This window comes from Cytobacillus horneckiae, from assembly GCF_002835735.1.
GTDB lineage: Bacteria > Bacillota > Bacilli > Bacillales > Cytobacillaceae > Cytobacillus > Cytobacillus horneckiae.
Window position 1 is genome coordinate 57,672 of sequence record NZ_PISD01000031.1, and the last position, 45,395, is coordinate 103,066.

Here is a 45,395-nt window from a genome sequence, read left to right on the forward strand (position 1 = left end):
TAGAATCGGGCAATTCGCAGGAGCTGGAAGTGCTGTGCCAGTTACAGGATTTGGCAATGCGGTTATATCTGCAGCTATTGAACATCGTACAGAAGGGTTTGTTTTAGGCGTAGGTTCTAATATGTTTAAGCTTGCCGGCTCAGTTTTGCTTTTTGGTGTTTTTTCGGCTTTTATTATCGCACTAATTAAAACAATATTAGTTTACATGGGGGTCATTTAATGCTGAAGGGTAAGCAATCATGGGTATTTAGTTCACGGCCTGCTATTGCTGCAACCGGGGTATCAGGCGGACCCTTTGAAGCAAATGGCAAGCTCGCAGCTGATTTTGATATCCTCCATGAAGATTTATGGATGGGTGAAGATTCTTATGAAAAGGCACATCGAGTGTTAATGGAGGAAGCTAGTAGAGCAGCTTTAAGAAAAGGGCAGATGGAAAAAAAGGATGTTCAATTTTTTTTAGGTGGAGATTTAATCAATCAAATTACACCTACGAGTTTGAGTGCAAGAGCATTGGAAATACCATACTTTGGCTTGTTTGGGGCCTGCTCAACTTCAATGGAAGGATTAGCGCTCGCTTCATTTATTATTAACAATCAAGGTGCAAATGCCATACTTACAGGAGCTGCAAGCCATAATGCAGCTGTAGAAAAGCAATTTAGATACCCAACCGAATATGGTGGGCAAAAGCCACCAACTGCTCAATGGACGGTTACTGGTGCAGGTGCGGCGCTTTTAACTAAAAATAATGGCGGCTCTGTCCCTGTAACAACATCAGCGACGATTGGCAAAGTAATGGATTTGGGATTGACAGATCCATTTAATATGGGCGGTGCGATGGCTCCGGCAGCTGCTGATACAATTGCAGCGCATTTTCAGGATTTGCAGCTTGACCCTTCACACTATGATTTAATTGTAACCGGAGATTTAGGTAAGATTGGTCAGGAAACAGCGTATGAACTGCTCACAGATAAAGGCTTGAATATAGATCAAGAAAAATTTCAAGATTGCGGATTATTAATTTATAAGGAGAATCAACCAGTGCAATCTGGCGGTAGCGGAGCAGGATGCTCTGCAACCGTATTATATGGTCACTTAATTAATCAGATGAAGCAAGGGGTTTATAAAAGAATTCTTGTTGTTGCAACAGGTGCTCTGTTATCGCCACTAACTGTACAACAAAAAGAAACCATTCCTTGTATCGCACATGCAGTTTCTATTGAAATGCAAAATTAAAATAGAAAGGAGAATATTCAATGTTACCAATGTTTTTTTGGGCATTTGTTGTCGGAGGCTTAATATGTGTCATCGGTCAAATTTGCTTTGATGTATTTAAGCTGACCCCAGGTCATACATTAAGTGCGTTTGTTGTATTAGGAGCTATCTTAGATGGTGTTGGATTGTACGAACCTCTAGTGGATTTTGCTGGAGCAGGAGCCTCTGTACCAATTACAAGCTTTGGAAATTCGCTTGTTCATGGTGCGCTGCAAGAAGCTGAACAGCATGGTCTTGTGGGCGTACTAACAGGCATGTTTGAAGTAACCAGCTCAGGTATTTCAGCTGCCATTCTGTTTGCCTTTATTGGTGCATTATTGTTTAAACCAAAAGGATAGGATAAGCCTGTTTGCCATATATGCGACAATTAACTAGTATAAAGGTAGTAGCTTGCCTATACAATAACTTCACTATTTACATACGTTGTAAGGAAATGATAATAGTGAGGTGATATTATGGGCTACGGATTCGGTGGCTGGGGCTGCGGAGGCGGCTGCGGAAGCTATGGCGGCGGATACGGATATGGTGGCGGAAGCGGTTATGGCGGAAGCACATTCGTATTAATCGTTGTACTATTTATTTTATTGATTATTGTCGGTGCTAGTTTCTGCTAATTGAAGCGAAAGGATGAATATAGCGACAGCTATATTCATCCTTTTCTTTAATTACATATCACGTTTTTTCATGATTCTCATACTATAAAATGAGTTCAAGAAGGAGCGTGAAAGCACAGAATGGATAATCATTTCTTTAAAAATATTGAAAAGAAAACAGGCGTTAATATGAAGGATGTCTTGGATTTAGCAGGTTCACTGCAGAATGCAAACTTTAAAGATGAAAGCACTGTAAGAGGAGTCATTAGAAGAGTATCGCAAATTGCAAACAAACCAGTATCTCAAGAAATGGAAGACAAAATTGTTGATTCCATTGTAAAAGATGGCAAGTCGCTTGATTTCAATACGATAAACAAAATGATTAATAAAAAATAAAGAAGATATGCCCAATAAAAAAGGATCTGGATTATTGACCAGATCCTCTTTTATTGATAAGAGACGAAAGAAAGCGGGAAGGGTAGGCTTTCCGGCCCCTTCTTTTTTGTAGAAAGGAAATATATAAATAATCCTTCGCTCTTGTCATAGCTACATACATCAGCCTTCGTTCTTCTTCTAATGAACTTGCATCGCCATTGCGGTATTCTTCAAGAGCATGGTCATGAGGCAAATTTCCGTCGACAGCGCCAATAATATAAACGTTTTTATACTCAAGCCCTTTAGAGCGGTGAATGGTACTTAAAGTAATCGCACGCGGATTACTTTTATTTAAATTCTTAATTTCTTTATTCATCGCTCTCATATGATCAGCATGATTTAAAAAGTCTGCAATTGATGTGAAATTTTTCGCTGCTACTTTTAAGTCCCTTACATCATCAGAACCTTTTTCAAGTTTATTCCCTTCATTGCCGCGCTTATTAATAAAATCATTTAATCCAATTTCTTGTTCGATTTTTTCAATCGCCTTTAAAGGAGGAATCTCTTTAAGAGATCGAATAATTGGAACGGCTTTTTTTAATTTCCCTTCTTGAAAAGCAAAACCAGTCTTTATATGACACAAGCATTCCAGCAATGATCGATCATTTAAGATGCTATCGGCTTTTAAATCTTGAAGCAATGAAGTCTTCACAAATAAAGAGGGAAGCAGCTCTTTTAAGGCTGAATGATTTTCTTCATCAATCGCCATTCTCATAAAAGCAAGGAAAGTTCTTACGATGAAGCGGTCATAGAAAGATTCGGCATCTTGATCAAGTTTAAATGGAAGGCTTGAGGCAGCTAGCCGTTCAAAAACAGCACGGCTGCTTGAATGAGTCCGATATAGTATAGCAAAATCTTCAGGCATGAACCCATGTTTTATTTTTTCTTGTATATCTGTAATAAGCATGGTTGCTTCTTCTTCTTCATCATAAGGGTAAAATAGTACCGGATAATTATCATTTTTATATTGAGCAATCATTTTTTTAGCACGTCTTTTTTTATTTTGAATAATTACTTGGTTAGCAGAAGCAGTAATTTCATGGCTTGATCGGTAGTTTTGTTCCAGTTTGACTACGGTTGTCAGTGGAAATTCCTTTTCAAAGTCCACGAGGTAGGAAGGGTTGCTGCCTCTAAAAGCGTAAATGGATTGATCATCATCACCGACTGCACAAATATTGCCTGCCTTGGTAGCCAAAAGCTTCATAAGTTCGAATTGTACCTTATTAATATCTTGGAATTCATCAATAAGAAAGTATTTAAATCGATTTTGGTAATTTTCTAATATCGCTGGCTCGTTTTTAAATAATTCATAGCAACCTAGAAGCATATCATCAAAATCAAACAATCCTTTTTTTGATTTTTCCTCTTCGTACTTTTGATAAATATATTTAACTTTTTCTTCCCAATCATCTTTTGTATGGATATCATCGGGTGTTAATAGGGAGTTTTTCCAGAAACTTATTTGCTGTATAGCAAGATCGTAGGCAAATTGCTTTTCGTCAAGGTGAATCTCCCTACCTGCGTTTTTAAGAATTTGCAGTCGCTGCCACTCTTTATTTAATAATTTTTGATTGTTCCACCGCTGTGGAGAATGGAAACTTAATATTCGATAAAAAATACTATGAAAAGTTCCAGATACAATTTTTTGAACATTTGATCTAGTCATAAAGGGATATTGAAGCAATCTTTCTTTCATTTCTGCAGCAGCTTTTGCTGTAAAAGTAACAAGCATAATTGATTGGGGATCAATTTCCTTTTCGATAACCATATAAGCTGTTCTTGCAGTTAATACACGTGTTTTCCCACTGCCAGCACCTGCTAACACGAGTAAGGAACCTTCCGTATATAAGACTGCAGCTGCCTGTTTTTCATCAAGACGGATTCCGCATTCTAAAAGTTTTGTTAAATAGGAGGAATCCACTTGGTTTTTATTGAATTCTTGATTAATGAAAACAGGAATATTTTTCACGGTAACAGCTTTCTTAAAATTTGTTTTAGGAGAGGCTTCAACGAGAGTTATTGAACGTGATACTGGCATTATAAAACCATTTCGTTCAATTACCTCAGGTTCGGTTAAATCGCTACCGTTCGGAATTTCCGCTTCCTGACACGACTTATTACTTGGCTGAGTATGGTAAAAGTATGGTTCATGCTCTATACCTAAATATAATTTTACACTCCCTAGGCAATCAGGGCATTGAAGATTGCCTCTTTTAGCATAGTCAAAAATTTGTTGATAATCTTCCCGATTTAACATATGTAAATTTATAATTTGTTCATTATGTAATGCTGTTTTCATCTATTGGCCTCATTCAATTCAGATTTGTCCATAAGAAATATGATAACAAACATTAACTACAGACAAAAGTATAAATGATGTTTTAATTTTCTGCCGATAGGTTAAATAATTAAAGAAGCAGACAAAAGGAGGAAGGATTATGTATTTTAACGCTCCAACCGCACATATTCAATATCAACAATATGCTGAACGAAATATTGGTTATAAATATAACCCTTTCTTTTTAACGCCTTTATCAAAAATTTCGATTCATCAACAACCGACTGAACAAGGAGAACCAGCGTTTGATCATAAACTACCAGTTCAAACAAGCTATATGAAAAAAGGAGATCAATCAAAAAAACCGCATAGAGAGGCTGCATTGATATCAGGAAAAGGACGCTATGTGGACATATATATATAAAGGAGGACTAATACGATTGAACGTATAGCCCTTCTTCTTTTTTCCATTCGGCAAATAAAACGTCTTTCTCATCCTTAAACCCTTTTTTTTCTAGTTCAGAGAACAAATTTTCTCTATCCCAGCCAATATTCCCAAGATTTTCTTCGAGAATTTCACCATCTAAAATTAAATTAATCGGAATATGTACTTTAGGATATTTCATTTTTAAGTCATCAATTGTAGGGTGCGCAAAGGGTGCCTTTTTTAAGGCGCTTATCGATCCATTCGTTTCTAAAAAAGCATATTCACATTCGCGTATTGAAAAGATATCCTTTGCTCTAAGCAATTCTTGAAGCTGGTTTAAATCCATATGATTTTTCTTTAGTTCTTGATAATCGATTTTGCCTTTTTTAATGACCATAGAGAAGTCACCTTCAAGAAATTTTCTTGATTTACGGTATTTTTGAGTAATGGTTTCAGTTGTAAAAATTAATATCGTCCATAAAGCAACTGAAAAAAGCATCTGGCCAATTCCCGTATTTTCGTCATAAAGGGCATTTCCGACTAACTCCCCCAATACGATAGCTGAAATAAAATCGAAGGGAGTGATTTGTGAAATTTGGGATTTACCCAGAAATTTTGTCATTAGAAATAATGAGACAAAGCCAACAACAAGAACGAGAGCAATATGCAAGTATTCATTCATGAAAATCACTCACTCCAATTATAAAAGATTTAATCCTCATTTATTTTATCCTACTTAAGCAAAAATATTGATGATTAAAGGAGAATGAGCGGATTCTTTTTAAGTGAGGAAAAGGCCAAAATAAAAAACGGTTCTAACCGAACCGTTTTTAGCATTTATATATTTTTTTTCATTGTGCGATGTGGGATGCCTGCATCAAGAAATTCATCTGAAATCACTTCGTACCCTAACTTCTCATAAAAAGGTATCGCATGTGTTTGAGCATGAAGCTTCAGCGTATCAATCCCTTGTGCTCTTGCATGATCTTCAATAGAAAGCATGATCTTTTTACCTGATCCGCCTTTTCTTGTTTCTTTGCGGACACATACGCGTTCTATTTTTCCATATCCGTCAACAATTCTAAATCTGCCAGCACCGCCAGGTTCATTCTCATCATAAAGGACGAAGTGTGTTGCTTCTTGTTCATGCTCATCGATTTCTTCCTCCATCGGCACATCTTGTTCGTATACGAAAACTTCTTTTCTAACTTTAAAGGCATCATTTAGTTCTTGTTCATTTTCAACTTTTTTCACATACATGAATCATAATTCCTTCCCAAGACGAAATGTTTCATAGACACTCCATGAACCGTTTTCCAGCTGATAAAGCAAGTGGAAGCGATCGATGGATTCTTCATGTTCTACATTTAGCATACGTAATGAACCATAAACATCAGAGTGTTCATCATTAGAAAGTTTCTGACCAATCGTAATATGAGGAACAAATGCATATTCAGGCTTCTCACCAATAATTTTATTATTGATCTCTTGATGTAAACTAGCTAGCTCATCTGTAGGTTCAATCTTTAAATAAATGACATTATTAACTGGTTGGAAAGAGCTTACTTTTTTAATATTCATTTTGAAGCCTTTATGATTTTTAGCAATTTCTTCTAAAGTGTCAGTTACTTCTTTCATCTGTCCTTCAGATGCTTCTAATGATTTTAAAGTAACATGTGGAGGAATCAATGCATAATGAGGATCATATCTTTTCCGATATGAATTGGCTAAATCTTGTACTTTTTTAGACGGAAAAATAACGATTCCGTATTTCATAGTCATAATTATACCTCCAATAAAAGTTGTTATATAAGTATCATGAATCTTATTGTACTATTATAACAAATTTTCTAAAATCATCATATATAAAACGCTTGCATTAGAAATAAGTAAAAGGAATGAAAATTTTAAATAAGCACCTCTTTTGAGAAGAGGCGCTTATTTAAGTTCATTATAGCATCTGCTTTAAAGCTCTTTTTAAATCTGGCTGCCAATGTGTCCAAGTATGATCGCCATCGAACTCATCATAAAAATAGGGGAATCCTTTGCTCTTCATTAAGTCAGAAAGTTTTCTGTTTGGTGTAAGGAAATCTTTCTCACTGCCTTCTGTCGTTTTAACAACCGTTTCGCCCTTGCCGATGACATGATAAATGTTAAGTAAATGTGAAGGCTTAAAATTTTCTACCTCTGCCATCACTTTCTCGTTCACTAAAGGTGACTGAAGAATGACAGTTCCGAATGTATGTGGGTATTGTAGCGCTGTTAATAATGAAACAGTTGCTCCAAGAGAGTCACCGATTAATGCACGGCCCATTCCCATTTGATAAGTAGGATATTTTTCATCTAAATATGGCACTAATTCATGTGCTAGGAAACGTACATATGCTTCGTGCTGTTCACCTTCAGGGTGGTATTTCTTGCGGCGGTCTTCAACGCTTTTATAGGGAATACCAATAATAATTGTATTTTCGATTTCTTTGTCTTGCAGCAAATCGTCTGCAGTGCGGCCAATTCGACCAAGCTGGAAGTAATCCTTACCATCTTGAGCAATTAGCAAATTATATTTATATAATGGAGAGTAGTTACCCGGTAAATAGACAAGAATGTCAAGATCCTCTCCCAATACTTTACTTGAAAAAGTAAAGTCTGTTATCGTCCCTTTTGGTATATTCATGACAGTTGACTCCTTTGTAATAAAATAAAGCTTTATGGTGGTATATTATCATATAACATGTAAAACTTCACTCAAGTTGACTCATTTTGTAATAATCTAAATAATTGAATAGGAAATAATCATTCGAAAAAAGCACTCTATTATTTTGTGAATAATTTACAGATTTTATTAATTATTTTCCTAATACTATTTGACAATATAGATGGTAGTTATGTAGTATATATTCAGAAAATAAATAATAATAAAATAGGGGGATTATTATGAAAAAAAGTAAATTTATGCTTTTTTTAGTATTAACATTTGCAGTGTCTGTGTTTTTAGCAGCTTGTGGTGGAGAAAGTAGTGAAAAAAGTTCCGGGTCAGATGGAAAAGGAGAAGAAAAACCAGATTTTATGAGTTTAGTAACCGGCGGCACTGGGGGTACATATTACCCATTGGGCGGTGCTTTTGCAGAAATTATTAGTGAGGAAACTGGGATTCAAACGAATGCAGAAGTTTCTGGTGCATCTGCAGAAAATATGAATGCGATTAAAGATGGTAATGCAGAGATAGCATTCTCTCAAACTGATATTGCATCGTATGCCAAAGATGGTAAGCTAATGTTTGAAGGAGCACCAGTAGACAATGTAAGTGCAATTGGTACATTGTATCCTGAAACTATTCAAATTGTGACAACAGCAAAATCAGGAATTAAATCTGTTGAAGATTTAAAAGGAAAAAAAGTATCTGTCGGTGCACCAGGATCTGGTACAAATCCAAATGCAGAGCAAATTTTAGAGGTCTACGGTATGACTTTTGATGATATTCAAAAGCAAGATTTATCATTTGATGAATCTACTGCCGGCATCCAAGATGGTACGATCGACGCCGCTTTTGTAACTGCCGGTACTCCAACTGGTGCGGTTGAAGGTTTATCTGCAACCGAAGATGTTGTCATTGTTCCAATTGAACAAGACAAAATCGATGCTATCATTGAGAAGTACCCTTACTATATTCAAGATGAAGTTCCTGCCGGTACTTATAAGCTGGAATCTGCTGTGCCAACAGTAGCGGTTCAAGCTATGTTAGTCGTTTCAAATGATTTATCAACCGAAGTTGTTTATGACATAACTAAAGCTATTTTTGAAAACCTCGATAAGGTCGTGCATGATAAAGGGAAATTAATAAGTGCTGAAAATGCCGTAAATGGTGTTGGAATTGAGATTCACCCTGGTGCTCAAAAATACTATGATGAAAAGGGAATAAAGGCAGAATAATAGGTATAAATAACTGAAAAATCATCCTTTTCAAATAATCTGGCCGGTTGTGTCACCTCTAAATAGGTAATGCACCGGTCAGCTTCCTTTTAAGCTGTGGTTGTTATTTCAATTAATTACAGGCAGGGACCTAATATGGGAAGAATAAGACTTGGTAAAAAATTTTATATTATCGTTTTCTTGATTGTTTTTTCTATTTTAATAGTTATCTTTCTACCTTTGACTAATGCATTAGTATTTGAGTCTGTTAAGTCTGGTGAAGTAATTGCTTTTATTCCCATGAATAGGGGGAGCGATTTTAAAATTAAATATACCCACTCTATTCATCTTTCAGACGTAATTGAAAGCTATGCTATTACAGAAAAAAGAGATATTATGCAGTATGAACTTGAATATGAGGATTTTGCGATTGGAATGCCGAGTAATGCAGAAGGCGATGAAACTTTTGAACAAGCCGATGGAAAATATTATATCAAAAATATGTCTCGCCAGTTTCCATTTATAGATTTAAGAATTGGTAAGGTAAAAGCGAATCACAAGGTTATTTATGCCGAAAAGGAAATTAGGCTAGGAGACTATATTCAGCCTGGTACAGTGGTACGTATTAAAAATGAAAAGCTGAGTTACTTTAAGCAAGTGAAAGGAGTGAACATCATTGACTGATAAAGTTGAAACTTTATCTTTGGAAGAACAGCAAAAATTGCTTGAAAAATATGACCCGGAAGCGGGAACGAGAAAATTAGGGGGAGTAATAGGCTGGATTGTTTTTATTGGCCTACTTGCTTTTTCCTTATTTCATCTTTATACCGGTGTCTTTGGAATGCTGACAGCACAGCTGCAGAGAACCATTCACTTAGGATTCGCTTTAGGCCTGATTTTTTTGTTATTTCCAGCAAGAAAAAAAGATAGAGGAAAAAAGCATAAAATTGCTTGGTACGATTTCGTTTTAGCCATTATAGGAGTTGCTGTTTGCGCTTATTGGCCATTAAATATCGATGAACTAGTAATGAGAGCTGGACGATTGACTGAATTAGATTTTTATGTCGGTCTCTTAGCGATATTGTTAGTTCTTGAAGCGACTAGAAGGGCAGTAGGGCTGCCGATAACTATAATTGCCGTAGCCTTTATTGTATATGCCATGCTTGGCCCGTACATGCCAGGTTTTATGGCACATAGAGGCTTAAGCTTGGAACGTCTTGTACAAACGATGTTTTTTACTACTGAAGGAATACTAGGTACACCATTAGGCGTTTCGGCAACATTTATCTTTTTATTTTTATTATTTGGTTCATTTTTAGTGAAAACTGGCGTTGGTCAATATTTCAATGATTTAGCTGTATCCATCGCTGGAAAAAGTACAGGCGGGCCAGCAAAGGTAGCGATTTTTTCCAGTGCCTTACAAGGTACGATTAGTGGAAGCTCAGTTGCAAATGTTGTAACCTCAGGCTCCTTTACCATACCGATGATGAAAAAATTAGGTTATAAAAAAGAGTTTGCTGGCGCTGTCGAAGCAACGGCTTCTACTGGCGGTCAAATTATGCCTCCAATAATGGGCGCTGCTGCCTTTCTGATGGTCGAATTTATTGGTGGAGGCATTACATATTGGGATATTGCCAAAGCAGCTGCGATACCTGCATTATTATACTTTGCCGGCGTATGGATGATGACACACTTTGAGGCAAAGCGCCTTGGATTACGAGGGTTAAGAAATGATGAAATGCCAAATCGTAAGGAAGTTTTCAAGAAGATATATCTTTTACTACCGATTTTAGCTGTAATTATATTATTAATGAGTGGCATGAGTGTCATTCGTGCAGCGTTATGGTCAATTGTTATAACTATTCTAGTCAGTATGATTCGAAAAGATACAAGAATCTCGTTTAAAGATGCAATTGATGCGCTAGTAGATGGAGCACGAACAGCGTTAGGTGTAGCAGCAGCCACTGCATGTGCGGGTATTATTGTTGGTGTTGTTGTAAAAACGGGATTAGGATTGAAAATGGCAAATGGGCTGTTAGAATTTTCAGGTGGATTATTATTGCCTACTCTAATGTTAACAATGGTTGCAGCAATAATTCTCGGAATGGGATCGCCTACTACGGCAAATTACGTAATCACGTCAACCATAGCCGCACCGGCCATTATTCTTTTAGGTGTTCCTGATCTATCTGCACATTTATTTGTCTTCTATTTTGGTATAGTTGCTGATATTACGCCGCCAGTTGCGCTTGCAGCCTTTGCAGCAGCAGGTGTGTCAGGAGGAGATCCGATAAAAACGGGAATAAGTGCTTCAAAACTAGCCATTGGTGCTTTCATCATACCTTATATGTTTGTATTATCACCGCAGCTATTAATGATAGATACAACGTGGTATGAATTAATCTGGGTTGTCTTTACTGCTCTAGGGGGCATGATGGCAATAGGCGCCGGTGTTATCGGTTACTGGTTAAGAAAGCTAGCGTGGTATGAGCGAATATTAGGAATTGTTGGCGGACTACTTTTAATATATCCAGAAGGTATTTCGGACACAGTAGGATTAGTACTATTTATTCTTTTAGTTGGTATGCAAATAATCTTCAAAAAAGAAGCAGGGCAAAAAGTTCATCAAGCATAATTTTAGTCTAGGGGTGTCCCAATTGGGACATCTCTTTATGTGGTTCTTAACTTATTTGTTGATAATCGGGCCTATTAATAGGTGAAATTGACATAATTTGTAACGTTTGAAATATCCGCATCTGCTTGCGCGTTAAACAATAGGCAAGTAAATGGCTTCCTTTTATTTCTTTTACCAATATTCTTCGATGAGTAAATGCTTTTCTTTTGGATAGATAAATAATTTCAACAGGGATTTTCTCCTTCATTGACTTGTATAATAGACTTTTCATAAAGAAACACCACCTAAAATATTTAACTTTATTGTATGCGAACTTATGTTCTGTGTCAATAGAAATTACCTGTAATATTTATAAAAATGAATTGACAAATTAATAAAATAGTAGTATATTTTTAATTGTTCTCAATAAGGACATTATACATACCGATTCCGTAGCTCAGCTGGGAGAGCGCTACCTTGACAGGGTAGAGGTCGCTGGTTCGAACCCAGTCGGAATCATACTAATCAACGTTGAAATGGCGCTATTCCTAGATTATCTGGAGTAACGCCATTTTCTTTTTTGACAATATGGGCAACGATTGGGCAACGTTTTTTATTTTTCATTATTTGAGCAACTTTTGGGCAACAAGCTAATTGTTAATAAGATTATCCATTGCTTTAACTGCTTCAAGTTGCATATTTTCCGATACATGCGAATATATATCTAATGTAATAGCCACTCTACTGTGTCCAAGTCTTTCGCTAATTACTTTTATGTTTACACCATTTTCTAAGAGAAGTGTAGCGTACGTATGACGTAAATCATGGAATGTTATTTTGGGTAACTTAGCTTTTTCAGTCAAACTATAGAATGACCTTAATAAGTTCCTCGGATTTATAGGTGTACCTGTTTCAGTGCATATTACTAAGTTGTTATCCTGATAAATATCATCATATTTCTTTTTATCGTTGTCTAATTTGTGCTTAAGTTTCATCAATAAGTTCATAGTTGAATCAGAAACATTTATGGTTCTCTCGCTATTTTCGGTTTTTGTGCTATTGATTATTTCTTTTCCGTCATGGGAAAGTACTTGTCTAATGCTAATAGTAGATTTTTCAAAGTTTACGTTATCCCATGATAAGCCAAGGATTTCTTGTTGTCTCATTCCAGTATTTAATGCAAGGTGAAATACTGGGTAGTACTGATACTCTTTGGCTAAACTTAGAAAAGTATTTACTTCGCCTATATTCCAAACTTTTATTTCACTTTTACTTTTCTTCTTTTGAGGTAAGATTAATTTTACACATGGGTTCTTCTTTATTAATTCAAAGTCGACCGCATAATCAAGAGAAGTTTTTAGAATTCTAACTGTTTTCCCTATAGTGGCTGGTGCATAGTCAGATAAATTCATTTTGTTAATTATTTTATTTTGAATATCAACTTTAGTTATATCAGAAATGTAAATGCCTCCAATATACGGGATAATATACTTGCGAATATAATCTTCATAAACCTTTGAGGTTTGTTTACCTATGTTATTATGAGCTTTTTTTGTTTCAAGCCAATCTATGATAAAGTCTTTGACAAGGATTTTAGATGATTTAATTAAAATCCCTTCATTAAAATCTTTTTCCGCTGCTATCATAGCTTTCCTTGCCTCAGTCTTGTTTTTAAATCCGCTTTTCTTCTTTTGTTTTCTCCTACCTGTTATAGGATCTTTTCCAACCTCAATAGCATAAAACCATTTTCCAGTTCTTTTGTCTTCATGGACTGAGCCTGCCATAAGATATCTCCTTTCCTAAAATGAAGGTGGTTCGCCCCACCAGCCCTTTTCTTTCAACGATTTTTCATACTCTCCTTTAATTGTTTCAATAATAATTTTCTTACTTTCTTCATTAAAGTCAGAAATATCTCTTTTAAACATCTGAGTGAAAAAATCATAATCAGCCTTATTTTTACTCATTTTCATTACTAAGGTGTGTAAATTGTTTATTACATCTGTAAAAGTATCAATATTCTTATCAATAAAAAAAGCTAGCTCACGTTTAATTTCTTCATTTCTTTCGTGTAATTTTTTTTCGATTGAATCTAACCACTCCATTTGCTGCTCATATTGCTCTATTTGTCCTTCTAGTAAACGCTCCTGATAATTTGGGTCGTTTAATTGATCAATCTCATTTTTAATCCAGGCTTCTTCAGCTAATTTTCTATTTGGAGTTTCAATTTGGTAAACATTGTAAAGGAAATCATCGATTGCTTCACGTTTATGTCCTAAATGTAAAAAGATATTAACTAAGATTAGAGGGTCAGGGTTTTTAATTAACCCTCTTTCTAGCTGTGAAATATAGGTTGGTGCTTTGTTTATCAATCTGGATAATTCTCTCGATCCTATTCCTTTTTTCTCTCTAAGATTTTTGATATCTATTGCTAAATTTGGTTCTTGCATAATATCCTCCATAGTCCAATCTGTAGTATGTGTAAATCATACCACACAAAAAACATAAAAAAAATTGTAAATTATTATTGTTATTTGTTTACATGCTTCAATTTACATGCTACAATCAATTTACACAAAGGAAAAGGAGGGGAATAAATGGGACAAGAATTACCTGTAAAAGAAGTTTTAGATGTGGAAGATGTTCAGAAATATTTAGGGATAAGCAAAAATTCTGCATATAATTTAGTATCTTCTGGTGACTTATACGCAGTCAAAATTGGCCGAAGATGGAAGATTTCTAGAAAAGTATTTTTAAATTGGTTAAACGGAGAAAATAAATAAAATAATTTAATAAACTTACATACTTATAGTTTCACCAAAATTACATAACCAAATTTATGGAGGTTACAAAATGTTAAACAATCAATCATTATCACAGGTTAACTATAATGATGCTCTACTCAATACGCAAAGGATGATTTTACTAACTGATTTTATCCTAAGCAGCAACTTAGAAGAGCAATACCTCCAACACCTTAGAGGTTTACAAAGAAACACGGAATGGCAAGAGTTTTATCCAGTTATTGCAGAAAGTATCCAGGAATATGACATATCAGATGAAGATATTTATCAAGCAATACCAGCTTTAATCAAAGTACCAGCTTATTTATAAACTAATAAACTTAAAAAGGTGAGGGAAACCAATGAATAGACTAGTAGACTTAGCAAATGTTAAAGCAAAGCGAAGCAATGATTTAAATGATTGTCATAAAAAATTCATCAAAGAAGCAGTAAATGCTAATAAAGAAATGGTAATTAACTCAATTAAGAATATGAAACAATTTGATCCGCATTTTGTTATTGAAACAGTTACTCTACAAATCATATCTTTAGCACTTGCTCAAAAGTCGCAGGAGGCTATTTTAGAGGACATTGCAGGCGGTTTTATATTTGACTTAAAGGATTCCCTTCACCGAGCATTTATGCGTGACAGTAACGTTTATCTGGCTTTAGGTGGTGAGTTAAATGTTGGCTGATTAATTTGTCGTGTCTTAATGTTGTACATGCCATATGATAAATAAAATAAATTAATTAAAAGGGAATATAAATTATGACTAAAACAAAAGACATGATAACAGTAGAGGAATCACAATTAAAAAATTTACATATAGCTGAGGATGCTTTACACAAGGTATTAGGATATTTTAATACCGAGGAGAAGATTGATTCGTTTTTAAGTTTTTTACATGGCGACAAGGCGGAATTAAACGACCAAATAGATTTGCTCATATTAAAAGTATTAACAGGGAGATTAAAGTATGAACCTGAAGAATACAACTACCACAGATATCCCACAACAGAAGAGATTTTTGGAGAAGAGAATGATTTTCTGGGGGAGGAAAACTAATGACTAAAGTCCATGATTTTAAGAAAGCTGTAGAACAAAAAGCAGAAAAGGAAAATAGAATTATTAAGTATAAAGGTAATTCCTCGGAAGATGAGATTACTAAAGCCTTTTATGACGTTATTGTGAAGACTACTAATAGGTTAGTTAATCAAAATAAAAGGCAATCATACCTTTATGGCCTTGTTGAACATTTTATCGTACAGAATGAATTAGAAGATAAATTCTTCGAGTTCCTTAAAGACGTAAGTGAGAATGAAGCGGTTGAAGAATATAAAGACGCAGAAAAACAGAAAGTTGATTTTTATCATATGACTTATGAAGGAAATGATTATATTCAAATTGATGATGAATATGGCTGGATGAAAGAAGAAAGAGGGATTGAAATAAATTAAGTTTTTATTTAGTTAATTAATATTTAATTACATACAAACAAGACGAGCTTGTTCACTTTTGATAGTGATTGAGCTTGTCAGTTTCGCTATATTAAAAAATTATATGCACATAAACTTATTAATCCATATTAGTATTTTACAAATAAAATAATTAAATGTCAATAATAATATTCCTATAACCAAAGTTATATGGACAATAAAGCATCTGAGAGGAGGTGACATAATGATTATGCTAATTGCAACACAATACAAAAGGTTAATTAAAGACAAAGGCTACTCACAGGCTTACTCCGCTAAGGAGATTGGTATTAGTCCTTCCACATTAGGAGCCTTCATTAATGGCAAGGGAAGCTTATCTAAGGCTAAACAATATAGATTACATAGGTTATTAGAAATTGAAGATGAATATGGAAATTTGAATATTATTTTTTAGGAGTGTAACGATGAATTTTACCAAGAAAGACTTATTTTTTTGTTATGATGCCTTACTACATAGAAAAATTGCTGATAAAAACATTGAATTTGTCACATCAGCTATAAGCAACTCAAACAGAAGGTTTTGGTTATACATAAGAACTCCCTTAGTAAATCAGATTATTGATGAATATTTTAAGAGAGAATAAATTATTTTTATGCAATTAAGCAAAGGAGATTGAGATGGCAAAGGAAAGGAAATTAAAAACTCCGAGTGAGATTAGAAATTTATTAGAAGAGTCGCAAATGAAATTTGTAATGCTTAACAATCGGTTATTTGATGATTTTTACACATTAGGAAAAGTGGAATACGTACCACAGTTAACTAAAGAATTAAATGAAAAGGTGGATCATTGGATTGATCATCAAGGGAACCTAATAGCTTATAGCGAGGATAACCAATTAAAATGCACAGCAAATTTTGATGAACGTGATTTTATTATCATTATTTTGTTAAAGTTTCTTAGTTTAAATGATTTTAGAGGATATAGCCAGGAAATTGCTGACTATTTAGGTTATAGCAATAAACGCATAAGAGAAAGATTAAAAAAGCTTTGCTTTCTTCAGGGCAGCGTGAATAATATATTTCACCACAGAGAAAATGAGCGGATTATGCATCCTGAAGGAATATGTGTAAGAATGCTAAACGAAGAAAAAGTAATTGGCTACGAAGAAGGAAATATTAAACGTAATTATTACAAATGGCATTTGAATTTTGACTGCGATTACAAAAAAGAAGATGATGAAAATGGAGAGGTAGCTTATACACCCATAAACTTCTTTAAGGTAACTATTTATGATCTCGACCTGTACACTAAGGGAATACTTAACGAAAAAGAGTTTATTACATACCTTTATTTCATTAGATCATACAACGGTCAAATGGATATATGGCACAGTGTAGAGGCATTGTCCCAAAAGTTAAATATAAAAGATTTTAGAATAACAGAAAAAATAATTAACAGGGTTACCTCTTTAAGGGTTAAAGATAAATTTTCAAGTGATGAAAACGAAGACTTTCCACTTGTTCATGTTGATAGGCCTAAAAATTATGAACAAAAAATTAGGGATAGACTGCAACCTAGTTCATATTATAAGCCAATATATAATACTCAGATGTGCCTGAGATTAAATGATGAAGAGTCGAATCCTTATGAGCCTACAAAAGAAAATGAAGCTATTAAAGAAGATAAAGAGGATAAGCTTGCTTGGGGAACTAAAACAAAAGCTGGAAATCCATTTGAAGCCTTTTAGCCTGAGTTGCGCTTATTAAATAAAGGGACACCTACTAAACAAAAACGGACACCTATTTATTGCTGGACAGTCGCTTAACAAAAACGGACACCTACTTATACATATTGAGACAGTAAATATATATTAATGGACACCTTCCATATTAAAAAGAGACACCCTCACATTCATAATAAGACATCTATTTATACATAACGAGACAGTAAATATATAAAACGGTACAGGGAAAAGTTAAAAATAGACATAAAATTAATTAAGAAAGACACCCTTCCTATTGGTGTCCCTTAATTAACTTAGTGATACCAAGGGATTGAGAGGGGTGGGGAAGTGCTACAAGAGTTTTTACTAGATATATTACTAGATAGTTTAACAATAATTTTAACAAGATTAATTAACTAGAGTTTTAAACAAGAGTAAGTATAAGAGTTTCCATAAGATTCGATAGAAGCTTATGACAATGCGCCCGTAGGTTGCATTGTTTGCCCCTCACTATCGTGAGTGCCATGATCAGAAATTTTAGATTGAAGTTTTATATAAAATAAATAAATTAATACGGAGGTAACTGGATGACCAATGACGTGTATATTCCTACAATTGAAGGAGCGATAATTAATGAAAATAAAATTAGAGATAAGAAGATTCATAATCTAAATCATGAGGGTAGTATTCCTGACAGCCTATTATTAAGAAAGTTAAGGCGAAATAAAAATTATATTGAATTCGGTAAACGGAAAAACTTTACCCACGATATTATAAACGTGAAATTTTCTCAATCCACAAAGAGTGGTAAACAATTGATTAGTACATACGAAAAGTTAATAGCAGAAAGTAATGATGATCAAGAAATACAGAGACTTGAATATTTAATTAATAAAATAGTTGATGAAATGGAGAAACACCCAATCAGCAATAAATGGATTGGTAAAAGTGCAGAGGAAATACGATATGACCTTTATAATGTTGGGTTTACAATTAAGCTTACTGATTATGAGACTGGTGAAGTTTCAGAGACAGAAAAATATGTTTTACTTGGCAGAAGTCCCGCAAAAAGTCGTAAAGGGGAAGCTTGGTTTATTAAAGAAAATCTTCACGATTACATAAAAACTTGGATGAGATTAGGACTAAACTTCGATAATGATACATCGGTTGATTTAGCTGGGATATTATCATATGAAACATTAGTTGCATCTTCGATTGTTGATACGGTAAAAATTGATCCTGATTCAATACTAATCGTGGATAGTGTATATAGTACATTTAAAAAGGATGCTAACGTAATAGGAATTGAAAAGAAGGACGGTAAGGATATATTAGCAAATATTCCTAAAGAAAAATGGAAAATCACAAATGAAATTTTCGATGGGGAAGCATTAGCGGATGTGAGCTTGTTTGAAGGGGAACAAGAAGGTAAAGGTTTTATGTTGCTTAGACAATTATTTTTCAAGGCTGCTTGTTTTAATGTAAGGTTAACTGACTTTTTAAGCGATTATGCGGATGCCAATGGAAAAGATTTTGATTCTTGGGAAATAGAAGATATGTTTGGGAATAAAATACCTGCTTCAAAGATCAAACTTATCATTAATCCATCTTGCCTCAAGATACTTAAATACAGTTATGCATGTGGTAGCAAAAAAGAGATTTATGAGCATTGGAGAAAAACAGTAAAAAATAATGAATCTTCATTGTGGGGGATTTGTAAAAGTGAGAAAGAAACTAAGCGTGGGTTTACTGACGATAATCAACCCCTTCAAAGGATGAGTTATCAAATGATCAACTCTTTGCCAATAAAAAATAAAGCAGATATAAATAAAATAAGTCAATATGAGTATGGTTACATAATGGATTTGAAAAATAAGCCGAAAAAATTTATTGATCACCTAATAACGAATAAAAACAATGTGAATGCAAATGAAATGTTTGCTGCCTTATATGATGTAAATACTAAAATAATTGAATCGAAAATATTTAGAGACTTCAAAAAAAGCACTATTAAGAAATATAGGGAAAATCTACAATCAGGAAAATTAAGGGTAACTGGTGACTATTGCGTGATGGGGTCGTGCTTAGTAGAGTATCTTATGAAAGTAGTCGGAGAAATAAAAGGAAATGAAATTAATGAGCCACTTTGCTTAAAGGGCAATGAGATTTACACTACTTTGTTTGAGCCAGGTGAGCTAGTTGGTTTTAGGAATCCACACGTATCTCCTTCAAACCTCCTTTATGTGGATAGGATTAAACTTGAGCCTGAAAACAAATATCATAATTACTTAAAGTACTTCAACTTAACAAAAAATATTGTTGTGGTAAACTCAATTGGCTTTGAGATATGTGATATTCTAAATGGCTGTGATTGGGACTCAGATGTTGTTTTCTTGTCAAATGACTCGACATTAACCAAAATCATCAAGAAGAGTATTGATTACTATAAGGTAATCATAAATGATATCCCGGAGGATAAAGAATCAGATGAAGTTGTCTATCGCTTAGTAACTAATGACATGGCTAAGATCGATAATAAGTTATCTAAATCAAAGACAGAAATAGGTGAGATAGTAAACCTGTCACAGCTAATCATGAGTCTTTATTGGGATGAAATGGCCAAGGATAAACCTGATAAAGATAAGGTGGAAAATTTGCTTGGGTATACAAATATTTTATCTATACTGTCAGGGTTGTCCATTGATAGTGCGAAACGACAGTATAAAGTCGATGCAAAAAAACAATTGAATATGATTAGAAATAAAATTTCTTTAAAATTGCTAGATAAAAAGAATATCAAGGATAAAAAGTTATTAGAATACGTTAAAGGTTTACATAAAGATGTGAAGCTAAAGGCAAAACCTTTGTTTTGGAAATATGTACATAATGACAAATTAAATAAAAAACAAAAAAATAATAAGTCCCAGATTACTACATATTATAATTGTCCAATGGATATGGTTTATGAAAGCTTTAGTAAGCTCGAACCAGCTGAAGGCTCAAAAGATAACATAAAACTAAATGATCTTTTACATAAGTATGATAAAAGAAAGGCCAACAGGAGACAAACAGGGAAAGTAAAAAACATTGCTAATGATACTTCTAACTTGATGGGGAGAATCTACAAGGATTTTGATGATGAAGATGAACTAATGGAACAATTAGACAGAATAATGGATGAGCAGCAAGAAAAATTTGATAAGATTAAAATAAATAAAAACACAATGTATGCTATCCTTTTGAAGATTGCTGAGGAAACAGAAGGTAAAAAAGAACAAGATAAAAATAATGAAAAAAGAAGAGGGAATTGGGTTAGATTAATGAATCATTTATATAAATCAAGACCACAACTTTTCTTAAGCTCTTTTAAGTGCAATTAAAAAATGCACCACGTATTTGGCTAGAACCTTGATAGATAAAGGTTCTAGCCTATTTTTATCGGTGACTATATGAAGGGGATGGAACACGAAGACTAGTCAATTGTCGTGGCAAAGAAAAGCTCAATGCTTAGTAGTTGACTTTCCCTTTTATTATTTTAATCATTTGAACATTATTATCCAATATAACATTATCATATGTTATAAATTGTCGCAAGTTTTTGTGAAATTTTAATTTGGATATTAATGGAATTGGATGATTACACAATTCTAATAGTTTATTTTTCTCATTGAAATTTAGTCATAATTTATACCTCTTGGAGATGGTTGGTCAGTCTAAGGGCTTGACCTCTTTTTTTGATTTAAATAATTAATAAATAACTTAATGAGGGAGGGATACAAGATGTTAAATCGAGATCAAATAGATGATATCCGTTTTTGTGCGATGAAAAAGAAAATCAAAAATAAGGATATAGCTCAAGCTATTGTTAGCAGCGATGCATTAGTTAGCTTATTTTTGAATCATAAGACGAATATGTCCAGTGAGAAGCAAGAGAAACTTATTGAGTTTGTTGAGAATCAACCAGAATACAAGCTTGTAAGAGTGTAGTAAGATCATTGACGTTATCGGCAGCATAATGCTGTGCGCCCCAGTTTAGCCTGCGTCAATAAAGAAAAGGTTAGACATTATCGGATTCGATGATATTTCGTAGCATATCCGGTTACTTCCTAATTTAATTTGATTTAAACCTACATGAGGAGTCGGCTTGATGGTTAAGTCGGCTTTTGATCGTGTGGGGAATAGGAGAAGATAATTTCCTGTGTTTAATGGTCACTCAGATAAAAATTATATAAAAGTGTGGTGAATTAATTATGGGGATGTATCAAAACATTCAGGATTTCGTTCAGATTCTTTGGGCGGATGAAGAGTTGCTTAGATTGCTTCATTACAAGCCAAAAAACCTTCGTAACCGTATACCTGATCCTTTGGATGAATCGTTACCGAATATCTTAGAAATAGACAAGGATTGGACGATAAGAAATCAAGTTATTATGGTAAGTCCAAAAGAAGATGATTTAACTAATAAATCGTTATGTTGTTTATTCGTGTATTTGGGAGATAGAGAGCCAAGTAGGGGAAATTATTTAACTGCAAACCAAGAAGTGTTTTTTGATATTCTTTGTCATTCTGACTTTGAAAACGGAGACATGCGAAGCTATAGGATTGCGGATAGACTTAATGAGTTATTTGTACAACAGCGAGTCACAGGCATTGGGAAAACGGATTACATAAGTGGTAGGATTGTTTCTAGCGTACCTAGCCAGTATACAGGATACAGGCATATTTATTCTTTCGGGAGTTTTAAAAAATGAATAAATCCAAACTTTTAAAGGGGAGCCCGATTAGTGTACAAGAAATACTAGTATACCCTCTTACGCTAAGTGAAATAGTCGATGAAATAGGCGAAAACGAATATAATTCTTTATTAGCTATATTGAATATGAATAAAGAAACTTTAGTATCCTCTTTCAATGATGGTGTATTTACCCCAGAAGAATTTAATGAAATCAACGAATTATCAAGTCTAAACTTATTAATCATGTTATCCTCGCTAGATTCAAATTTCCAAACCACATTTATCAATGCAATAAAGGTATTTTTAAAAGTTGACAATGTTGAGATTACGCAACAAGGAATAGTCATTAACGTAAACAAAATATCAAAATTAATAGATTCATCTATATTTGATGATATCAAATTTACAATTATGAATCAGAATTATCTTGGTGACACAAAAAAGGATGAATTTAAACCAGCGAATCCTAAAGCGCAGATGCTTTTGAATAAACTCAACAAAGCCAAGGAAAAAATTCAAAAGAAAAATAATGAAAAAGGATTGGAACTCTCAGATGTAATATCTATTGTTGCTACATATAGTAATGCAATTAATCTCATAAACATTTGGAAATTAACTGTATATCAATTATATGAAAATTACTTAAGGATATTAGTATGGGACGAGTATCATAACGATATTACACTTTTACCTCATATGGAAGAACAGGGAAAGAAAGCTGTTTATGAAAAACATTGGGCAAAAGACATAAAAAAATTAATTTAATGGAGGCAATAAAATGGGATTACAATTTGGTATTAAAGAAGTATTGGATACAAACATCGTGGATTATAAAACAAAAGAACCAGTAGCATTTATTGATTATGCTGAAGCGAGCACTAATGAAGTAACAGGAGAAAGACTAAAACTAAAAGGTGGTCGAGGTATGGCTGACCAAATGTCTTTCGACCACTCAAAAGAATCAACTTTTCAATTAACAGTGCCACTGGTTGATTTGAAATTACTAGCATTGATTACAGGTGAAGAACTAGGTGAAGGTGTTGGCCAAATTTTCAAACGTGAAGTTTTAACTGTCCATGAGACATCTGGATCACCATCAGTCACGCTCAGCCATTCTCCTGTTGGTGATGTGAAAATTTATAAGTTAGAAGGCATAAGGGATATTGGCGAAGAATTTGATGTTACAGAAGTGACTTCCAAAGATGTTACATTAGCTACTCCTGCGACAAATGGTGAAGAAGTAGTTGCATTCTATCAGTATTCTGCACCAGTAAACTCTAAAAGAATTTCAGTTAAATCAAATAAGTTCCCTAAAGCTGTATCAATTTATGGAACTGGTTTAGCAAGAAACCAAGAAGATGAACAAGATTACCCTTGTCATGTTACTGTGTATAAGGCACGTCCGCAACAAAATATTACATTTACAATGAGCGGGACTGAAGCTACAAATTTACAAATAACATTTGATATGTTTGCAGTTACGGATGCTAAAGGTGATGGGCAATATATTGATTATATTTTCGAAACAGAAACTCCCTGATTTGTTTGCCATCGATTTAGGTGGTATGTGGATTCTATAAATTTAAAGAGTAGGAGATTATGTCTCTTACTCTTTAATTATAATAAGGAGGTAAAAATGGCTAAAAAGTTTAAAGCAAACATGTTAAAAAAAGAAGTCCAAAATTTTTACAGATATCTGGAATTTCCATTGTCATATGAGGACAATGAATATCTTGTTAGGATGTACCCATTCTTCAAGCCAGAAAAGATAAATAATTTATTGAATAAAATGGCCGTATTCTTTAAAACTGCTAAAGAAGAAAATGTGAAAATTGATCCAAATCATGAAGCGGATATTGTTTCCTATTACATCTTGAGAGAATTCACTGATATTCAATTTACTGCTAGTAAGAAACCAAAAACGATTTATGATGAATTTAAAATTATATTAAATTCACCTATTTGTCAGAAGTTGCTTAAATCCTTTCCGAAGGAGTCAATCGAACAGGTTTATGACCGCATTCATGAGGTAATTGAGATGAACGATAAAATTAAAGAACAACGAAAGCTGATTGTAGATAGTATTTCAGGGTTACCGCTTGATAATGAATTTATTAAGGATAAAGTACTGAAACAAGTAAATAAATAATCTGGGGGAATAATATGGCGATTGTAAAAGGGGATATTATTTATAGTAATAGTATGAGGATGAAGGGTAAAGTAATTAAGGTAAAGCCGAATGAAGGAACAGCTTTAATTGAATTTATCTTATCGCAAAATAAAGAAATGATGCTTAGGACAACTCAACTTAGGATTCTACTACTTAATGATTTAGTTAAAGTTGATAAAAAGAGGAAAAGATTGTGAATCAAAAATATTGTACACATTGCAAGTCGTTTGTTAGGGATATATCTTGTGATAAATGCGGAAAGACAAATATAAAAGAGATAATTGTAAATATACAAAAGTGATTTCAAAGCGATTCTAAATGAATGGCTTTTTTATTTTGCCTGATAGCTTAGTGGTAGAGCAGCATATTCAAATGGATATAGCATTTCGTAGGTTCGATTCCTGCTAAGGCGACCTAATTATAAAAATTGGAGATGTGAAATAGATGAACTTTGAACAAATTAGTGAAAGTTTGAGTAAGCAGAAACAACAGGAAGATAAAGTACAGAAAGATATTTTATATACATTACAGAAAATAGAAATTCTTTTAGAGTCATTGGCTGGCACTATTCACAAAGAACAGAGGGATAAAGAATGATGCTAATGTCATTTCAAATTTTACTTATGTTGATGATTGTTATATTTGGGTATCAAAATATTAAAGAAATGATTTACGATAGCAAGGTGCAATATTTTTATTTAACTTTAGTAGCGTTAATTGCTTTATCTGTAACTTATTGGATTTAGTCATATGGCATTTAATTTTGTAGTTTGTAAAGGTTGCAAGGGGAAATTTAGGAATAAAAATACACATAAACCATTTGTCGGTTATTACAACAGGGAGCCAGTTTATAAGCATTTTTATAGCTGTCCTAGTTGTAATTATGAGCATGTGATTAGACTGTATCATCCAACTACAAATAAATGGTATGACGAAGTAATGTGCTTGGATTTGAGCTTGTGTATGCATCAATACAATATAGTGGAATATCAAAAGACTTTGATTGATTATGAGATTGCTATAGAGGAATTGAATAAGGCTAATAATAAAATAAAACGAAAATTAGGGTTGGAATAAAAGGGAGGAAATTATACATGGCCCAAGTGACTTTATCAATTGAGGAATACAATAATTTGAAAGAAAAGGAAGCTAAATTAGAGCAAGCAAAATATACAGTTAATGAGTATGAGCAAATCGTGGAAATGGTGTTACCATACCTTAAATCAGAATACGATAAAGTGACTATTATAAAACATGCCTTTAAAGATGTTGACTCTTTAAAAGAATTTATTGAGCTAGAAGTAATAACAACTCATGAGGTTGCCAAAATGTTAGGATGCTCAAGACAAAATATAAAGCAACTAATGGATTATAAATGTCTAGTCCCAATTAAGCAAACAAGTAGAGAACGGTTATCTTTTAAAAGTGATGTAATTGAGTATATAAATAAAAAGAAATATATAAGAAAAACCACTCTTTGTCGATAGATATTATAAAGGGAGTGTTGTTATTGAAAGTAAGAGATATTTATATTTCATTTAATGATGTTGAGAGTAGAAATCAGCAAAGAAACAGATGGAACCAAACAAGAGAAGCGTGCGATTATTGGTTGAAAAATACGATTGATGAAAATGTTAAAAAGTTTGAAAAGGCTTTAATAATAGGTGCGGGTGCATGTAATGATTTCTCGCTTGAAAAAATTGTAAATATGTTTGATTCTACTGTAATAATTGACTATGATCAAAGTTCAATGCTTCAGGCTACAAAAGAATTATCAGAGGAAAATAGAGAAAAAGTAAAAATTGTTTCTGGAGATTTTACTGGGGTAATTGAACAACAAATTGAGTATCTAAAAAAGATTTTTAATGAAGATGGATTCACTTCACTTATAAAGCAAACAGAAAAATTCAGAGACGGATTACCGAAATATTTTGAAAATAATCTATCAATTTCATTAGATAATGAATTTGATTTTATATTTGTTGATAGTATTACAACTCAGCTTTTTCCTCCTGCTTTTTTCATAGGTGTATTTTCAGATGTTGATGATCAGTTTTTATCTGAACATTTTAAAAAGATTAACGAAGTTGCATTAACAACAAATAATAGAATTTTAATTCCTTTTTTTAGGACTATAAAAAGAGCATTGGTTAAAGAAGGAGTTGTAGCTGTTTCTTCTGACCTATTTGAGATTAATTCTAAAAATAGGAAATATCTTAATAAGAATTTCGGTGGTCTTTATAAAATAAGTTTGGATATTCTAAAAAATAAGGAATTATTAATGGAATTAAAACAATATCAGTTATCTGGCTCGATTTTTGAAATTGAGAGATTAATTTCCAAGAAGAATATAGGTCTTCAGAAAACTTATCATTTTGCTTCGTGGCCATGGGATTTTAATGAAGAGAAGCAGTATGTCACAGTTGGTACATCATTTATAAAAAAATAACGTTAATCAAGAGGAAATTTAGATTGTTAATCGAATTAAGTTTGGTTACCTATTATATTAAGGATTTCGATATATAAGAAAAATTAAAATATTACTCCTCTTCTTTCTGCCTATTAAACTAGCGAATTATGGTATAATATGGTGAAGATTGGAGGGGGTAGTATTGGGTAGAATTGGAGTAAACATTAGAGCGAATAATGAACAGCAAGTTGAGGCAACTACTGATGCAGTGCTAATCGAATTAAAAAAAGCAATTAAAACTAAAGATATAGTAACCGCAAAAAAGTTGTTATATTGGTTGAATACATGGAGTGCTGATTATTTACTAAACGAACAATCATTTAATTATCAATCTTTAATAGCATATAAGAGGGGAATGGTTGTTAAAGCCGATTTTGGCTTTAACGTAGGTAGCGAACAAGGTGGATTACATTATGCTTTAGTAATAGAAAAAAATAATGCCAAATCTAATAGGACAGTGACCGTGATACCATTAGGATCTTTGCCTGATAATAAAACAGAAAATGATATTGATAAAAAGTACGAAGTTTTTCTTGGGTACTCTTTGTTTTCAGAAGAAATATCTAATATACAGGAGAAAATTAGGAAAAAGGAAACTAAGAAGAAACTTTTTCAGGAAAACGGACAACCAATTGTTTCAATAGAAAAAGAGTTAAAAAGTCTAAATAAAAAGATAATTGATTATAAAAAAGGAACAGTTGCAATTTTGAGTCAAATATGTTCCTTAAGTAAAATAAGAATTCATGCTCCTAAGAATTCTGGGGATGAACTTTTTACCTTTAGACTAGATAGCAAAAATCTAAAAAAGATTGATAATAAGTTAGCTGAAATATACATTGATCAAGAAAATTTAGAAAAACATTTGACAAAAGTAGAAGATTAATTTATTATTAAATTGTTACATAAAAACTATCCCGCAAGGGCTCTGACAAAAGTCAGATAAATACTATCCCATAATGGGCAGTCCAAATAAAAGGACTTAATTTAGATCTCCTTCCCTTTACGTTGGAGGTCTTATTCGTGTTTTTGGAAATAAAATAAGACCCATTTAAGGGTCTTATGAATTCTCTTCTTCATTGGTAACTTCTTCAAGGGGAATCAGTTGATCTAAAGCTTCTTGAGTCACAACTTCCCTCACTTCTTCTGGTAACAATTCACGAGTGAAACCAGCAAGCCTTCTAATCATTAATGGGCTATATGTATACCAATTATACATTCTAACTGATAGAGATTGGAACCAACTTTTTTTGGTCATAAGGTCTAACTGTTTCTTTAAGGTCTCAATGTCTGTGTTTAATTGTCTAATTTCAGATTTTAGATTTGAATTAGTTTCTTTTTGTTCTTCATAAAAGGTCTCAAAAGATTGAGTTAAATCTACTAATTTATCTTCCATTTCTGCTTTTTCACTTTGAGTGAATGCTGTATCACCATTTTCTATGGAATTAATTCTTTCTTGTATATCTTTTAGTATTTGGTCATGTTTATCAACTTTTCGAGTAATAGGATTTTGATTCATTTCGTTATAAATATTGTCTAACCAATCACGGATTTTATATAAAAATTCACTATTATTAATTCCAGTATATTTCTCCTTACGAAGCATATAACCTGGTTTATAGGTTATATCTATTTTATCAGGGCTTGATACCTCAGCTTCTAGAATATACTTATCAATATAATTATATTGTATGGTAATTGATAGCTTATTTAGGTAGTTAATTTCTGTGGTAGTAATAGTAAAATCCATAGGATGAAAGAAACTATTAGTTAATTTACTTAGGATTTTATTTAAAAATTGTTGACTAATATGGGACGATGCTGTTTCCAAAATATACACACCTTTCAATATGCTTTCTTTTATCATACAATAATTTCTATGTATTTTGGAGTATGGATTTTTATTATATTAGAATTAAGTGTTTTATTCTGTAAATAAATTAAGAGTTAAATAAGTGTAAAAATACACATAAATCATGTCAAATTGTAAAGGAGGAAAATAAGCATGTCACAGAACATATGGACTGAAAAGCAGAGAAATGTACAATATGCTTTAGCGACTGGGAATATGAATAAGGTAACAATAAGTAAAGAATTCGATGTGTCTAGGCAGACTATTTATAATTGGCTTGATAATCCTGACTTTGTTTGCGAGGTAGACAAGCTTAGACAAGAGCTTCGAAATTTTGGGGAACAATTATGGTATAGTCATTATCAAAAATCTATTCAAAATATTATTGAATTAGCTGATACATCGCCAGATCAAAGAGTAAGGTATAATGCTAATATTTATAATGTGGAAAGAATTGATGGAAAGCTTGCTAAACAAATTAATATTTCTTCAAACACAAACGATAGAAAAACGGTAAACTCTGATATCCTTGAACAAGAGCAAGAAAAGTGGGAACAGCAAATGATTGAACAAATGAATAATGAGGAATAATAAAAAGCCTTTACATCCCATCAATCGAGAGTAAAGGCTTTTGCTATTGCTTCTGCTTTTTGTTTGTCTGTGGGCGTTGTATAACGTTGTGCAACTGTTATAGAGTGACCACAAAGGTCAGCAACCATACTTAAGTCATTACCTGTTCTAGCTAGTCTGGTAGCAAAGGAATGCCTTAGCATGTGTGGAGTGATATCGAATTCTTTAAGCATTAATTGTATTGATCTTGTTGTTAATTGTGATTGTCTATTGCTTATAAATACATATTCAGATTCATCATTGCGTGAGTCTATGTAACGACTGATATACTTAAACTTATCTTTATTAATAGGTATTACTCGTGCCCTGTCTCCCTTAGAAGCGTTGATATGAATGTAATAAAGCTTATCTCGTTTACTGTATTCAATGTCATCCTTAATTAGGTTGACAAGCTCACCAACACGTATACCAGTTAACATTAGCATATCAACAATAGCCAAGTCCCTTTGAGATGATGCTTTCTTACTGTTAGCAACCATTAGTCTAATTTTTTCAATGTCTTCTATCTCAATAGATTTAGGTGCTTGTTTAGATATATGAGAAGGTTTATTGATATCTATTTCCTTAACACATTTACGTTGGTTAGAGTAATCACAATACATACAGATAGCAGCAAAGATACGATTAATACTTGAAGGACTATATCTTGTTCCTTTAGTATTCTTCACTGATCCGTTTTCTAAAGAAGAAATAAATAATTGAACTGTTTGTTGTGTTAAGTCATCCATACTTATGTTGACTTTAGATAAGTATTGGTTAAACACTTCTAAATCACGTTGGTATGCTTTCTTCGTATTCTCAGCCTTCCTTAACTGAAAGATAAATTCCTCGATTAACATTTTATTGCTTTCCATTGCTCATCCTCCTAATATTAGTTATGCGAAATTGAGATTATGTAAAAAGTATGTCATTTCCGTTTGTTTATAACTAAATTATACCATATTATTTCGCATAAGTGTATATAAATATTCGCATAAGTAAAGTTATGCGAAGTTATTTTGTGTTAAATAAGTATGATTATTTTAAATGTGCTTGGGTTGTAACCTACTTAAATAAGCTTGTAAGTGGATGTATAGTGATCAATACATATATAACCTGGAGAAAATGCACATCATAATCAGCCTTGTATGCATTGTTGTAGGGGGTATTCTAAATTGAAAATAATGAAAAATGCCCGCAGCAACGGTTACAGTATTATAATAAATTTTTAAAAGTTGGAGGTGTTATATTGGCAGATAAAATAGACATTAACCTTATTGATACTCCTGAGAATCGTAATACTTTGAGAAAGTATCTTCTTAAGGATTTAATTAAAATGGGTATGCCTACTGACAAAGCTCTAAAACGAGTTAGACAATTAATGAAAGAACAAGAGGATAACTTATTTGGTAAAGGTGGATTAGCTTATTCACTTGGTAAAAGGTCGATTCATTTCTTCTGTAACTATTTTCTTCAAGATACTTTTATTCCGAAGCCAAGTAATACAGCAAGAAAATTAGCAAGTGTTCATTATGAAATATGGGATACATTAGAAGACCTTTTTATACATGATTCATTTGATAAGCTTGAACTTGTTATGCCAAGGGGTGCAGCTAAAACAACTGTATGTGACTTTGCATTATCTGTATGGGCACATTGTTATAAAGTTTCAACCTATACGCTTGTTGCAGGAAGAACAGAACAAGATGCAGTTGAATTCATACGTGACTCAAGGAGAGCTTTTGAAGAGAATCCATACATAAGATTTGCCTTTGGAGAGTTAATTGATTCAAAGTTTACTGTCAATCGCTTAGAGCTTGAATTAGCTAACTATACAAAAATACAAGCAATATCTTCCACAAGTAGTCCTAGGGGTAAAAAGTTTAATGGCGAACGTCCTACATTGCTGATTGCAGACGATTACCAAAGTAAAGTTGATGTACTTACTCAAGAGGCAAGGGATAAAAAATATAGTACTTGGGTTGAAGATTCATATTATGCAGGGGATAAGCCTGTATATCGTGATGGTAAGAAAATAAAAATGGGGACAAAATACATTGTTCTTGGAACTATTCTGCATAAAGACTGCTTTATTTCACGTTTGTTAAAAGATAGAACTTATAAGCATGTCGTAAGGAAAGCAATATTAGATGATGATGTAGATAAGTTGTTTTCAAAAGGGCTTTGGGCTGAATTTAAAAAGATTTACTTTAATTCTCATGATCCACTGGCTATTGATAATGCTAAGGAGTTTTATTATCAAAATGAGCAGGCTATGAAATTTCCTGTACTATGGGAAGATAAATATGATTGTCTTACTATGGCAATTGATTATTTTTCAGACCCAACTGCATTTAAACAAGAAATGCAAAATGATGCTTCTAAAATTGGTGAGAAAGCTTTCCATAATATAACTACTGAGCCAAGGGAAACAATTGAAAAACAGATATTCGTTAAAACTATCCTTTGTTGTGATCCAGCGGTAGAAACTAAGGAACATAATGACTTTACCGCTTTATTGGTAGGCTCTGTTACTCCTAATACATTCAGATGGGTTAGAAAAGGAATAGTGGAAAGATTAGAATATGAGGATTATCTGAAAAAAGTTATTGATTTGTTAGAGGAATACAAGGATATTACTCACGTCTGGATTGAGAAAAATACCTTTAATGGTGCAGATGTTAGAGATATTAAGAAGTCAATTAATGAAAATCCTTCCCTGAAGAGGCGCAGGATTGAAATTATAAACGAGCGACAAAATAAAAATAAAGAGGCTAAGATTAGAGCCATAGCACATAAAGTGGATAGTGGCTTTTTTACATTTGCTGAGGAAGATACTGAATTTACGTCTCAAATACTTTCGTACGAGGGAGAGCGGTATACAAAGCATGATGATGCGCCCGATTTGACGGCTGAATTTAATCGAATTATAGATGAAGTAGTTGTTGACCGAAGAATAAAATTTTATGATTGGTGATTTAAGGAGGTGAAAAAATGGATATTAATGATGAAATTATAAAGCAATATCTAAGATTACTAAGACAACAGCAACAAGCAAAGAAAATTTATCAAGATTATTATGAGGGTAAATTCGATATCTTAAAAAATTATGCTTATAACGATTCACGGAGCAATATTAAAGTAGTTATTAACTATTTTAGAAAATTTGTTCATGATGAGGTGGCATATGCTTTAGGGAATAGGCCTGCATATATATCAATGGATGATGACCTAAAAGCTCTTGAATTAGTTGATGAACACTTTTCAAAATGGATTAGGGTTCATAATCAAAGGTTAGTTTTAGAAGGCCTAAAATTTGGAGAGTCGTATGAGGTTAAATACACTGATAATCTTTCTTTTAAATGTGGTGTTTTAACTCCAATAAATACCCTAGTAGTTGAAAGAGGAAACGTTGAAAAGAAAGTTGAATTAGCTCTTCATGAATATCCAGAAGGCATATTTGATCAAAAAAATAAGCTGGATGTTTACTATAAAAATATGGTTTATACATATCATTTGGTATCTGATGAAAAAATTATTTTTGAATCCAAAAGAAGAATCAATTTTAAAACTCCACCTATTACAGTGTATTCCCCTAACCTTGATAGAACAAGTATGCTTGATGATATTAAATCTGCCAATGATGCCTTTTGTAATACTTTGTCTGATTTAGTTAATGAAGTTTCTGATTTTAGACAAGCATTAATTAAAGTTACTGGTGGAGAATTAGATGATGAAGACATACCTAATATGAAGAAAAAAGGTGTAATTAATGCTCCTGCGGGTGTCACTGTTGATTATTTAATCAAAAATTTTAATGATACATTTGTTCAAAACTTATTAAATACTTTAGAAGATAAAATTTATAAGGCAGCTAGTCATATGGATACTAATCAACCACTTCAAAGCAATTTATCAGGGAGTGCCCTTAGAAGTCGTTTAATTAGTCTCGAGAACAAGTGTATTATTTTACAAAGTCAATTGGAGACTATTGATAAAAGTAGATTGAAAGATTTCTTTGAATTTGTATATAAAAAGACTAGGGAGAAATTTTCATATAATAAAATTAAACTCCGGCTGAGCATGAATATCCCTGTCGATATAACTTCATTGGCGGATAGTTTTTCTAAGTTGAAAGAAATAGTACCACAAGAAACTTTATTAGCTCAGATTCCTTTTGTTGAAAATCCTGCAGCTGAATTGGAGAAATGGTTTAAAGAGCAAGAAAGAAAAGCAAAAATAGGTAAGGTTTTAACAGAAGCGGATAATTAAATTTTATCGGCTTTTTTATTATATAAATTTAATTGCACTACTAGGGCTTATTGACTTGGAGGGGCATAGGAGGACGAAGGAAATGGAACTAAAAGATATTCAAGCATTTTTAGAAACAAATAAGGATGATCAAACAGTAAAAGAGTATCTTCAGGGGTTGAAATCACCAACACTTGAAGGGGTTCAGGCTTTTGTTAATTCTAATGATGATGCAAAAAAGTGGCTTTCATCAGAAAAAGATAAGCATTTTGATAAAGGCTTAAATACATGGATGGAAAAAACTTTTCCTCAAAAATTAGAGGAAGAAATTAAGAAACGCTATCCAGATGAGACACCAGAACAAAAACGTATCAGAGAATTAGAAATGAAATGGGAAGAAGAAGCAAGAAAATCAAAAGTTGCAGAAGTGAAACTCAAAGCTCAAAGTGTAGCTAATGAGAAGAAGCTTCCACTTTCTATTGTGGATTTAGTGGTTTCAGATGATGAAGCAAAGACATTGGACTATTTAACTAAGTTTGAAGAAGCTATGCAATCCTATGTTCAAACTGAAGTTGAAAGTAGATTAAACGATGGGGATTATATTCCGCCAAGCGGTGGTAGTGGATCGCCTGATTTAGGCAGTCTTTCTGCTTCACAATTAATTAGTCAAGGGTTTACACAAACAAAATAAAATTTTTAAAGGATAAGGTGAACAATTATGGCAATTACATTATTAGAATCAGCAAAACTATCTCAAAATAAATTAAAACGTGGGGTTATGGAGACTTATGTATTAAATGCTCCAGTACTTCAAAAGCTTCCTTTTATGGGGATTGAAGGAAACGCTTATACGTATAACGAAGAAAAAGAATTACCTGGTATCGCTTTTCGTTCAGTTAATGAAGGATATGAAGAATCTACTGGGACTGTCAATCCAAAAAGTGAATCCCTAGTAATCATGGGTGGAGATGCAGACACAGATAAATTTATTCAAAAGACTCGTAGTAATTTTAATGATCAAAGAGCAATTCAAACTACAATGAAAGTCAAAGCACTTGCTTATAAGTTTCAAGATACTTTCTTTAATGGTGATACTGCAGTTGATCCAAAATCATTTGATGGACTTAAAAAGCGATTAACTGGTAAACAAGTAATTTCTGCTGCAGATAACGGATTCCAGTTAGATTCACAAGACAAAGGAGCTATGTATGCTTTCATGGAAATCATGGATGAATTTATCGGCTCTGTTCAAGGTAAAGCAGATGCTCTTTATATGGATTCAAAAACTTTAACTAAAGTAAAATCAATTGCCCGTCAATTAGGTTATGATGAAAAAGCATTGGACGGCTTTGGTAAATCAGTATTTGCTTATGATGGGATTCCATTTTTCGATGCAGGTGAAAAACCAAATGGTACAAAAATTATCGGTCACGATGAATCTCAGGGTACATCTGCTAATACTACTTCTATTTATGCTGTTAAATTCGGTGCAGATGAGTATGTATCTGGTTTAACCAATGGTGGTGTACAAGTATATGACTTAGGAGAGCTTCAAGAAAAGCCTTCATACCGTACTCGTATTGAATTCTATACAGGTGTTGGTATCTTCAATGGTAAGGCAGCTGCAAGACTAAAAGGGCTAATTGTCTAATATTAGACTATTAAAATTTAAAGGAGGGTGAATAATTCATCCTCCTTTAAATTTGAAGGGAGAAATTATGTATAAAATTAAAACACCTAGTAATTTGTATAATGGCATTACTTCTGGAATCCAATTTAAAAATGGTATTGGGTTAACTAATGAAGAATCAGTCAAAAATGTCTTAATTCATGATTTTAATTACACTCTAATTGAAGGAGAAAAGGAAACTCAAGATGACGACATACAACTATCTCAAGATGTCGATAAGTATCATAAGGGTAGCGGCTATTATGAGTTTCCAAATGGTGAAACAATTAGAGGTAAAGAAAAAGCTCAAGAATATTTACTAGCTTTAAAAGATGAAGAAGGCGGACAGCAATGAATGTAAAAGATAAATTATTATTATTGCTTAATTTGAAAAATGACGAGAACTTGTCACAGAAAATAGACATTTTACTGGATGATGCAAAAAGTTTTATTCTAAACCATTGTTGGTTAGATGAAATACCTTCATCATTAGATTCTGTACTTGTAAAGATGGTTATTTTTGATTATCAGAAACTAGATAATGAGAGTATTAAATCAAGAACTGAAGGTGATTTGTCAGAAAGCTATATGACTTCTTATCCAGAGAATATAATGAGCCAGCTCAACGCAAAGAGAAGGATAAAAGTATAAATGAAAAAAGATAAAACTGGATATATTTATACTCAAGTGGTTTTAAGGGATGAAGAAGGTAATGTAATAACAGATGATTATGGACGACCTGTAATGGATTACATCCCTAATATTCCATTCATAATAAGAAGTTGGCAACCGTATAGTCCACAAATGGCAAGTGACAGATATGCAATTCGAGTTCCAGAAGTGAATTATCGATTCTTTTCTGATCCAGATGATAGGCTAGATTTTAAAGTCCGATTTAGCTTCCGAGGAAATGATTATAGAATTGAATATCCTCTTAAATATGAAAGGCATTATGAAATACTAATTACAGAGTTGAAAAAATAATATGGCTAGTAACTTTATTGTACTAGCCATAAGAACATATCAAAATACCCTAAAGAAGTGAGCATTAATATGTTCTTTTCTTTAGGGTATTTTTTTTACATTTTAAAGGAGTGATTATATTGAGTAATCCATTATCAATTAAAATTATAGGAAAGTTAGACCAACAACAAACAGTTAAGATTATGCAAAAACAATTAAATAAAATTGGTACTGACTTGAAGATAAATATTGGCATAGATGAAAAACAGGTAGCTAAATTAAGTCAACAAGTCCAACAGATGCAACGTCAAATCAATGGTAAGCAAGTTAGCATTGTTGGAGATAAAGAAGTTAAAAAAGTAAGAGAAATCTATACATCATTGGATAGAGCAGTTGATAAGTATAGTAAACTTGGATCAGTAAAAGTAGACAAATCTTTTAATCCAGTCACAAGGGATTTAGAAAAATTCAATTTAACAATTTCTCGTGCTAATGGCCAAGTCGAAAAGCTAAAATTTGAGTTAGATAAACTTCGTAATATTCATGGTACAAATGGTTTTGCTCTTGTTGGAAGAAGCACTACTGATAATTCTGCAGCAATTAGAGAGCGTCAATTACAGACTGAGCAAAATATCAATACTCAAATTAGCAGACAGAATCAGCAAATGAAACACCAATTGGCAATGTTTAAGGAACAAGCTAAACTGGATGCTAAGAATTTAACGAGAAGGTACGGTAATAGTTCTAATTTTGACCAAACTGGTATAAATAGCTGGTTAAACTCCGTTAACAGCCTCAATTCAAATACCCCTAACCTAAATCACCAAATGGATAGGTTAAGAATGCAGTTTAGAAATATCAACTCTGACGCAAGAGATGCTCAAGGTATGGTCAGAAACTTTGGTGGCACATTAGAGAATGCATTCGTCCGTATGCCTGTATATGCTGCAGCTGCAACAGCATTATTTTTACCATTTCAAGCGATTAACAGTTTAATTGATACTCTTTATGTGTTGGATGAAAGGTTAGTATCAATTAATAAGGTTCTAGAAGACGGTAACATTGTCCAGATATTTGAACAGGCTGATAGAGCGGCTATGAAATTCGGTCAAACAATAGACAGTGTTCTAGAATCGTATGGAGAAATTGCAAAATTAGGCTTTAACGAACAAGAAGCAAATTTCCTCAACGACCAATCAATGTTACTGAAAACTGTAGGTGAATTTCAGTCTAACGCAGATGCAGCAAACTCGCTGGTAGCAATTTACAGGCAATTTAAATTGGAATTGGAAGATGTTTCTAAGGTAGTAGATTCACTAAATGAAGTCTCCAATAAATCAGGAGCCGATACAGTAGGCTTAAGCCAAGCCTTATCTAAAGCTTCATCCTCAGCTAAAGTTGCAGGCATGACGTTTGATGAATTAGTGGGTTCAGCATCAACAGTACAAGAAACTTTGAAAATTTCAGGTAATGAAGCAGGTACGTTCCTTAAAACTTTATCTAGTAGATTTTTACGAGAAAGAACGCAAAGTGCTTTAGAAGGTATTGGTATTCAAACTAAAACTGCGTCAGGAGAATTAAGGTCATTAACAGATGTAATGCAGGACTTAGGAGCACAATGGGAAAATTTCGATAGTCAAACACAAAATGCTATCGCCAGTCAATTGGGTGGAGGATGGCATGTATCAAAGACTATTGCATTAATCGAAAATCAAGATCGTGCACTTCGAAACACTGAAGTGTCAATGAATAGCTATGGGTCGGCTACAAGGGAATTAGAAACCTTCCAAGAAGGCTTACAATTCCAAACCAATGAGATGATAGCTAGTCTTCAAAACTTAGCAATGGTAATTGGTGAAACTGGTGCTAGAGGTGCAATTGTAAAGTTTTTAGAAGCAGTAACATTTATGGTTCGTGGTTTTACGGATCTGACTGAAGCAACAGACGGATGGAATATTAAACTTCCTATATTAGCAGCTGGGTTATATGGTCTAGTTAAAGTGTTTGGTCTGCTTACTACAGTCGCTAAAGGCGCAAAATTATCTCTAGGGTGGATTGGTGCTGGTTTAGTTGCAGTTGAAATGATTGGTAGTGCTATTGCTGGTGTATCTAAAGCTAATCTAGAAACAGCGCAAACCCTTACTGAATCTGGTCAAAAACATTTAGATAATGCTTCAAGACTTGAGCATTTAGCTCAGAAATACAAAGAGTTAAAACCTCAAATTCATGAAAATGCTGAGGCGAATGAAGAATATAAAAATGTCTTAGATGAGATTCATGAAATTGCTCCTCAGGTTACAGAAGTCACAGGGAAATATGGCGAGGTCATCGATGTTAATAAGGACAAGCTAAGTGATTATATCGGTGTCATCAAAGAAATGTCTAAGGAACAACTTAATAACGCTAGTCTATTATTATCTAACTCTTTGTTAACAGCACAAAATGATTTAGAAGAATTAACTAAAAAACAATCAAAGCTTTCGAAAGACATGCAAGGAGACTTTGATTTTGTAAATGAGATGAATAAGAAATATGAGGTTACAGGAGTCCAATCATTTGCAGAAAAAGTCCTTGATGCTCAAGAAAGATTAGGATTATTCAATGAAGATTATAAGAAAATGGCTAATGAATTTGGTCAATATAATAACATTTTTACTATTGGTGGCAAAGATTTAGACAAATATACTGAAATAATGACTAAGGTTCAAAATAAAGAAGCCGAAGTTACAGATATTAAGAACCGTCAAAAAGCTATCGAAGATATGACTGAAAGCCTTAAAAATGGAGCATCTGCCTACGGTCAATACGATGGAGCATTAAATAATACTTCTGGTAAATTTGGCGACTTATCAAATACTTTAGATTACAGTGCTGATGGAATAGATGGGTTTGGGGATGCTTTAGGAGGCGCTACTGAAGGTGTAGACCAATTAGCTAAAACTTATGATGATGCCATTGCTAATATTGAGGTATTGAATGGGGTAATTAATGAGTTAAATGATAAACATCAAGTATCTGCTGGAACTATTAGTACATTAATGCAAAAATATCCTGAGTTACTTGCTTACCTTAATGATGAAACTAAGCTTCGCCAAGAGGTGGCGAAACGTATTGATGAAGAAACTAATAAAGCTACAGATTCAATAACCAAAAAACTTTCAAATAATGAACAGTATTTTAAGCAAGTTGTTAGCGGAAATAATAAAATGGTTAGTACACTTGCAAAAGCATATGATGTTGACTTGAAAAATGTTAAAACGCTTGCTCAGTTTAAATTACAAATTGAACAAGGATTAATGAAGAAGTTAGCCGATGGATGGGCTTCATACTATGATGCTCAATCTATGACATTCACTGAAGCTGGTAAAGCAATGATGAAAACCATGTCATATGCAGAAGCAGTGAATTCTCCGGAATTAAAAGCCATCTCAGAATATGAAGCGGCTATGAAGCAACTTAGTGAAGGACTTAGATCAACTACTTCTGCTTTTACTGGAACAAACGTATCAATGTCAGGGTTAACGGATACTACTTCTAAAGCTAATAAAGAAACTGAGAGGGCAATTTATCTACAAGATAAATACAAGCAAGCAACAGAAAAATTAAATTTAGAATTAGAAAAACAGCGAGCTATACAAGCAAAGTTCCCTGAGCACTCTAAGAAATATCAGGATGCTTTGAAATCCGAATTAAAACTACTAGAGAAGAAAAAGAATTTACTTGCTGATCAAGCCAAGTCACTAGAGAAGCAAATCAAATCAGGAAACATCCAGCAAACAGGAATTATAAAATCTAGCTCCTCCTCCCCTTCTGGTTCTTACTCAGGGCAATATGCTTCATCTATTAATCAAGCAGCAAGTAAATACGGAGTTGATCCTAATCTAATTGCTGCAATCATCCAGGTTGAATCTAACTTTAATCCTAAAGCTAAATCTGGCGTTGGTGCACAAGGATTAATGCAACTTATGCCTAGAACAGCAAGAGAACTAGGAGTTAAAAATTCATATGACCCTCATCAGAATATTATGGGTGGAACTAAATATATCTCTCAACAAATATCTAAATTTGGTGGAGATATTGAAAAAGCTTTATGGGCTTACAACGCTGGTGCTGGTAATGTTTCTAAAATACTCAACTCTGGTAACAGTACGTGGACTGGTGTAAAGAATTACGCTGACAAGGTTCTTAAAATCTTTGACGGTGGTACTAATTCTGTTGCAGATTATTACCTTAACAATTTCAAACAAACATCACAATTTGGAGATACTCATGGTCGTAGCTCTGCTCATAAGGGTTTGGATTTATCAAACAACGGACGACAAGGTGACCCAGTTAAAGCTTTACGTGGCGGTAAAGTAATCACTGCATCATACAGTAAATCCGCAGGAAACTGGGTAGTTATTCAGCAAGATGATGGCATGGTTGCTAAGTATATGCACATGCAGAACGGACTAAATGTTAAAGCTGGACAACAGGTCAAAGCTGGACAACAGGTCAAAGCTGGAGATGTACTCGGTAAAGTTGGCAATACTGGTCAATCAACTGGTGCTCACCTTCATCTTCAAATTGAACAGAACGGTAAAGCTATTGATCCATTAAAATATTTGAATGGTATGTCTAATGGCTCCTCATATGCTGAACAGATGCAAAGTGTTGATAACGCTAAGTCTCAGGTGCTTCAACTTCAACAAGAAATTTTATCGATAGAAAATGAAATGCAACAACTGTATATGGCAATAGTTGAATCTCAGTTAGCAGCATACGACCGTAAAAAACAATCTTATGAGGATGACTTAGCTAAGATTGATTTAATTCAAAGCAGAGAAACTGATACATCTAAAGAATGGATTAAACAACAAGGCAAAAAAGAGGATATTCTCAATAAGCAAATTGAGCAAGATAAGAAAGCTATAAAGTTTCTAAATGAGCAGATTAAAGCCAATAAGAATTTAAACCAGGCACAAAAAACCTTATTGGAAGATCAATTAGTTAGTCGATACCAGGAACTTTACTCATTAGAGCAAAAATTGTTAGATGAACGTACATCAATGGCTAATCAGATTATTGATACATACAAAAAGAGTGCTGAAGCTCAAAGGGATGCTGCTATCAGTGCTATAGACAAGATTATTAATGGTATTAATAAAGAAGCAGAAGAAGCAGATTATAAGAAGCGATTAGAGAAATCACAGAAAGATAGACAAGAAATTTTAGACCAAATTGTTGAGTTATCCCTAGATGATTCGTTTGCTGCTAAAAAGCGCATAAGTGAGTTAACTAAACAATTACAGGAAATGGATGACTCGATTGCAGATATGCAAGATGATAAGTCCAGAAATGACCGGATTGATAATCTAAATAAGGAGAAGGAAAAGGTTGAGTCTGATTATGATAATTTATTAAATGATGAACGGAAATTTAATAAAATGCGGTCGGATATCATAAATGCAAGCTCTAAGGAAATTCAGAAAGATTTAGAGAAGTATTATAAAAACATCAAAGATAATGCTAATTTGTTAGGTAAGTCATTGAGTAATAACCTTATTGACCTTATCAATCAAGCTAACAGATATCTAAATGGTAAAGATTATAAGCCGATTAAAATAGCTCAGGCGAAACAGGGTGGGATTTTACCATCTTGGGGTTCACAAGGGAAAGCAATGATTGTGCATGAAGAGGAAATGATATCTAATAAACATGATACAAAGAATCTTCTTGAAGCTATGAGTATATCTGAGAAAACCATTAAGGCATTGCAGGGCTTAAATTTGAAAAACCTTGCACAGACTGGAATTAATTATTCAACTCCAATGATTAAGCAACCGAAAGTACCAAGTTTTGAGAATCCTGCAGGAAGTGAGCAAGTAATTAATAATAACGTGACTTTACAAATAGACGGTAATATTTATGGTGATTATCATTTTAAGAAGAAGATAGAAGAAATTGCCTCCAATCACATACTCGGCAATATAGTTAGTGGTGTAAAAATTATGGGAGCTAGAATTTAAGCAACTTAGGAGGGGATAGTCATTAATTTGGCTATCCCCATTTTTTTACGCTACTTCGTTATTAACTTTTAATTGCCCAATCAATCCTCTTTGGTTCTTTATAATATGACCAATCCCCATAAGAATAAATCCACCAATTATACTAACTGTTGCAACGCTAATTAAGCTATATACCTCACTAACCCAAATGGATTTAGCTACGTTAAAACTTGACTCTGTGTAGGGGTTATCTCACAATTCCTCATATACCTCTGAGGCAGTTTTATAAGTTTCATGATCGATTGTTGACCAACCTATAACCCCTCCAAGGATACCTAATGCATTGAAGATAACACCGATAGTATTAAGTAGTTTTTCTATTTAGCTATTCGTAATAATATAGAATTCATCCAGCTGAAAGAAAAGATTTTGGATTCATGTTCCATTTCTTGTGAAATAAGCTTTAAATTAAATCTTAAGTTCTGGGTGTTAATTTCCTTATTATTGTACAGAATTGCATTGTCTAAAATTACGTTAATTATTTGTTTATGTTTCTTTGGTAAAGTGACATTATTCTTATCATAATATTCACGGAATTTGTCAATTAACTCCAAGGGAACTTGTTCTTCAAATTCTGCATGTATCTGTATTTTATCTGATACATTTTTAACTGCTGCTAATCCGTCTTGGTATAAAGAATCCTTAAGTTTAAAAAATACAAATAACAAAAGTTGATATAGAGTATACGCAAATATATGATTACGAAGGATATTTAAAAAAGAATCAGTTTCATTAGAACTACCAGATATCAATAGATTTATAATAGTTGTTATTGTTATTATCTCAAAAATAAAAACTAAAATATGTGTGAGCGTTTGAGCAGATAAGGAATCATTCTTTTTTCGACAAATTAAAGTAATTATTAGTAATAAAATTACAAAGGCTACGACACCAATAATAGTTAAGTGATATGGTGTTAAAAAATATAAATATTGGTCAATAAATTTGTTAATCACATTCGCTCCATCTACCTTTTTTTATTAATAATCTATTTAAAGGTTTTTTACTCATTTTACTATTCCTCCTTTACCCATACATCCGAATGTCAGGGTCAATCCTTCTTAATTCTTCAACAATGTCATACAAAGTTTCAAAACTAGGTAACGATTTATTATTCACTATTGAGCTAAATGTTGATTTATCAATCCCAATGTTATTTGCAAATTCCCCATGCTTAATATCTTTATCGGCTAAGATAACCTTTAATTTACATTTGTAGGGCATTTTGGCTCACCTCAAATTAATATTCTCTATTTCTTTTGTTTATCCCTTTAAAAATAAATCGAGCTATTAAGAAACTTTTTTGTGTGGACAAAATAAATTTTATATACTTTTACTATCAAATTATGTTTTTGTCATTATTTTAAATGTTAATAGTGTGAATATTTGACATTGAATAAAAAAGAAAATGTATCTATCTATTTTTATTATTTAGAAGGTATTTTACATCTGATGGCGAATGTATCATGGTACTTTTGTAATGGTCATAGGTACATTGAAAAACGATATATATTTACTAGCAGGAGGTATACATGATACAAGAAAGAATTAATGAGCTTACAAGCGGTATATTAAAAATTGAAAATGGAAAAATTCATGTAATGGGTTTTAAAAATGAGAAATTGCTATTATCTCATTTGGATAATGGTACGAAAAATTGGAGTTCAATTGGACTATATGATCTTCAAAAAGTTAATTTTCAGGATATTAAAAATGATGCATTAGTCCTTGTGATTGAAAATGATGAAATAGTAGGTAAGTATCAATATACTTCAATTTATAAAGATGTTATCAAATATGAAAATGACGAAGGGAAAAATGCTTCAATGGTATTCACTATAAGAAGAAGTAAATATAGCGAACATTTTCAGTTTGTAAGTGAAAAGATAACTGAAACCTTCGAAAATAAAGAGTCTATTATTAACTTTACCAAGAATAGATTTGGAATAAATTTAGAATTCTAGAAGAATGGAGTTTCTAATATGGAGAACATGATTTTAGTTGATATAGAAACAGGCGGTTTCGACTTAGAAGAAGGTATACGTGAAGTTGCTTTACTTGTTATTGAAAAGAATAATATTGTTAATGAGCTGCATTTAGCTGAAATAGAAGACCCATCTTTAATTCACTTGGGTATGGGCGAAGGATATGGTGATATTTCTGGAGACATAACTAAAATAGAGTGCTTTAGAGATATAGTTGAGCGATATAACTATCCCGTAGTGGCGCATAACGTTTCATTTGATAGGAAATTTTTAGTTCATTACGGTTGGTTAGATGAAGAGCATCAGTGTTATGATTCAATTAGAGCTATTAAATATGCCAATCCTTATTTATTTTCCTATGCGTTAGCATATTTGACTTCATTTTATGAACTAGAAAATTCACAAAGTCATACTGCCTTAGGTGATGTGAAGGTACTTTTTGAAGTATTGACAAAGGTAAATCCTAGCACATGGATACCATTATATAAAGTAAAACCAAAACAATTAAATAATATAGTAGAGACTGTTGCTAGGATATATGGTGAAAGTACAATTTTTAAGGACAAAACGATTGTGTTTACTGGCGCAAGTCAATTTCCACGGGTTTTGATGAAGGAAATTGCTTCAAAATGTGGAGCAAAAGTGACAGGAAGTGTATCAGCAAAAACTGATTATTTGATATGTGGAGAAAATCCAGGTAGTAAGCTAGAGAAAGCTACTTCTTTAGAAGTTGAAGTGAAAACTGATGTATGGTTTCTTGACGCAGTTTCCGGAGAAATAGATTTAAGCTCTGGTACTATTGAAAGAACACGTTTACCACTTGAAGGGAATGTAGAGATTCAAACTAAACCTCCATATCAAAAGCTGGAAGAATTTAAAGGGAAGATGATTAATATTGCTTGCTTACCTATAAGAATTCAAGGCGAAGTGGAAAGTATTCTTTTTGAGCATATGGAAATTAAAGGTGTTAATAAAGGATCAAGTGGCTATAAAGTTGATATAATAATACATTCAGACGATGGTGATTATGTATTATTAGAAAAAGCAAAGCAATTAGATATTAAAGCTATCCCATTATCTAAATTTAATAGTATGATTTTAGCGAATGATTCTTTGTATTCATTAAGTTGATCAATAAAATGCACATTTTAATATTAAAGAGAACGCACTGCAAAAT

The 45,395-nt window shown here is 33.0% G+C and carries 53 protein-coding genes and 1 tRNA gene (1 of these 54 only partly in view); 42 read left to right on the forward strand and 12 right to left on the reverse strand.

Annotated elements, in window-relative coordinates:
• From spoVAC to spoVIF, 5 genes are all read left to right on the forward strand, one after another.
• A protein-coding gene (gene spoVAC, locus CWS20_RS15065; protein WP_066196334.1) for a stage V sporulation protein AC crosses the window boundary here: on the forward strand, positions 1-220 show its final stretch. It extends 254 nt beyond the left edge of the window; 220 of the gene's 474 nt are visible here — the last part of the coding sequence; its start codon lies beyond the left edge, outside the window; its stop codon occupies positions 218-220.
• On the forward strand, positions 220-1,233 hold the full coding sequence (spoVAD, locus tag CWS20_RS15070) for a stage V sporulation protein AD (RefSeq protein ID WP_066196341.1): 1,014 nt from the start codon (positions 220-222) through the stop codon (positions 1,231-1,233). The genes spoVAC and spoVAD overlap by 1 nt, the downstream gene beginning before the upstream one ends.
• A 20-nt stretch (positions 1,234-1,253) precedes the next feature.
• Entirely contained in the window at positions 1,254-1,610 is a 357-nt protein-coding gene (gene spoVAE, locus CWS20_RS15075; protein WP_066196343.1) for a stage V sporulation protein AE, read from the forward strand.
• Between the two features lie 117 nt (positions 1,611-1,727).
• Entirely contained in the window at positions 1,728-1,886 is a 159-nt protein-coding gene (locus tag CWS20_RS15080; RefSeq protein WP_066196346.1) for a YjcZ family sporulation protein, read from the forward strand.
• A 120-nt stretch (positions 1,887-2,006) separates the two neighbouring features.
• Positions 2,007-2,261 carry a sporulation-specific transcription regulator SpoVIF gene (gene spoVIF / locus CWS20_RS15085; protein ID WP_066196348.1) on the forward strand — a complete coding sequence of 85 codons (255 nt, stop codon included), beginning with the start codon at positions 2,007-2,009 and terminating at the stop codon, positions 2,259-2,261.
• Between the two features lie 31 nt (positions 2,262-2,292).
• Here spoVIF and CWS20_RS15090 read toward each other — a convergent pair whose 3' ends face one another.
• The gene (locus CWS20_RS15090; RefSeq protein WP_066196352.1) at positions 2,293-4,599 is read right to left on the reverse strand and encodes an ATP-dependent helicase; all 2,307 of its coding nucleotides are present in this window, start codon (positions 4,597-4,599) and stop codon (positions 2,293-2,295) included.
• A 139-nt stretch (positions 4,600-4,738) separates the two neighbouring features.
• Between CWS20_RS15090 and CWS20_RS15095 the strand changes: the two genes are divergently transcribed.
• Positions 4,739-5,002 (forward strand): hypothetical protein, encoded by a 264-nt coding sequence (locus CWS20_RS15095; protein ID WP_066196358.1) that lies wholly within the window; start codon positions 4,739-4,741, stop codon positions 5,000-5,002.
• Between the two features lie 7 nt (positions 5,003-5,009).
• On the opposite strand, the gene CWS20_RS15100 is transcribed toward CWS20_RS15095, so the two are convergent.
• The 4 genes from CWS20_RS15100 to CWS20_RS15115 form a co-directional block, all read right to left on the reverse strand.
• Positions 5,010-5,687, reverse strand: coding sequence for a DUF421 domain-containing protein (locus CWS20_RS15100; protein WP_066196360.1), 678 nt, complete (start codon positions 5,685-5,687; stop codon positions 5,010-5,012).
• Between the two features lie 155 nt (positions 5,688-5,842).
• Positions 5,843-6,265 (reverse strand): GNAT family N-acetyltransferase, encoded by a 423-nt coding sequence (locus CWS20_RS15105; protein WP_066196362.1) that lies wholly within the window; start codon positions 6,263-6,265, stop codon positions 5,843-5,845.
• A gap of 3 nt (positions 6,266-6,268) precedes the next feature.
• The gene (locus CWS20_RS15110; RefSeq protein ID WP_180321531.1) at positions 6,269-6,781 is read right to left on the reverse strand and encodes a YjcG family protein; all 513 of its coding nucleotides are present in this window, start codon (positions 6,779-6,781) and stop codon (positions 6,269-6,271) included.
• 175 nt (positions 6,782-6,956) lie between these two features.
• A complete protein-coding gene (locus CWS20_RS15115) occupies positions 6,957-7,679 on the reverse strand; it encodes an alpha/beta hydrolase (protein ID WP_066196368.1) in 723 nt (240 codons plus the stop codon).
• A gap of 260 nt (positions 7,680-7,939) precedes the next feature.
• On the opposite strand from CWS20_RS15115, the gene CWS20_RS15120 reads away from it, so the two are divergent.
• The 3 genes from CWS20_RS15120 (at position 7,940) to CWS20_RS15130 (ending at position 11,549) form a co-directional block, all read left to right on the forward strand.
• Positions 7,940-8,935, forward strand: a complete 996-nt coding sequence (locus tag CWS20_RS15120) for a TAXI family TRAP transporter solute-binding subunit (RefSeq protein ID WP_066196371.1) — start codon at positions 7,940-7,942, stop codon at positions 8,933-8,935.
• 135 nt (positions 8,936-9,070) lie between these two features.
• Positions 9,071-9,598: a DUF1850 domain-containing protein gene (locus CWS20_RS15125; protein ID WP_066196373.1), complete on the forward strand. Its 528-nt coding sequence runs from the start codon at positions 9,071-9,073 to the stop codon at positions 9,596-9,598.
• Positions 9,591-11,549 (forward strand): TRAP transporter permease, encoded by a 1,959-nt coding sequence (locus CWS20_RS15130; protein WP_066196375.1) that lies wholly within the window; start codon positions 9,591-9,593, stop codon positions 11,547-11,549. Before CWS20_RS15125 ends, CWS20_RS15130 begins: the two co-directional genes overlap by 8 nt.
• Before the next feature lie 46 nt (positions 11,550-11,595).
• Here CWS20_RS15130 and CWS20_RS15135 read toward each other — a convergent pair whose 3' ends face one another.
• A complete protein-coding gene (locus tag CWS20_RS15135; protein ID WP_066196379.1) occupies positions 11,596-11,820 on the reverse strand; it encodes a hypothetical protein in 225 nt (74 codons plus the stop codon).
• 154 nt (positions 11,821-11,974) lie between these two features.
• Here CWS20_RS15135 and CWS20_RS15140 point away from each other — a divergent pair.
• Positions 11,975-12,047: transfer RNA gene (locus tag CWS20_RS15140), tRNA-Val, on the forward strand.
• Between the two features lie 131 nt (positions 12,048-12,178).
• Here CWS20_RS15140 and CWS20_RS15145 read toward each other — a convergent pair.
• Complete coding sequence (locus CWS20_RS15145) at positions 12,179-13,312, reverse strand: site-specific integrase (protein ID WP_066196382.1); 1,134 nt, start codon at positions 13,310-13,312, stop codon at positions 12,179-12,181.
• A gap of 15 nt (positions 13,313-13,327) precedes the next feature.
• A complete protein-coding gene (locus CWS20_RS15150) occupies positions 13,328-13,975 on the reverse strand; it encodes a helix-turn-helix domain-containing protein (RefSeq protein WP_066196385.1) in 648 nt (215 codons plus the stop codon).
• Between the two features lie 147 nt (positions 13,976-14,122).
• Between CWS20_RS15150 and CWS20_RS15155 the strand changes: the two genes are divergently transcribed.
• The 21 genes from CWS20_RS15155 (at position 14,123) to CWS20_RS15245 (ending at position 27,728) form a co-directional block, all read left to right on the forward strand.
• Positions 14,123-14,308: a helix-turn-helix domain-containing protein gene (locus CWS20_RS15155; RefSeq protein ID WP_066196388.1), complete on the forward strand. Its 186-nt coding sequence runs from the start codon at positions 14,123-14,125 to the stop codon at positions 14,306-14,308.
• A gap of 70 nt (positions 14,309-14,378) precedes the next feature.
• Positions 14,379-14,639 (forward strand): hypothetical protein, encoded by a 261-nt coding sequence (locus CWS20_RS15160; RefSeq protein ID WP_066196391.1) that lies wholly within the window; start codon positions 14,379-14,381, stop codon positions 14,637-14,639.
• A gap of 31 nt (positions 14,640-14,670) precedes the next feature.
• Positions 14,671-15,003, forward strand: a complete 333-nt coding sequence (locus CWS20_RS15165; RefSeq protein WP_066196395.1) for a hypothetical protein — start codon at positions 14,671-14,673, stop codon at positions 15,001-15,003.
• A 74-nt stretch (positions 15,004-15,077) separates the two neighbouring features.
• A complete protein-coding gene (locus tag CWS20_RS15170) occupies positions 15,078-15,374 on the forward strand; it encodes a hypothetical protein (RefSeq protein WP_066196398.1) in 297 nt (98 codons plus the stop codon).
• Positions 15,374-15,766: a hypothetical protein gene (locus CWS20_RS15175; RefSeq protein ID WP_066196401.1), complete on the forward strand. Its 393-nt coding sequence runs from the start codon at positions 15,374-15,376 to the stop codon at positions 15,764-15,766. The genes CWS20_RS15170 and CWS20_RS15175 overlap by 1 nt, the downstream gene beginning before the upstream one ends.
• Before the next feature lie 223 nt (positions 15,767-15,989).
• On the forward strand, positions 15,990-16,199 hold the full coding sequence (locus CWS20_RS15180; protein WP_066196403.1) for a helix-turn-helix domain-containing protein: 210 nt from the start codon (positions 15,990-15,992) through the stop codon (positions 16,197-16,199).
• 10 nt (positions 16,200-16,209) lie between these two features.
• A complete protein-coding gene (locus tag CWS20_RS28040) occupies positions 16,210-16,389 on the forward strand; it encodes a hypothetical protein (protein WP_066196405.1) in 180 nt (59 codons plus the stop codon).
• A 34-nt stretch (positions 16,390-16,423) separates the two neighbouring features.
• The gene (locus CWS20_RS15190; protein ID WP_066196407.1) at positions 16,424-17,494 is read left to right on the forward strand and encodes a hypothetical protein; all 1,071 of its coding nucleotides are present in this window, start codon (positions 16,424-16,426) and stop codon (positions 17,492-17,494) included.
• A gap of 563 nt (positions 17,495-18,057) precedes the next feature.
• The gene (locus CWS20_RS15195; RefSeq protein ID WP_066196410.1) at positions 18,058-20,850 is read left to right on the forward strand and encodes a hypothetical protein; all 2,793 of its coding nucleotides are present in this window, start codon (positions 18,058-18,060) and stop codon (positions 20,848-20,850) included.
• A gap of 400 nt (positions 20,851-21,250) precedes the next feature.
• Positions 21,251-21,457 carry a hypothetical protein gene (locus tag CWS20_RS15200; protein WP_066196413.1) on the forward strand — a complete coding sequence of 69 codons (207 nt, stop codon included), beginning with the start codon at positions 21,251-21,253 and terminating at the stop codon, positions 21,455-21,457.
• Positions 21,458-21,720: 263 nt separating this feature from the next.
• On the forward strand, positions 21,721-22,221 hold the full coding sequence (locus CWS20_RS15205; RefSeq protein ID WP_066196416.1) for a hypothetical protein: 501 nt from the start codon (positions 21,721-21,723) through the stop codon (positions 22,219-22,221).
• Positions 22,218-22,970 carry a hypothetical protein gene (locus CWS20_RS15210; protein ID WP_066196418.1) on the forward strand — a complete coding sequence of 251 codons (753 nt, stop codon included), beginning with the start codon at positions 22,218-22,220 and terminating at the stop codon, positions 22,968-22,970. Before CWS20_RS15205 ends, CWS20_RS15210 begins: the two co-directional genes overlap by 4 nt.
• Before the next feature lie 13 nt (positions 22,971-22,983).
• Positions 22,984-23,745, forward strand: a complete 762-nt coding sequence (locus CWS20_RS15215; RefSeq protein WP_066196420.1) for a YomU family phage tail tube protein — start codon at positions 22,984-22,986, stop codon at positions 23,743-23,745.
• A gap of 96 nt (positions 23,746-23,841) precedes the next feature.
• Entirely contained in the window at positions 23,842-24,354 is a 513-nt protein-coding gene (locus tag CWS20_RS15220) for a hypothetical protein (protein WP_066196423.1), read from the forward strand.
• Between the two features lie 14 nt (positions 24,355-24,368).
• Positions 24,369-24,572 carry a hypothetical protein gene (locus tag CWS20_RS15225; protein ID WP_066196426.1) on the forward strand — a complete coding sequence of 68 codons (204 nt, stop codon included), beginning with the start codon at positions 24,369-24,371 and terminating at the stop codon, positions 24,570-24,572.
• 247 nt (positions 24,573-24,819) lie between these two features.
• Positions 24,820-24,972 carry a hypothetical protein gene (locus CWS20_RS28045; RefSeq protein WP_157090523.1) on the forward strand — a complete coding sequence of 51 codons (153 nt, stop codon included), beginning with the start codon at positions 24,820-24,822 and terminating at the stop codon, positions 24,970-24,972.
• Positions 24,969-25,121, forward strand: coding sequence for a hypothetical protein (locus tag CWS20_RS28050; protein WP_157090524.1), 153 nt, complete (start codon positions 24,969-24,971; stop codon positions 25,119-25,121). The genes CWS20_RS28045 and CWS20_RS28050 overlap by 4 nt, the downstream gene beginning before the upstream one ends.
• 4 nt (positions 25,122-25,125) lie before the next feature.
• Positions 25,126-25,452, forward strand: a complete 327-nt coding sequence (locus tag CWS20_RS15230; protein ID WP_066196428.1) for a hypothetical protein — start codon at positions 25,126-25,128, stop codon at positions 25,450-25,452.
• Between the two features lie 17 nt (positions 25,453-25,469).
• On the forward strand, positions 25,470-25,862 hold the full coding sequence (locus CWS20_RS28720) for a helix-turn-helix domain-containing protein (RefSeq protein WP_241504200.1): 393 nt from the start codon (positions 25,470-25,472) through the stop codon (positions 25,860-25,862).
• Between the two features lie 23 nt (positions 25,863-25,885).
• Positions 25,886-26,824, forward strand: a complete 939-nt coding sequence (locus CWS20_RS15240) for a hypothetical protein (RefSeq protein ID WP_066196431.1) — start codon at positions 25,886-25,888, stop codon at positions 26,822-26,824.
• 163 nt (positions 26,825-26,987) lie between these two features.
• Complete coding sequence (locus CWS20_RS15245; protein WP_066196433.1) at positions 26,988-27,728, forward strand: type II toxin-antitoxin system PemK/MazF family toxin; 741 nt, start codon at positions 26,988-26,990, stop codon at positions 27,726-27,728.
• A gap of 174 nt (positions 27,729-27,902) precedes the next feature.
• Here the strand turns inward: CWS20_RS15245 and CWS20_RS15250 are convergent, their stop codons facing one another.
• Entirely contained in the window at positions 27,903-28,673 is a 771-nt protein-coding gene (locus CWS20_RS15250; RefSeq protein ID WP_066196436.1) for a hypothetical protein, read from the reverse strand.
• A 174-nt stretch (positions 28,674-28,847) separates the two neighbouring features.
• Here CWS20_RS15250 and CWS20_RS15255 point away from each other — a divergent pair, with 174 nt between their 5' ends.
• Positions 28,848-29,285 (forward strand): IS630 transposase-related protein, encoded by a 438-nt coding sequence (locus CWS20_RS15255; RefSeq protein ID WP_066196438.1) that lies wholly within the window; start codon positions 28,848-28,850, stop codon positions 29,283-29,285.
• Positions 29,286-29,305: 20 nt separating this feature from the next.
• Here the strand turns inward: CWS20_RS15255 and CWS20_RS15260 are convergent, their stop codons facing one another.
• Complete coding sequence (locus CWS20_RS15260; protein WP_066196440.1) at positions 29,306-30,178, reverse strand: tyrosine-type recombinase/integrase; 873 nt, start codon at positions 30,176-30,178, stop codon at positions 29,306-29,308.
• A gap of 374 nt (positions 30,179-30,552) precedes the next feature.
• Here CWS20_RS15260 and CWS20_RS15265 point away from each other — a divergent pair, with 374 nt between their 5' ends.
• The 8 genes from CWS20_RS15265 (at position 30,553) to CWS20_RS15300 (ending at position 42,194) form a co-directional block, all read left to right on the forward strand.
• Positions 30,553-32,280 carry a hypothetical protein gene (locus tag CWS20_RS15265; protein WP_083957343.1) on the forward strand — a complete coding sequence of 576 codons (1,728 nt, stop codon included), beginning with the start codon at positions 30,553-30,555 and terminating at the stop codon, positions 32,278-32,280.
• Positions 32,281-32,297: 17 nt separating this feature from the next.
• Entirely contained in the window at positions 32,298-33,575 is a 1,278-nt protein-coding gene (locus CWS20_RS15270) for a phage portal protein (RefSeq protein ID WP_066196443.1), read from the forward strand.
• An 82-nt stretch (positions 33,576-33,657) separates the two neighbouring features.
• Positions 33,658-34,245 carry a DUF4355 domain-containing protein gene (locus CWS20_RS15275; RefSeq protein WP_066196445.1) on the forward strand — a complete coding sequence of 196 codons (588 nt, stop codon included), beginning with the start codon at positions 33,658-33,660 and terminating at the stop codon, positions 34,243-34,245.
• 27 nt (positions 34,246-34,272) lie between these two features.
• Positions 34,273-35,205, forward strand: a complete 933-nt coding sequence (locus tag CWS20_RS15280) for a major capsid protein (protein WP_066196447.1) — start codon at positions 34,273-34,275, stop codon at positions 35,203-35,205.
• A 67-nt stretch (positions 35,206-35,272) separates the two neighbouring features.
• Positions 35,273-35,578 (forward strand): hypothetical protein, encoded by a 306-nt coding sequence (locus CWS20_RS15285; protein WP_142385388.1) that lies wholly within the window; start codon positions 35,273-35,275, stop codon positions 35,576-35,578.
• The gene (locus CWS20_RS15290; protein ID WP_066196451.1) at positions 35,575-35,874 is read left to right on the forward strand and encodes a phage head-tail connector protein; all 300 of its coding nucleotides are present in this window, start codon (positions 35,575-35,577) and stop codon (positions 35,872-35,874) included. The genes CWS20_RS15285 and CWS20_RS15290 overlap by 4 nt, the downstream gene beginning before the upstream one ends.
• A complete protein-coding gene (locus tag CWS20_RS15295; RefSeq protein WP_066196453.1) occupies positions 35,875-36,207 on the forward strand; it encodes a hypothetical protein in 333 nt (110 codons plus the stop codon). It begins immediately after the preceding gene.
• A 119-nt stretch (positions 36,208-36,326) separates the two neighbouring features.
• A complete protein-coding gene (locus CWS20_RS15300) occupies positions 36,327-42,194 on the forward strand; it encodes a phage tail tape measure protein (protein WP_066196459.1) in 5,868 nt (1,955 codons plus the stop codon).
• 356 nt (positions 42,195-42,550) lie between these two features.
• Here the strand turns inward: CWS20_RS15300 and CWS20_RS15305 are convergent, their stop codons facing one another.
• Entirely contained in the window at positions 42,551-43,189 is a 639-nt protein-coding gene (locus CWS20_RS15305) for a hypothetical protein (RefSeq protein WP_066196462.1), read from the reverse strand.
• A 70-nt stretch (positions 43,190-43,259) separates the two neighbouring features.
• Positions 43,260-43,457 carry a helix-turn-helix domain-containing protein gene (locus tag CWS20_RS15310; protein ID WP_066196464.1) on the reverse strand — a complete coding sequence of 66 codons (198 nt, stop codon included), beginning with the start codon at positions 43,455-43,457 and terminating at the stop codon, positions 43,260-43,262.
• A gap of 308 nt (positions 43,458-43,765) precedes the next feature.
• On the opposite strand from CWS20_RS15310, the gene CWS20_RS15315 reads away from it, so the two are divergent.
• The gene (locus CWS20_RS15315) at positions 43,766-44,197 is read left to right on the forward strand and encodes a hypothetical protein (protein ID WP_066196467.1); all 432 of its coding nucleotides are present in this window, start codon (positions 43,766-43,768) and stop codon (positions 44,195-44,197) included.
• Positions 44,198-44,215: 18 nt separating this feature from the next.
• Positions 44,216-45,349 (forward strand): 3'-5' exonuclease, encoded by a 1,134-nt coding sequence (locus CWS20_RS15320; RefSeq protein WP_066196470.1) that lies wholly within the window; start codon positions 44,216-44,218, stop codon positions 45,347-45,349.
• Positions 45,350-45,395: the final 46 nt, after the last annotated feature.

Bases quoted from the DNA above. Each gene is read 5' to 3' on its own strand.
- spoVAD (WP_066196341.1), top strand. From the start codon at position 220: ATGCTGAAGGGTAAGCAATCATGGGTATTTAGTTCACGGCCTGCTATT.
- spoVAE (WP_066196343.1), top strand. From the start codon at position 1,254: ATGTTACCAATGTTTTTTTGGGCATTTGTTGTCGGAGGCTTAATATGT.
- CWS20_RS15080 (WP_066196346.1), top strand. From the start codon at position 1,728: ATGGGCTACGGATTCGGTGGCTGGGGCTGCGGAGGCGGCTGCGGAAGC.
- spoVIF (WP_066196348.1), top strand. From the start codon at position 2,007: ATGGATAATCATTTCTTTAAAAATATTGAAAAGAAAACAGGCGTTAAT.
- CWS20_RS15090 (WP_066196352.1), bottom strand. From the start codon at position 4,599: ATGAAAACAGCATTACATAATGAACAAATTATAAATTTACATATGTTA.
- CWS20_RS15095 (WP_066196358.1), top strand. From the start codon at position 4,739: ATGTATTTTAACGCTCCAACCGCACATATTCAATATCAACAATATGCT.
- CWS20_RS15100 (WP_066196360.1), bottom strand. From the start codon at position 5,687: ATGAATGAATACTTGCATATTGCTCTCGTTCTTGTTGTTGGCTTTGTC.
- CWS20_RS15105 (WP_066196362.1), bottom strand. From the start codon at position 6,265: ATGTATGTGAAAAAAGTTGAAAATGAACAAGAACTAAATGATGCCTTT.
- CWS20_RS15110 (WP_180321531.1), bottom strand. From the start codon at position 6,781: ATGAAATACGGAATCGTTATTTTTCCGTCTAAAAAAGTACAAGATTTA.
- CWS20_RS15115 (WP_066196368.1), bottom strand. From the start codon at position 7,679: ATGAATATACCAAAAGGGACGATAACAGACTTTACTTTTTCAAGTAAA.
- CWS20_RS15120 (WP_066196371.1), top strand. From the start codon at position 7,940: ATGAAAAAAAGTAAATTTATGCTTTTTTTAGTATTAACATTTGCAGTG.
- CWS20_RS15125 (WP_066196373.1), top strand. From the start codon at position 9,071: ATGGGAAGAATAAGACTTGGTAAAAAATTTTATATTATCGTTTTCTTG.
- CWS20_RS15135 (WP_066196379.1), bottom strand. From the start codon at position 11,820: ATGAAAAGTCTATTATACAAGTCAATGAAGGAGAAAATCCCTGTTGAA.
- CWS20_RS15145 (WP_066196382.1), bottom strand. From the start codon at position 13,312: ATGGCAGGCTCAGTCCATGAAGACAAAAGAACTGGAAAATGGTTTTAT.
- CWS20_RS15150 (WP_066196385.1), bottom strand. From the start codon at position 13,975: ATGCAAGAACCAAATTTAGCAATAGATATCAAAAATCTTAGAGAGAAA.
- CWS20_RS15155 (WP_066196388.1), top strand. From the start codon at position 14,123: ATGGGACAAGAATTACCTGTAAAAGAAGTTTTAGATGTGGAAGATGTT.
- CWS20_RS15160 (WP_066196391.1), top strand. From the start codon at position 14,379: ATGTTAAACAATCAATCATTATCACAGGTTAACTATAATGATGCTCTA.
- CWS20_RS15165 (WP_066196395.1), top strand. From the start codon at position 14,671: ATGAATAGACTAGTAGACTTAGCAAATGTTAAAGCAAAGCGAAGCAAT.
- CWS20_RS15170 (WP_066196398.1), top strand. From the start codon at position 15,078: ATGACTAAAACAAAAGACATGATAACAGTAGAGGAATCACAATTAAAA.
- CWS20_RS15175 (WP_066196401.1), top strand. From the start codon at position 15,374: ATGACTAAAGTCCATGATTTTAAGAAAGCTGTAGAACAAAAAGCAGAA.
- CWS20_RS15180 (WP_066196403.1), top strand. From the start codon at position 15,990: ATGATTATGCTAATTGCAACACAATACAAAAGGTTAATTAAAGACAAA.
- CWS20_RS28040 (WP_066196405.1), top strand. From the start codon at position 16,210: ATGAATTTTACCAAGAAAGACTTATTTTTTTGTTATGATGCCTTACTA.
- CWS20_RS15190 (WP_066196407.1), top strand. From the start codon at position 16,424: ATGGCAAAGGAAAGGAAATTAAAAACTCCGAGTGAGATTAGAAATTTA.
- CWS20_RS15195 (WP_066196410.1), top strand. From the start codon at position 18,058: ATGACCAATGACGTGTATATTCCTACAATTGAAGGAGCGATAATTAAT.
- CWS20_RS15200 (WP_066196413.1), top strand. From the start codon at position 21,251: ATGTTAAATCGAGATCAAATAGATGATATCCGTTTTTGTGCGATGAAA.
- CWS20_RS15205 (WP_066196416.1), top strand. From the start codon at position 21,721: ATGGGGATGTATCAAAACATTCAGGATTTCGTTCAGATTCTTTGGGCG.
- CWS20_RS15210 (WP_066196418.1), top strand. From the start codon at position 22,218: ATGAATAAATCCAAACTTTTAAAGGGGAGCCCGATTAGTGTACAAGAA.
- CWS20_RS15215 (WP_066196420.1), top strand. From the start codon at position 22,984: ATGGGATTACAATTTGGTATTAAAGAAGTATTGGATACAAACATCGTG.
- CWS20_RS15220 (WP_066196423.1), top strand. From the start codon at position 23,842: ATGGCTAAAAAGTTTAAAGCAAACATGTTAAAAAAAGAAGTCCAAAAT.
- CWS20_RS15225 (WP_066196426.1), top strand. From the start codon at position 24,369: ATGGCGATTGTAAAAGGGGATATTATTTATAGTAATAGTATGAGGATG.
- CWS20_RS28045 (WP_157090523.1), top strand. From the start codon at position 24,820: ATGAACTTTGAACAAATTAGTGAAAGTTTGAGTAAGCAGAAACAACAG.
- CWS20_RS28050 (WP_157090524.1), top strand. From the start codon at position 24,969: ATGATGCTAATGTCATTTCAAATTTTACTTATGTTGATGATTGTTATA.
- CWS20_RS15230 (WP_066196428.1), top strand. From the start codon at position 25,126: ATGGCATTTAATTTTGTAGTTTGTAAAGGTTGCAAGGGGAAATTTAGG.
- CWS20_RS28720 (WP_241504200.1), top strand. From the start codon at position 25,470: ATGGCCCAAGTGACTTTATCAATTGAGGAATACAATAATTTGAAAGAA.
- CWS20_RS15255 (WP_066196438.1), top strand. From the start codon at position 28,848: ATGTCACAGAACATATGGACTGAAAAGCAGAGAAATGTACAATATGCT.
- CWS20_RS15260 (WP_066196440.1), bottom strand. From the start codon at position 30,178: ATGGAAAGCAATAAAATGTTAATCGAGGAATTTATCTTTCAGTTAAGG.
- CWS20_RS15270 (WP_066196443.1), top strand. From the start codon at position 32,298: ATGGATATTAATGATGAAATTATAAAGCAATATCTAAGATTACTAAGA.
- CWS20_RS15275 (WP_066196445.1), top strand. From the start codon at position 33,658: ATGGAACTAAAAGATATTCAAGCATTTTTAGAAACAAATAAGGATGAT.
- CWS20_RS15280 (WP_066196447.1), top strand. From the start codon at position 34,273: ATGGCAATTACATTATTAGAATCAGCAAAACTATCTCAAAATAAATTA.
- CWS20_RS15285 (WP_142385388.1), top strand. From the start codon at position 35,273: ATGTATAAAATTAAAACACCTAGTAATTTGTATAATGGCATTACTTCT.
- CWS20_RS15290 (WP_066196451.1), top strand. From the start codon at position 35,575: ATGAATGTAAAAGATAAATTATTATTATTGCTTAATTTGAAAAATGAC.
- CWS20_RS15295 (WP_066196453.1), top strand. From the start codon at position 35,875: ATGAAAAAAGATAAAACTGGATATATTTATACTCAAGTGGTTTTAAGG.
- CWS20_RS15310 (WP_066196464.1), bottom strand. From the start codon at position 43,457: ATGCCCTACAAATGTAAATTAAAGGTTATCTTAGCCGATAAAGATATT.
- CWS20_RS15315 (WP_066196467.1), top strand. From the start codon at position 43,766: ATGATACAAGAAAGAATTAATGAGCTTACAAGCGGTATATTAAAAATT.
- CWS20_RS15320 (WP_066196470.1), top strand. From the start codon at position 44,216: ATGGAGAACATGATTTTAGTTGATATAGAAACAGGCGGTTTCGACTTA.